General features: G+C 67.2%; 43 protein-coding genes, 1 tRNA gene and 4 pseudogenes (1 of these 48 cut by a window edge). 29 read left to right on the top strand and 19 right to left on the bottom strand.

Annotation, left to right across the window (positions count from 1 at the left end; translation table 11 throughout):
- Positions 1–392, bottom strand: a 392-nt coding sequence (locus ABT137_RS32435; protein ID WP_351714667.1) for an FAD-dependent oxidoreductase, incomplete at its 3' end; no start/stop codon positions are given.
- Positions 389–598 (bottom strand): annotated as a pseudogene (locus ABT137_RS32430) (ferredoxin); the annotation flags it as partial. The pseudogene ABT137_RS32430 and the gene ABT137_RS32435, both read right to left, overlap by 4 nt.
- Positions 599–928: 330 nt before the next feature.
- On the opposite strand from ABT137_RS32430, the gene ABT137_RS32425 reads away from it, so the two are divergent.
- The gene (locus tag ABT137_RS32425; RefSeq protein WP_351714666.1) at positions 929–1,486 is read left to right on the top strand and encodes a GNAT family N-acetyltransferase; all 558 of its coding nucleotides are present in this window, start codon (positions 929–931) and stop codon (positions 1,484–1,486) included.
- Positions 1,487–1,590: 104 nt separating this feature from the next.
- On the opposite strand, the gene ABT137_RS32420 is transcribed toward ABT137_RS32425, so the two are convergent.
- Positions 1,591–2,616, bottom strand: a complete 1,026-nt coding sequence (locus tag ABT137_RS32420; protein ID WP_351714665.1) for a cytochrome P450 — start codon at positions 2,614–2,616, stop codon at positions 1,591–1,593.
- Positions 2,617–3,305: 689 nt separating this feature from the next.
- On the opposite strand from ABT137_RS32420, the gene ABT137_RS32415 reads away from it, so the two are divergent.
- From ABT137_RS32415 to ABT137_RS32395, 5 genes and pseudogenes are all read left to right on the top strand, one after another.
- Positions 3,306–3,836: a carbonic anhydrase gene (locus ABT137_RS32415; protein WP_351714664.1), complete on the top strand. Its 531-nt coding sequence runs from the start codon at positions 3,306–3,308 to the stop codon at positions 3,834–3,836.
- A 120-nt stretch (positions 3,837–3,956) separates the two neighbouring features.
- On the top strand, positions 3,957–5,027 hold the full coding sequence (locus ABT137_RS32410) for an MBL fold metallo-hydrolase (protein WP_351714663.1): 1,071 nt from the start codon (positions 3,957–3,959) through the stop codon (positions 5,025–5,027).
- A gap of 495 nt (positions 5,028–5,522) precedes the next feature.
- Positions 5,523–6,767 (top strand): replication initiator, encoded by a 1,245-nt coding sequence (locus ABT137_RS32405; protein WP_351714673.1) that lies wholly within the window; start codon positions 5,523–5,525, stop codon positions 6,765–6,767.
- Complete coding sequence (locus tag ABT137_RS32400) at positions 6,767–6,940, top strand: helix-turn-helix transcriptional regulator (RefSeq protein ID WP_351714672.1); 174 nt, start codon at positions 6,767–6,769, stop codon at positions 6,938–6,940. The genes ABT137_RS32405 and ABT137_RS32400 overlap by 1 nt, the downstream gene beginning before the upstream one ends.
- Positions 6,937–8,310, top strand: a pseudogene (locus tag ABT137_RS32395) (tyrosine-type recombinase/integrase). The gene ABT137_RS32400 and the pseudogene ABT137_RS32395 overlap by 4 nt, the downstream one beginning before the upstream one ends.
- Before the next feature lie 119 nt (positions 8,311–8,429).
- On the opposite strand, the gene ABT137_RS32390 reads toward ABT137_RS32395, so the two are convergent.
- The 3 genes from ABT137_RS32390 to ABT137_RS32380 form a co-directional block, all read right to left on the bottom strand.
- Positions 8,430–8,696, bottom strand: coding sequence for a hypothetical protein (locus ABT137_RS32390; RefSeq protein ID WP_351714662.1), 267 nt, complete (start codon positions 8,694–8,696; stop codon positions 8,430–8,432).
- Between the two features lie 604 nt (positions 8,697–9,300).
- Positions 9,301–9,837 carry a hypothetical protein gene (locus ABT137_RS32385; RefSeq protein ID WP_351714661.1) on the bottom strand — a complete coding sequence of 179 codons (537 nt, stop codon included), beginning with the start codon at positions 9,835–9,837 and terminating at the stop codon, positions 9,301–9,303.
- 3 nt (positions 9,838–9,840) lie between these two features.
- Entirely contained in the window at positions 9,841–10,029 is a 189-nt protein-coding gene (locus ABT137_RS32380; RefSeq protein WP_351714660.1) for a hypothetical protein, read from the bottom strand.
- A 447-nt stretch (positions 10,030–10,476) separates the two neighbouring features.
- On the opposite strand from ABT137_RS32380, the gene ABT137_RS32375 reads away from it, so the two are divergent.
- From ABT137_RS32375 to ABT137_RS32365, 3 genes are all read left to right on the top strand, one after another.
- A complete protein-coding gene (locus tag ABT137_RS32375; RefSeq protein WP_351714659.1) occupies positions 10,477–11,490 on the top strand; it encodes a hypothetical protein in 1,014 nt (337 codons plus the stop codon).
- Between the two features lie 314 nt (positions 11,491–11,804).
- Positions 11,805–12,566 (top strand): tyrosine-type recombinase/integrase, encoded by a 762-nt coding sequence (locus tag ABT137_RS32370; RefSeq protein ID WP_351714658.1) that lies wholly within the window; start codon positions 11,805–11,807, stop codon positions 12,564–12,566.
- Positions 12,567–13,426: 860 nt separating this feature from the next.
- Positions 13,427–13,663, top strand: a complete 237-nt coding sequence (locus tag ABT137_RS32365) for a hypothetical protein (protein WP_351714657.1) — start codon at positions 13,427–13,429, stop codon at positions 13,661–13,663.
- Between the two features lie 457 nt (positions 13,664–14,120).
- Here ABT137_RS32365 and ABT137_RS32360 read toward each other — a convergent pair whose 3' ends face one another.
- Together ABT137_RS32360 and ABT137_RS32355 are read right to left on the bottom strand one after the other, a co-directional pair.
- Complete coding sequence (locus tag ABT137_RS32360) at positions 14,121–14,405, bottom strand: hypothetical protein (RefSeq protein ID WP_351714656.1); 285 nt, start codon at positions 14,403–14,405, stop codon at positions 14,121–14,123.
- A 109-nt stretch (positions 14,406–14,514) separates the two neighbouring features.
- Positions 14,515–15,051, bottom strand: a complete 537-nt coding sequence (locus ABT137_RS32355; RefSeq protein WP_350776790.1) for a MarR family winged helix-turn-helix transcriptional regulator — start codon at positions 15,049–15,051, stop codon at positions 14,515–14,517.
- A gap of 248 nt (positions 15,052–15,299) precedes the next feature.
- Here ABT137_RS32355 and ABT137_RS32350 point away from each other — a divergent pair.
- From ABT137_RS32350 to ABT137_RS32340, 3 genes and pseudogenes are all read left to right on the top strand, one after another.
- Positions 15,300–15,452, top strand: a pseudogene (locus tag ABT137_RS32350) (oxidoreductase); the annotation flags it as partial.
- 44 nt (positions 15,453–15,496) lie between these two features.
- Complete coding sequence (locus ABT137_RS32345; protein ID WP_351714655.1) at positions 15,497–16,924, top strand: MFS transporter; 1,428 nt, start codon at positions 15,497–15,499, stop codon at positions 16,922–16,924.
- 1,153 nt (positions 16,925–18,077) lie between these two features.
- The gene (locus tag ABT137_RS32340) at positions 18,078–18,281 is read left to right on the top strand and encodes a cold-shock protein (protein ID WP_143599455.1); all 204 of its coding nucleotides are present in this window, start codon (positions 18,078–18,080) and stop codon (positions 18,279–18,281) included.
- Between the two features lie 546 nt (positions 18,282–18,827).
- On the opposite strand, the gene ABT137_RS32335 is transcribed toward ABT137_RS32340, so the two are convergent.
- Positions 18,828–19,568 (bottom strand): GntR family transcriptional regulator, encoded by a 741-nt coding sequence (locus tag ABT137_RS32335; RefSeq protein ID WP_351714654.1) that lies wholly within the window; start codon positions 19,566–19,568, stop codon positions 18,828–18,830.
- A 203-nt stretch (positions 19,569–19,771) separates the two neighbouring features.
- On the opposite strand from ABT137_RS32335, the gene ABT137_RS32330 reads away from it, so the two are divergent.
- The 10 genes from ABT137_RS32330 (at position 19,772) to ABT137_RS32285 (ending at position 24,410) form a co-directional block, all read left to right on the top strand.
- Positions 19,772–20,119, top strand: a complete 348-nt coding sequence (locus tag ABT137_RS32330; RefSeq protein ID WP_351714653.1) for an SCO3933 family regulatory protein — start codon at positions 19,772–19,774, stop codon at positions 20,117–20,119.
- Positions 20,119–20,322 carry a hypothetical protein gene (locus ABT137_RS32325; protein ID WP_351714652.1) on the top strand — a complete coding sequence of 68 codons (204 nt, stop codon included), beginning with the start codon at positions 20,119–20,121 and terminating at the stop codon, positions 20,320–20,322. Before ABT137_RS32330 ends, ABT137_RS32325 begins: the two co-directional genes overlap by 1 nt.
- Before the next feature lie 9 nt (positions 20,323–20,331).
- Positions 20,332–21,441, top strand: coding sequence for an FtsK/SpoIIIE domain-containing protein (locus ABT137_RS32320; RefSeq protein ID WP_351714651.1), 1,110 nt, complete (start codon positions 20,332–20,334; stop codon positions 21,439–21,441).
- A gap of 12 nt (positions 21,442–21,453) precedes the next feature.
- A complete protein-coding gene (locus ABT137_RS32315) occupies positions 21,454–21,648 on the top strand; it encodes a hypothetical protein (protein ID WP_108014878.1) in 195 nt (64 codons plus the stop codon).
- Between the two features lie 32 nt (positions 21,649–21,680).
- Positions 21,681–21,971 carry a hypothetical protein gene (locus ABT137_RS32310; protein ID WP_351714650.1) on the top strand — a complete coding sequence of 97 codons (291 nt, stop codon included), beginning with the start codon at positions 21,681–21,683 and terminating at the stop codon, positions 21,969–21,971.
- A 104-nt stretch (positions 21,972–22,075) separates the two neighbouring features.
- Positions 22,076–22,336, top strand: coding sequence for a hypothetical protein (locus tag ABT137_RS32305; protein WP_351714649.1), 261 nt, complete (start codon positions 22,076–22,078; stop codon positions 22,334–22,336).
- Positions 22,333–23,706 carry a replication initiator gene (locus ABT137_RS32300; RefSeq protein WP_351714648.1) on the top strand — a complete coding sequence of 458 codons (1,374 nt, stop codon included), beginning with the start codon at positions 22,333–22,335 and terminating at the stop codon, positions 23,704–23,706. The genes ABT137_RS32305 and ABT137_RS32300 overlap by 4 nt, the downstream gene beginning before the upstream one ends.
- Positions 23,687–23,908, top strand: a complete 222-nt coding sequence (locus tag ABT137_RS32295; protein ID WP_502984605.1) for a helix-turn-helix transcriptional regulator — start codon at positions 23,687–23,689, stop codon at positions 23,906–23,908. Before ABT137_RS32300 ends, ABT137_RS32295 begins: the two co-directional genes overlap by 20 nt.
- The gene (locus ABT137_RS32290) at positions 23,905–24,132 is read left to right on the top strand and encodes a hypothetical protein (protein WP_351714646.1); all 228 of its coding nucleotides are present in this window, start codon (positions 23,905–23,907) and stop codon (positions 24,130–24,132) included. The genes ABT137_RS32295 and ABT137_RS32290 overlap by 4 nt, the downstream gene beginning before the upstream one ends.
- Before the next feature lie 29 nt (positions 24,133–24,161).
- Positions 24,162–24,410, top strand: a complete 249-nt coding sequence (locus ABT137_RS32285) for a DUF2199 domain-containing protein (RefSeq protein ID WP_351714645.1) — start codon at positions 24,162–24,164, stop codon at positions 24,408–24,410.
- A gap of 574 nt (positions 24,411–24,984) precedes the next feature.
- On the opposite strand, the gene ABT137_RS32280 is transcribed toward ABT137_RS32285, so the two are convergent.
- The gene (locus ABT137_RS32280; protein WP_351714644.1) at positions 24,985–25,881 is read right to left on the bottom strand and encodes a L,D-transpeptidase family protein; all 897 of its coding nucleotides are present in this window, start codon (positions 25,879–25,881) and stop codon (positions 24,985–24,987) included.
- Between the two features lie 23 nt (positions 25,882–25,904).
- The gene (locus ABT137_RS32275; protein ID WP_351714643.1) at positions 25,905–26,381 is read right to left on the bottom strand and encodes a LamG domain-containing protein; all 477 of its coding nucleotides are present in this window, start codon (positions 26,379–26,381) and stop codon (positions 25,905–25,907) included.
- Here ABT137_RS32275 and ABT137_RS32270 point away from each other — a divergent pair, their 5' ends adjacent.
- The 4 genes from ABT137_RS32270 (at position 26,382) to ABT137_RS32255 (ending at position 31,281) form a co-directional block, all read left to right on the top strand.
- A complete protein-coding gene (locus tag ABT137_RS32270; RefSeq protein WP_351714642.1) occupies positions 26,382–29,702 on the top strand; it encodes an RHS repeat domain-containing protein in 3,321 nt (1,106 codons plus the stop codon). It begins immediately after the preceding gene.
- A gap of 150 nt (positions 29,703–29,852) precedes the next feature.
- On the top strand, positions 29,853–29,984 hold the full coding sequence (locus tag ABT137_RS32265) for a hypothetical protein (protein ID WP_351714641.1): 132 nt from the start codon (positions 29,853–29,855) through the stop codon (positions 29,982–29,984).
- Between the two features lie 224 nt (positions 29,985–30,208).
- Positions 30,209–30,559 carry a hypothetical protein gene (locus tag ABT137_RS32260; RefSeq protein WP_351714640.1) on the top strand — a complete coding sequence of 117 codons (351 nt, stop codon included), beginning with the start codon at positions 30,209–30,211 and terminating at the stop codon, positions 30,557–30,559.
- A 56-nt stretch (positions 30,560–30,615) separates the two neighbouring features.
- Entirely contained in the window at positions 30,616–31,281 is a 666-nt protein-coding gene (locus ABT137_RS32255) for a hypothetical protein (protein WP_351714639.1), read from the top strand.
- A gap of 439 nt (positions 31,282–31,720) precedes the next feature.
- Here the strand turns inward: ABT137_RS32255 and ABT137_RS32250 are convergent.
- The 3 genes and pseudogenes from ABT137_RS32250 to ABT137_RS32240 form a co-directional block, all read right to left on the bottom strand.
- Positions 31,721–32,663 (bottom strand): annotated as a pseudogene (locus tag ABT137_RS32250) (IS110 family RNA-guided transposase); the annotation flags it as partial.
- 527 nt (positions 32,664–33,190) lie between these two features.
- A tRNA-OTHER gene (locus ABT137_RS32245) sits at positions 33,191–33,266 on the bottom strand.
- Between the two features lie 473 nt (positions 33,267–33,739).
- The gene (locus ABT137_RS32240) at positions 33,740–35,224 is read right to left on the bottom strand and encodes a pentapeptide repeat-containing protein (RefSeq protein WP_351714638.1); all 1,485 of its coding nucleotides are present in this window, start codon (positions 35,222–35,224) and stop codon (positions 33,740–33,742) included.
- A 415-nt stretch (positions 35,225–35,639) separates the two neighbouring features.
- Here ABT137_RS32240 and ABT137_RS32235 point away from each other — a divergent pair, with 415 nt between their 5' ends.
- On the top strand, positions 35,640–35,798 hold the full coding sequence (locus ABT137_RS32235) for a hypothetical protein (RefSeq protein WP_351144702.1): 159 nt from the start codon (positions 35,640–35,642) through the stop codon (positions 35,796–35,798).
- Positions 35,799–36,018: 220 nt separating this feature from the next.
- Here the strand turns inward: ABT137_RS32235 and ABT137_RS32230 are convergent, their stop codons facing one another.
- Both ABT137_RS32230 and ABT137_RS32225 read right to left on the bottom strand, forming a co-directional pair.
- A complete protein-coding gene (locus tag ABT137_RS32230; RefSeq protein WP_351144703.1) occupies positions 36,019–36,432 on the bottom strand; it encodes a PIN domain-containing protein in 414 nt (137 codons plus the stop codon).
- Positions 36,429–36,692, bottom strand: coding sequence for a CopG family transcriptional regulator (locus tag ABT137_RS32225; protein ID WP_351714637.1), 264 nt, complete (start codon positions 36,690–36,692; stop codon positions 36,429–36,431). Before ABT137_RS32225 ends, ABT137_RS32230 begins: the two co-directional genes overlap by 4 nt.
- Positions 36,693–36,937: 245 nt before the next feature.
- Between ABT137_RS32225 and ABT137_RS32220 the strand changes: the two genes are divergently transcribed.
- Positions 36,938–38,236: a tyrosine-type recombinase/integrase gene (locus ABT137_RS32220; RefSeq protein WP_351714636.1), complete on the top strand. Its 1,299-nt coding sequence runs from the start codon at positions 36,938–36,940 to the stop codon at positions 38,234–38,236.
- A 745-nt stretch (positions 38,237–38,981) separates the two neighbouring features.
- Here the strand turns inward: ABT137_RS32220 and ABT137_RS32215 are convergent.
- Positions 38,982–39,257, bottom strand: coding sequence for a helix-turn-helix domain-containing protein (locus ABT137_RS32215; protein ID WP_351714635.1), 276 nt, complete (start codon positions 39,255–39,257; stop codon positions 38,982–38,984).
- Positions 39,254–39,985 (bottom strand): hypothetical protein, encoded by a 732-nt coding sequence (locus ABT137_RS32210; RefSeq protein WP_351714634.1) that lies wholly within the window; start codon positions 39,983–39,985, stop codon positions 39,254–39,256. The genes ABT137_RS32215 and ABT137_RS32210 overlap by 4 nt, the downstream gene beginning before the upstream one ends.
- Before the next feature lie 858 nt (positions 39,986–40,843).
- Between ABT137_RS32210 and ABT137_RS32205 the strand changes: the two genes are divergently transcribed.
- Entirely contained in the window at positions 40,844–43,423 is a 2,580-nt protein-coding gene (locus ABT137_RS32205; RefSeq protein ID WP_351714633.1) for a tetratricopeptide repeat protein, read from the top strand.
- 30 nt (positions 43,424–43,453) lie between these two features.
- Here the strand turns inward: ABT137_RS32205 and ABT137_RS32200 are convergent, their stop codons facing one another.
- A protein-coding gene (locus ABT137_RS32200) for a serine/threonine protein kinase (protein ID WP_351714632.1) crosses the window boundary here: on the bottom strand, positions 43,454–43,680 show its end. 676 nt of this gene lie beyond the right edge of the window; only the last 227 of its 903 coding nucleotides appear in the window; the start codon falls outside the window, past its right edge — the gene reads right to left on this strand; its stop codon occupies positions 43,454–43,456.

The following is a 43,680-nucleotide window of genomic DNA, read 5'->3' as shown; positions in this document are numbered from 1 at the left end:
AGCGCCGCCTCGGACTCGACGAACCAGGGCCGGGCCCGTACCCCGGTGGCGATCAGCACCCGGTCGAAGGGGACCTCACGTCCGTCGGCGAGACGTACGTGGTCGGTCGCCAGGTCAAGACCGCTCGCGGGCACGCCCAGCAGCCACTCCGCGTCGATGCCGCGCCGGCGCGGCAGGGTCGTGCCGTCGGCGGGCACCCATCCGGTCAGGACCTGCTTGGACAAGGGAGGCCGGTCGTAGGGCTCGCCCAACTCGTCACCGATCATCGTCAGCGATCCGGTGAAACCCTCGTCGCGCAGGGACTCCGCGGCCCGCAGCCCCGCCAGTGACGCCCCGACGACCACGATGCGGCCGTCGCGCTTGAACGCACGCAGGTTGTCGACACCGGTCATGACGGCGACGCACCCGCCGGTGCGTGCCGCGCATCCAGCCGCCCTTCCAGCCGGCCGACCAGAATCGCCTGGACCGGGCAGGCCGCCGCGGCACGCAGCACCCGGTCGCGCCGGGCATCGTCGAGATCGGGGCCGGGGTCGTACATCAGCGCTTCCTCACCGTGCATCCGGAACGCGTCCGGAGCCAGGAACGCGCACTGCGCATACCTCGCACTGCCCGCCCCTGCGAAGTGAGAGGGGGCGCACTGCGCTCGTCGGGCCGCCGTGGAAAGAATTGATCATCGCGGCCAAGGCGATTGGCGCCTGACCGGGGACGCACTCTTGATTGCGGCTGCATTTTGGATACGTAAGCCGCGCTCTTTTGGATTGCCGTTTCGAAGGAAACCGTGTGGCACGGTGCGCCGGAACACCGTCAGAGAATCAGCGTAACAGCGGCACCGATACCGGCGAGTCCAGTGTTGATCAGAGCATGGCGGCAACACCTGCCTCGGTGTGCCTCTCAGCCTCGCGCGCACAGCAGCGTGATCAAATAGGGCATGGCATCGTCCTGGACCGGTCATCGGGTCCGCCTACGCGCTGTGGAGCCCGAAGACTGGACAGCGTTCATGCGCTTCGCCGACGCTGACGGGCGGCGAGAGAGCCGGCTGGATCTGCCACGCAGTGCCGAGAGCTACCGTGCCTGGGCGAAGGAGCAGGCCGTGGCCGAGTGCGACGACGACCGCTTCCGGTTGGCGGTCGAAGCGACGGCCACGGGGGAGCTGGTCGGCACGGTCGGCTCGCATCGCACCGGCCCTCGTTCAGGCTGGTTCGAGTGTGATGTCACGATCGGTGCCGAGCACCGGCGCGAGGGTTACGCGGCAGAAGCCCTAGTACTGCTGATGCGCTTCATGTTCGCCGAGCGGCGCTACCACAAATGCCTGGCAGCGATCTTCGCCCACAACGAGGCGTCGCTGGCACTTTTCCGCCGGCTCGGTTTCACCGAGGAGGGGCGCTTGCGGAAACATGTTTTCTTCGCCGGCCGGCACCACGACCTCGTCATGATGGGCATGCTCGCCAACGAGTTCGACCAGCGACACACGATGAGTGAGGCATGAGCTGGTCGTCCAGGCGGGTACGGAACGGAACTTCGTAGCTGTTAGCTGTTAGCTGTTCGTTTTTCGCTGGTGGAGGTGGCCTGCCGCCGAAAGCCGGACTGCCCTCAGTCGCGCAAGGTGGCGCGCAGGCGCAGGCCGACAGTTGCGAGACCTTCGAGGGTAGTGACCTGGTAGCCGGGTTCCGGTCCGGGCGGCTCGCTCAGCTGGTAGCAGCGGGCGGTCTGCGCAGTCAGGAGCGTCAGCATCGCCATGGCCAGGGCGGCTCCCTCGCAGCCATGCGGCCCGGTACCGAAAGCGAGGAAGGTGCCGGGTTTCGTCGGCGAGCCCGAATCATCGAGCCAGCGCTCGGGCCGGAACTGGTCCGGTTCGTAATATTCCCGCGCGTCGCGATGGGCGGTGTAGGGGCAGACGAGAACGGTGGACCCGGCGTCGATGGTGTAGTCGGCGAGCTGAGTCTGCCGCGGGGCGTGCCGGGTCAGAAGCCAGCTCGGGGGGTACAGCCGGAGCACCTCACTCACCAGCGCCTGGGTGTATCGCAGGCTGCCGAGGTGGGTGCTGGTCGTCGCGGCCGGGTCCGTGGGCAGCGAGGCGGCTTCGGCCGCGACGCGGGCCGCTGCCCGGGGGTGCCGGGCCAGGTGGAGCAGGATCCACGCGGCTGCCCGGGAAGGGGTCTCGAAGGTGGCGACGGTGATTCCGGGGAGAGTGTCGAGGATGGCCTCCTCCGGCAGCAGGCCGTAGTGGGGGGAGGGCCGGAGCATCTGTCCCAGCATGTCCTCACCGAGCTGGCCCGATGAACGACGCCGGCGGACGATGGGCCGCAAAGCGTCCGTGAAGGCGACTTGCTGCCGTGTGCGGAACCGCCGTGCCGGTGTGGGGATCCAGCGCGGCCATACCCAACGCGAGGGGCGTACGAGCACCTCCCGGGCCAGGAAGAGCTGTGCGGCACAGGGCAGCAGGGTGGGCGCGTCTTCGGAGAAGAGGTAGCTCACGCCGATCTCTGCCAGTGCGTGCCGGACCGGGGGCAGAATCTCGACGTCCTGGCCCGTGGGCCACTGGTCGGCGAATCGAGCGGTCCGGGGCGCGATCTCACCGATCCGGGCTGCAACCGCCTGCGCACGTAGTCCGCGCATGCGCGCGGCGTGCGCGTACGCACGCTCCTCGGGCGTCGGTGCTCCGCTCGACCGCTTCAACGGCGGGAACAGAGGCGCGGGTGCCTTGGGGAAGTCCTGGGCGCGGCGCAGTACCGCCTCACACGGCCCGGCCGCAGCGGCTACGTAGACACCAGGTTCCAGCTGCCAGACGTCCCCACACTCTTCAGCGCCACGGCGCGCCAACGCCAGCCGGTCGCGGCTCCACGCAGCGAAGCCGCCATCGGGCAACGGCGGTGGCTCATTCCTTCGGCCCATGAGATCGCCCCTGGCTCTCGTACCTGTCCAGGCCGATGTCGTCGGCAGGGTGACTGGGAACTGGCGGGCGCCCATGGGCGCCCGCCAGCAGTGCGGTCAGTCCTAGTCGTCGCCGGCGTACGCGTTCCATTCGTGGGCCCCGTACGCACCGTAGTGGCGGGTGAAGGACAGCTTGCCGAGCAACTTGGCGATCATAATGCGCTCCTCTCGCCTGTCTTCAGCGACCGAACCACACATAACATATTGCCACAGAAGGTACATTTGGTCATCTTTCGTGCGTCTTCCCTGGTGCTCACCGTTCGACCTGATCGAGTGGCACGCGAGGCAGCGGCGGGTCAGGATTGGCGGCAACTGGAGGTCGCCGTCGGCGTCACCGGGGTCAAGGCTCAGAGCAAAAAGGGGTTACCGTCACAGTGATCGACACGGACGAGCTGGCCAAGCGGAACGCCGAGTTCGCCGACGGCGGATCATTCGGCAACCTCAAGCTCCTGCCCAGTGGCGGTCTGACGGTCATCGGATGCGTCGACCCTCGTGTCGACCCGTCCGACGTGCTCGGGCTCGAGCTCGGTGAGGCAGCGGTGATCCGCAACGTCGGAGGGCGGGTCACGCCCGCGACACTCCGGACGCTGGAGATGCTCTCGAAGGTCGTCCAGGCCCGCACCGGCGGGCCTCGTCCGGGCGCCGTCCACTATGTGGTCCTGCACCACAGCGACTGCGGGATCACGGATCTGGCCGCGTTCCCCGAGCTGTTGGCCGATTACTTCGACGTTCCGGCCGGCGACCTGGACGCCAAGGCGGTCACCGAACCGGCCGCCGCCGTCCGCGTCGACGTCGGAATCCTCAAGCAGAAGCTTCCGGCCGGAGCCTTCGTCTCAGGGCTCGTGTACGACGTGGCCACCGGGCTCATCGACATCGTCGTCGCGCCCGCGCGAGTGGAAACATGACACCGTTCGCTGCCTGCGGCCGGGGCGGCCGGGCCGGCCGACGCGACCGCCGTGGCCCTGCGGTCCGTACCGGGATCCGCTTCCCGTGTCGGCCTTACCGGCGGGGAGGAGCTTTCTGGCATGTGCGACGATCACGGGCACTCGGCGGCCGAAGCGGCGTGGTCAGCGCCTCGCGTCGCGGAGGGACCGGCTGTCGACCCGGTGATGCTGCCCGACGTCGACGAGGTCAGGGTCACGACGATGGTCGACAACACCTTCGACGCCCTGCTGGCCTCCGCCGAAGGAGTCACCCGGGCGCCGATGGGCGCCGGGCGGACGGCCGCGCGGCAGTTCGACGGCGGCGAGGCCCTCGCGGGACTGCGTGCCGAGCACGGCTTCTCCGCCCTGGTCACCGTCCGGAGCGGGAGCGCGAGCAGCACGCTGCTGTTCGATACCGGCGCGTCGCCGGACGCGCTGGCAGTGAACGCCGAGCGTCTTGGCATCGATGTCGGCGGCTTGCAGGGCGTCGTACTCAGCCACGGACACTTCGACCACGCGGGCGGCTTCGACGGCCTGGCCCGGCTGCGTGGGCGCTCCGGCCTGCCGCTGACCGTCCACCCCGCGGTCTGGACCCGCCGCCGCCTGGCACTGCCCGCCGGCCAGAGCCTGGAGATGCCCACGCTGTCACGGGGCGCCCTGGAACGCGAAGGGTTCGAGGTGATCGAGCGGCGGCAGCCCTCGCTGCTGGCCGGCGGCATCCTGATCACCGGCGAGGTGGACCGCGTCACCGAGTTCGAGCGCGGCATGCCGCAGGCACACCAAGCCTGGGACGGAAACGGCTGGCGACACGACCCCGCCGTCATCGACGACCAGGCACTCGTCATCAACGTGCGCGGCCGGGGACTGGTCGTCATCACCGGGTGCGGCCACGCCGGAGTGGTCAACATCATCCGCCACGCCATGAGACTGACCGGCGTCACCAAACTGCTGGCCCTCATCGGCGGCTTCCACCTGAGCGGCCCCGCCTTCGAGCCGGTCATCGGCCCGACCGTGGCCGCGCTCACCGAACTGGCACCCGACCTCCTCGTCCCCGGCCACTGCACCGGCTGGCGAGCCCAACACGCCCTCGCCGCGGCCCTCCCGGACGCATGGGTGCAGACCAGCGTCGGAACCACCTACACACTCAGCGCCACCGACGCGGGTGATGCCTGACCCCGGCCCAGCAGTCCCGGCTCGACCGGTGCAGCAGGAAGTACAGCGTCGGCGGGACACGAACGCGCTTCACGGGGCAGCGGAATCCGGCCGACTGAGCTGCCGCGGGTGTCCAACCCCCGGTCGGCCCGCGCTACCGGCTCACGCCTCGCCCAGCGCCACCCGGCACGCCTCGTATCGAACCCAAGCGTCTTCGAACATCTCGATGGCGGCTGGGATGGCGGCGCCGCACTCTCCGAGACGGGCCCGACGACCCGCCCGCCCCTTCTGCGAGAGCCAGTCGGGATCACCGGCGACATCACGGGCGAGGTCGCCAATGCCACTCAAGCTCTCCGACTTGCACATGTTCACATCCTTCCGCCCATCCCCCGCCGTCGTCAGGGGTGTTCTACGCGTGCGGAGCGCATGAGTGTGTCGAAGGCGTGTCGCATGTATCGCAGACGGTGCGTGGACAGCGAGATGCAATGAGAAAGAGCGGGAGTCAGTCAGACCGACCTGGACGGCCAGCGCACCGAGTACGACATCGACACCGCGACCGGCGAGATCGGCCGCATCCTCCAGCACCTCGACTCGACCGACCTGCCCGCCGGCCAACTCCTCGTCCGCTGCAACAACCGCCGCACGACCCGCTGCGCGGCCTGCGCCGAGGTCTACCGCCGCGACACCTTCCAACTGATCACGACTGGGCTCCGGGGCGGCAAGGGCACTCCGGACCAGGTCGCCGCTCACCCCCGCGTCTTCGCCACCTTCACCGCTCCCGGCTTCGGGCCGGTCCACAACCGCCGTTCCGACAGCCGTGCGTGCCGCTGCGGCACTCACCACGACCCAGACGATGACGCTCTTGGCACTCCGCTGGCCCTGGACACCTACGACTACGAAGCGGCCGTGCTCTGGAACGCCCACGCGGGCGCCCTCTGGCGGCGCTTCTCGATCTACCTCCGCCGGGAGGTCGCCAGGCGCGCAGGCCTCTCACAGCGCCGCCTACGCGACCACGCCCGCGTCTCCTTCGCCAAGGTCGCCGAATACCAGAAGCGCGGTGCAGTTCACTTCCACGCCGTCATCCGCCTCGACGGCCCTGAGGGTGGTCACACCCCACCCCCGCCCTGGGCCACCGCCGAACTCCTCACCGACGCCATCCACATGGCCACCGCCAAGGTTCAGGTCGACGGCCCGACCCTCGACGGACACACCCACACCTTCGCCTTCGGCCGCCAACTCGACGTCCGCACCATCCGCTCCGCCGACTTCGACACCGGCACGGAACTGACCGAACGGGCCGGCGCCGCCTACATCGCCAAGTACGCCAACAAGGGCGCCGAGACCGCCACGGGAGCTCTCGACCGCCCGCTCAAGTTCGCCGCCGAACTCGCCCAGCTCGACATCAGCGACCACGCCCGCCAACTCATCCGAACCGCCTGGACCCTCGGCGCCCGCAAGGACCTCGAACACCTCCGCCTCCGTGCCTGGGCCCACATGCTCGGCTTCCGCGGCCACTTCTCCACCAAATCCCGCCGCTACTCCACCACCCTCGGCGCACTCCGTGACGCCCGCGCCGAGTGGCGCCGGGCCCAAGCCGCGGCCGCACAGCCCAAGGGCGGACCCGAGACGACGTACGTCCTCGCCCACTGGGTCTTCGCCGGCACCGGCCTCTCGGCTGTCGAAGCCTGGCTGTCCGCGTCCCTCGAACCCGCACCCGGCACGGAAGGAGAACCGACGTGGACTCCCGTTGCGACGAGCTGATGAGCGTTCGCCAAGTCCTGGATGAGCTGGGTGGGGTCTCTCGACGGACGTTCTACCGCTGGCGTGAGTTGGGGTATGGGCCAGCCGCATTCAAGCTGCCCAACGGGGAGCTCCGTGTGTGGTGGCGGAGTGACTTCCACACGTGGCTGAGGCAGCTGGAGGCCGCCGCGTGAAGTCTCTCGACGTCAAGGTCTGGGCCGTACGAAAGCGTGATACGAAAACGCCCTCATACGGCGTCCGGTGGTCTGTTGCTGGCAACGTCTTCTCCGACTCCTTCCGTACGAAGGCACTCGCCGATCACTATCGCGCGAAGCTCATGCGGGCGATGCGCGACGGCGAAGAATTCGATGAGGCGTCCGGGCTGCCGGGGCCATGGAACAGAAGAAGTCGGCCGTTTCCTGGTACGACTTCGCTCTCAGGTACCTCGTCATGAAGTGGCCACATGCCGCCCCCAATACGCGCTACGGCATCAATGAATCGCTCACCAGCGTGACCGTGGAGCTCCTCGACGAGAGGGCTGGACGGCCGTCCGACCAGGTCATCCGCAAAGCACTCCGGAACTGGGCCTTCGTCCTGCCGGGGCCCGACGACCGAGGCGTCCCGGACGATGTGCGGAACGTCCTTCACTGGGTATCGAAGGCATCGCGACCGCTCGCCGATCTCGCTGAACCGGCCACGGCCCGTGCGGTGCTGGACTCACTGAAACTCAAGCTCGACGGCCCGGCCGCGGCAGCTGAAACCGTCCGGCGTAAGCGGCGGACTCTCGTCAACGCTGCCAACTATGCGGTCGACCTGGGGGAGCTGCGTGAGAACCCGATCACAGCTGTCCCGCTGGCAGAAGCCGAAGGTTTCCAACCAGGTTGACCCACGCGTTGTCGTGAACCCCGAGCAGGCTCGGAATCTCCTGGCGGCCGTCTCCTACGTGGGCGGTTACCGGCGGGCCCGTGGCCGGCGCCTGGTGGGTCTCTTCGCCGCCATGTACTTCGGCGGTCTCCGGCCGGCTGAAGCGGTTGGCCTCGTCGAGACGGACCTGAGCCTCCCCGAACAGGGCTGGGGATCGGCGCTGCTCCACCGAACTCGTCCGTCAGTCGGCAAGCAGTGGACCGACTCGGGGGAGACCCACGACGACCGCGGACTGAAGAACCGACCGACGGAGGACGTCAGACGGGTGCCCATTCCCCCTCACCTCGTCGCCGTCATCCGTGAGCATCTCGCCACCTTCGGCACTGCCGACGACGGGCGGTTGTTCTTCAGCGAGAAGGGCGCGGTCGTCCCCTCCTCGACGTACTACCGCGTTTGGCAGGAAGCCCGGCTCCTGGCGCTGCCGCCGGCGGTTGCGGCTTCACCCCTCGCAAATCGGCCGTACGACCTCCGCCACTCGGCGCTGTCGACGTGGCTCAATGCCGGTGTCGACGCGACCGAGGTGGCCGAGCGCGCTGGCAACAGCGTTGAGGTCCTGCTGACCCGCTACGCGAAGTGCCTCGATGGACGGCAGGACGTAGCCAACCGGCGCATCGAGGACCTGCTTCGCGAGTACGAGTGAGATCCATTGCTCGTGCCTGAGGCCCCTGGGATCCTCCGGGGGCCTTTTCGTCGGTCAGGCGGTGACTGTTTCCACTCGTCCTCAGAGCCTGGCGCGAGATGGCATAGTCAGGCTGGCTACTAGGCGTGCTCTGACGGTTGGGCAGTTGACTCACTTGCCTCGCCTGCACGCTTGAAGGTCATCACCCAGCGCTCCTTGGGGCGCGACGGATCCTCGTGGATCTCGGCCAGTTTCCATCCCTCGGACTCGATCACCGCGGTGTACCGGTCCTGGATCTGCTGACTGGAACTGGCCAGTCTGTGAACGTAGGTGGTTTCGCCCTGCTCCCGAGCCGCGATAGCGCCCTGAGTCATGCGCTTACGCCCCCACTTTTGCAAGATCCCCATGACTGCCCCCTCCCTGCTTGGTCAGGCCCCACGGCCTAATCACGGGCACGATAGCGGGACGTCGCCTCCGCTCCTGACCGGGGTGCGGGCGTTGAATTGCGCCGACACCGAGGCGCCCACACCTAACGAGAACAGCGCCCATGCCGGACAATGCCGCCTGAGCGGCCAATCGTATGAGTTCGGGCGTAAGGCTCCCAGAGTCGATGTGGTGGACTGACCGACTGGGAGCCGGCGTTCCCCGGGGCTTACCTGCGACGATGCTCCAAGATCCCGTCCAGGCCTCGTCCACGGACCCCGACATACGGCCGCTTCGGACCGCATACGCCTGCACATGCAAGAAGACCCCGGCCTCAGCGTTTCCGCTGGTGACGGGGTCTTTGGGCACCTCATAAGGGGTGCCCCCGGCAGGATTCGAACCTGCGCACACGGCTCCGGAGGGCAGGCGTTAGGAGTACGCAGATGGGCCTGTGAACTGCGAGAACGTCTATAGTGCTCCTCCCGCACACGTACCTCACTCGCTGCTCACTCGGAGATTCCGCGGTCGGTCAGCGTCACTGCGGCTCAACAGTTGCGTTGGGCGCCCTGGCTAGGGTGCTGGGTTGTGTCACCGGCGACCGTGGGGCATCTCGTCGATGGCGCTTCGGATAGCCAACGTCGCACGTTCGATTTGCCCGACAACCCCACCCAGGGCCGTGGCGCCGTCTCCAAGGTTCCCGAGATTGTCAGCTGCTGCTGCAGGGACGTTGACGTTTTCTTCGAAGCTTCCCAGCCGACGAGCGGCGCTGCTGAAGAGCTCGATGGAGTCCTGGCTGAGGCCAAAGCCGTGCACGCGAGGATCAGCGAGTTCGTCGAGCAAGGTGTTCAGGAGCTGGGCTAGTTCAGGAGCGGTTTTCGAGAATTTGGTCAGTGCTGGACGAACCTCGTCGAGAAACTGGCCCTGGGCCTCTGCGAGCATCTGACCGAGGCGTGCCTCAGTCAGTCCGCTCAGACCTTGCAAGGCCTCCAGGCTTTGGCCCTCCCGAGCTGCTTTCCAGGACGCTAGAACGGCCACGGGGTACTCATCGCTGGCGGAGCCGTCGATGGTCGTGTGGTGAGGGACGCACAGTAGAATCAGATTCTCGAAGCTGTTACGCCGTTCCACGGGTCATGATTCGTCGAAGCGCTTCCCGCCACGGTTGATGGCGCGAATATGCGCGATCTCTGCATTTAGGCGCGGTACACAGTTGACCATGATGATCACCGGATTCGTACAACCAGGCCAGTAGCAATAGCCTCGGCACAGCGCCATGAGGCCGGCGATCGCTGCGTTGTCGTACGTCCTGCGGTTCGCCATGCGCTCCCCCAAGCTCTGTCTCATCCCGCTGTGCCGGCAGTGTAAATCGCCGCTGCTCCGCATGAGCGGGCGTTGGTCCAACTGCTCAGGTCCGTCCGCGGAGTGCACAGCAGAATCTGGATCCGCTTACACGGCTCCGGAGCGATTGTGCCGATCGCACAGTCCAGCCCCCATGACCTGCGGCGGAGTGGATCCGGTGGCGGCAGCGAGGCCAACTGTGTCGGAGGCGTGTCGGACGTGCCCTGGCCTCTCGGATTTCCCGGTGCTTGCACTTCGCCTCTTCAGGGCACCGGACATGGCGCGGAAGATACTTCCGTGGGTCCTGGTGCCGCACTTGTACGTCGCCGAACGCTCTCTTGGCTGCCTATAGCTAGCCTGCTCAGACCGGGTGCTGCACGCTGAACTTGAGGCAACTACAGGGCTGGAGTCATGCGACGCGGGAGGGACATGCTTCGTTTTGACCGACGGTTCCGGCGCACAGGTCCACCCCCGTCGAGCGCCGAACGAGTGTCGGTTAGGGCTGCGGTCGCCAGCGCCGTCATCGCGGCCATCTCTGCCATATCGGCGGTCGTCCGTGTCAACGTATCGAAGGGTCTCACCAATGCACAGCGGGACATGCTTCGTCATTCCGAGGCGTCCCCGCGGGCAGGTGCCTCCCCGTCGAGCACTGAACATGTGTCGGCCAGGGCTGCGGTAGCCAGCGCCGTCATCGCAGCCATTTCTGCCATCGCTGCCACAATATCGGCGTTCTACGGCGTCAGCGCATCGAAGAATCTCGCCGCTACCCAGCAGGAAGATGCCGCCCGAACCGCAATATCCCAATACGTAGTACAGATGAGCCAACTCGACCGCACCGGTGGATCCGCTAGCCGCAATGAGATCGTCACGCTAGCGAGCCAAATAGACAGCCTTGTCAATGAGTACGGTCAGAAAAAGCTCAACGTGAGTGCTTCCGCGTATCGACTGATAGGTCTTTTCCTAACACTATCCACCACAGACCTTGAACTTGCAGAAAGGATGGCTCAGAGAGCATTAAGACTGGCCACCCGACTAGTCCCCGACGGAGTCGGCGGGCTACGCATGGAGGACCCGCTGGAGGCGCTGCAAGCGTATCGGGTACTCGCCGATGTCGCCGCGCAGAACCTGGACTTCCCAAAGATGGGAGAGGAGTATCAGGCAGCACTCGATATTTCAAATAAGGAGGGAAAGAGAAATCGATACATCAGGATAGAAGCCCATCACTTTACACGCGTTTATTGGGCTTTGGGCGCGATGATGCTCGTTGACGATCTAGGGAAACCGACTGCGAAGCAATGCGACGAGGTGCGGCATCTGACGGATGAGGCGCGCGAGGACTTCTTGGCGTTGGGCAAGCAGCCGGAGATTGCGCGACGGGCAAACCGAATTAAGAGTGATAAGTGCTCGACATGGCTTGATCTCAAGACCCTGAAGCAGTATTGAACCCTCACCGCAGGAATCGAGCGGAACTCAACACGTGAGAACCCGGTTGCTCGCGGGAAGGTCGCGGCGCCCTTCAGCGTTCGGTTTGCGAATGGCCTCTGACCAGCAGATTCCTTGATCGCGGAAGGTGTGCGGTGGTCTCCTGTATCGCAGATAGTGCGCATCAGGCAGGAAGTGGGTCCTTGGCGGGGCTACGGCGCGCACCTTCCCGAAGACGTCACAGGTGTCGCTCCCTGGACGCAAGCAGATCGGAAGTCGCCTCCGGCTCCTACGCCCATTGAGAGGTCGGCTTCGCCGACGGCTGCAACACCGCCATGGAGTATGCGATCGAGTGCGGGTACCTGGACATGAATCCGCTCGCGGGGGTCAAGCGCACGGGTTCCACCCGCGGTGACGTCGTAGACCCCCGTGTTCTGGTGAACCCCGTGCAGGGAGCCCAGCTGCTCACGGCGGTCTCGTACGTCGGGTCGGTGCACCGCAACCGCGGGCGTCGGCTGGTCGCCTTCTTCGCCTGTCAGCTCTATGCGGCGATGCGCCCGGCCGAAGCGGTCGGCCTCCGGGAAAGGGACTGCTACCTGCCCGAAACGGGATGGGGCACGCTCACCCTCAAAGAGACCCGGCCCGTTTCCGGTATGAAGTGGACGGATTCAGGGAAGCGGCATGATAGACGCGGACTCAAGTCCCGTGAGTCCAAGTCCGACCGTCCGGTTCCCATCCCACCGCCGTTGGTTGTAATGCTGCGCGAGCACATCAGGGAGTTCGGGACTGCGAAGGACGGCCGGGTCTTTCACAACGAGCGCGGCGAGGTGCTTGGGACTTCGAGCTACTGGCGGGTGTGGCAGGAGGCTCGCCCCATCGCTTTCCCTCCGGACAAGGTGGATTCGCCGCTTGCGCACCGGCCCTACGACCTGCGACACACGTGTATCACGAATTGGTTGAACGCAGGCGTCCCCGTTGCCGAAGTAGCCCGCCGCGCTGGCAACTCGCCGGAAGTCATCCACCGCCGATATGAGGGTTGCATTGATGGTCGTGAGGAGGTGAACAACAAGAAGATCGAGGCCGCGATGGGCTGGTAGTAAAGCCGGTCAGCGCCATGCCGACGTGCGGCCAGCCCAATAGAATCTCCGGCTGGTCGCGGTCCGAGCGTGCTCCTGCGACCGGTCGGCTCGCCCCGTACGTCGCTGTTTCCCTCGGCGGATGACGTGCGAGGCCACTTGCTATGCCTTCTGCCTCCTCGCCGTCGGTCTGCCGCTCGGCCGGGACCGGCGCCCCAGCGCCGCAGCCCGGACGAAGCGGCAGACCGAAACGCTTGGCGGCTGTCTGGGGCGCTCGTAGCTGATCTGTATGAGAGGACATCAGCTTGGGGGCCTCGGTACTGGATTGCCTTGCTGACCTGTGACGGAGCGGCCATGGGGCCTGGTTGACCGGCGCCGTGTTGTCCGTAATTCCCCGGGGTGTCACGCATGACCTGGCACGTCCCCAGGCCATCTTGGCTTACGCGTCGGGAGGGCGGAAGGTGACCTGGCGGCGGGCAGCCGCGTCGAGCTCGCCGAGAGACGAATCCGCGATGCGAAGTACCGGCGCGGCGTAGCTGGAGGTGCCCGACGTCGTTGAGTGGGTGACAAGCGTGCTTCTTCACCTGTTGACTCTGTATCGCTACCCTCATCTGATGAATTGGTTTTCGCTGGCGAGCGCTCTGGTAGGTGCTGGAATCGGAATGGCATCAACTTTAATAGTGGACGCCATGAGATGGAGGCGGGAGAAGGATGCTAGGAAGGAGTCCACAAGGAGAGACGTATATGCGGCCTATTTGGTAGCGCTCGCAAAATGGCGTAATGGCCTCCGGGAAGTCGCTTACAATTCATCCCTCGCATCTGAACGGCGATGGGAAATGGCGCGTCGGGCATTACCCGAAAGTCAGGCCTACGAAAGGAGGATGGAGATGTTCATCACCGCTCCTCCTGATGTCGTGCGCCATTCGGAGGCGGCATATAAATCACTGCGGAACATGAAAGATCCCATCGCGAACGGTCTTCTTCAGACTACGTCGGAATATCGTGACCTTGTTAGTGCATTTGAAATGAAACTCCAGGGTCTCAGGTCAGCCATGCGCGCTGACCTTGGAGTGACAGGCCCAGAAGCGGGCGTTGGATTTCCCGGCATCATTCCCTGACGCAACTCTATCGCCCGGCAGAAGAAACACTTTGACGGCCCAGGGACGACCCAGAATCGATCGGTATGAGGGCTCGTGTCGGTCGGTCGTTGCCAGGCACCCTCGACGCAGTCCATCTGGGCGTAAGCCGACGACAGTCAGCCATGACGGCGACCTGCTGACCGACCAGGCGAGCATATGCCTCGCTCCACCCCATTGGCCTCAGCCATACTGCCAATCCCGTCGACTAGAGCAAGCCTCGCCGGCCGGGCCGTAAGGACAAGTGGGTCTTGACCTCCTCAAGGCCATCAGCTTGGGAAGCTGCGGTCACTTGCGGTTGCTTTGGTTACTGACCTGGGCGAACGTTCAGAACACGGCTTCCTTCGGCCGGTCCCGCTTTACCGTTGGTCCCCGCGGTTCCCCGCCCGATCTGGTGCGCAAGTGGTGCGCCGGCGGGCGGAGGATTCGGTCCGCCGCCTCAGCCGCTCTCGCCGGGCGACGTCGGCTCGCCGTCCCCGCTGTACAGGTCGACGCGGAGACGATCCTTGGCCGCTTCGAGTCGTGCGTCATAGTCGGGCATGAAGAGCTCGCTCAGCGTCTTGTCCAGCGTGCCCGAGATCGCATAGACCGGTGACCAGACGGCTCGGTCGCGGATGATCCCCGCAAGGTCGTCGGACTTGAACATCACCTGGTAGAGCCAGTCAGACAGTATGAACGCTTGATCGCGCGTGAGTCTGATGGTGATCGCGTCCTCTTCTTCCACACCCTCAACCTGGCTGCCTCAGTCGACGGTGTCCCCGGTGCAACGGCAGTCGGAGACCAACACGCTTTCCGAGCGTGCTTGTGCCGGTCGGGCGGCCGTGCGGAGTCGTTCACCTGCGTGCATGGTCTGCGCCTGCGAGATCGGCGGTGGCTTGCGCGAGGTTGTGCTCCAGGCGTTCCAGGGTGAGCAGGGCCGCGGTCCGCTCGTCGGGGGAGAGTTCTGCCGTCACGAGGTCTTCGAGCTGACTCCAGACCCGCTCGACTTCTCGGCGCAGGGCATGGCTGGCCGCCGTGGGTTCGATGAGTGACGCGCGCTTGTCAGTGGGTGAGGGGCGGCGGTGGACGAAGCCGGCCTGCTCCAGGCGCCGGACGGTGCGGGTCATGGTGGCGGCGTCGGAGTCCATCAGGCGCACCAGGTCGGCTTGCCGCTGGGGGCCGAGTTCCCACAGGTACATCATGACCAGCTCCTGGCCAGGGTACAGGCCGACGCGGCGCAGCAGGTGTCCCACGTGCATGCGGTGCAGGCGGGCCAGTCGGAAGATCGTGTGGCTGATGGGCCCGCCGCCGGCTGCGGCCGGCACAGGGACCGTGGCCTCCTGAGCCGCCTCTGTGAGCCCCTTCTCGTTCTCCGGTGTGGACTGCGCCATCACTTGCCTCACTTTCCTGTCCGGCCAGTCAACCCTACCCCCTTGGGCCGACGGCTGTGCCGGTCGGCCGGGGGTGGCCCTAAGTAAAGAGCTCGACACGGCGGGTGCGGTGCGCGTCACATCGGTCGCCGGAACGAATCCTCGAGATTTACCTGTTCGGACAGGTGATTTACTGTTCGGACAGGAATTCGCTGGTGCGGGCCACGTCGGGCCCGGGCCGCGGAGCAGCACTCGTCGTGAGGAAGACCATGACCACTGCTTTTGATCCGATCGTCCTGGGCGGCACGCGTCTGGCGAACCGCGTCGTGACGGCGCCGATGACCCGCAGTCGTGCCTTCGGGCCCGGCGCGGAGCCGACGGAGCTGCTGACGACCTACTACGCGCAGCGCGCCAGCGCCGGGTCAGCGTGGTGATTTGCGTGAAGCGCTCCGGTTCTCCTTCGGCCATGGTTGCCGTCCTCTCCCTCACCGGCCTGCTGGCGTCGCTGCTGCAGACGCTGGCCATCCCGCTCATCCCGAGCTTTCCCACACTTCTGAACGCCTCGCCCACCGATGCGTCGTGGGTCGTCACCATCTCGCTTCTGACCGGCGCGATCGTCACGCCGGTCAGCGGACGCCTCGGTGACCTCTTCGGCAAACGGCGCGCTTTGCTGCTGACGCTCTCCGTGGTGATCACCGGCGCGGCGATGTCCGCCCTGACCAGTTCGCTGTGGCTGATGGTGATCGGCCGTGGCCTGCAGGGCTGCGCGCTCGGGGTGATCCCGCTCGCCCTGGGCATCTTCCGGGACGAACTTCCGCCCCACCGGATTGGCGGGGCGATCGCACTTCTGACCGGGACGCTCGGCCTCGGTGGCGCGGTGGGGATTCCACTGGCCGGTCTGGTCGCCGAGCACTTTGACTGGCACGTGCTGTTCTGGGGATCGGCCGGGCTGGGCCTGCTCTGCGCCCTCCTGACCGCGCTGGTGGTGCCGGAGTCGCCGCAGCGAACCGAGGGACGTTTCGACGTCGTCGGTACCCTTGGGCTGGCCGTGGGACTGATCGGCCTGCTCCTGCCGATCGTCAAGGGCGGGCAGTGGGGCTGGGGCAGTACCCGAACGCTCTGCTTTGGCGCGGCGGCCGTCGTCATCCTGCTCACCTGGGGCCGGCACCAGTTGCACGCCCGCTCCCCCCTTGTCGACCTGCGGCTCTCCGCGCGGCGACCGCTGCTGATGACCAACCTCGCCACCATCGTGGTCGGCTTCGCGATATTCACCATGCTCTTCGCGTTTCCGCAGATTCTGCAGGCGCCTCCCGCCACCGGCTATGGGCTCGGTCAGAGCCTGGTGCGGACCGGGCTCGCCGTTGCCCCGAACGGAGTGGTGGCGCTGTTGCTGACTCCGGTCGCGACCCGCCTGATCACCCGGTACGGGGCCCGGCTGGCCATGATGCTGGGAGCATTCGTCATCGCCGCCGGCTACGTCTTCGTCACGCTCCTGATGAACAGCGTCATCGAGTTCGTCATCGCCTCGGGCATCATCGGGGCCGGCGCCGGCATCTCAGTCGCTGCCACGTCAAAGCTGATCACCGATGCGGTCCCGGTGACCGAGACGGCCTCGGGCAACGGGGTGAACAACCTGATGCGCTCGGTCGGAACCACCGCCGCCAGCGCGGCCCTGACCGTGATCCTGGCACACGGCGCAATCACGGTCGGTTCGGCGACGCTGCCCTCGGCGGAGGGGTTCCGGACCACGTTCATCGTCGGGGCTGCGGCGGCAATTGTGGGTCTGCTCTTTTCAGCGCTGATCCCGAATCGTAAGCCGATGTCCGGCGGCCCGGCAGAGCGATACTCAAAGCCTGTCGACGCCCCTGACGGGGACGTGATTTACAAGCGATAGCACAGGCTTTGAGATCCAGCCTCATCCTTATCAGGTCGATCATGGGACGTCGGCGGTGTTGGTCAACCGGCCGTGCTTCTGCCCATGCCATACGCAGAGGTCCGGCGCCAACCGTTGCTGTGCGGGGTTGTTGGTGTCAGGCGCTGGTGTCAGCCGTCCTAGGCCGACTTGACAGATTCGCCGCTCGCCCTGAGTCCCAGCAGTCGTGAGGCGCACAGCCTTGTTCGCTCGGGCCCCGGCGTGCGCTTACGAATACCTGTGGTGTGCAGCCTGAGCTGAGACTCCCAAAGCTTCACCGATCTCCCTCCAGGTCAGGGAATGCACCTCTCGGGCCGCGATGACCTCTTCGCGGAGGACGGACTCGGCAGCATCGCGAAGGATGGTCGCGATGAGGAGCCGGAAGCTGGCACTGGTGTCTCCCGACTGTTTGGATGCTCGCCGGATCTGATCTCGCATGATCTCGTCGGCCACTGGGGTCCGACCGTGCTCGATGCGCATTGGGCGTGTAGCCATCAACATAGTTTGACAAAACTGACTGACCGTCACCGACCAAATGAACATAAATGCAGTTCAGGGCAGGGTTGTTCGCGATGCCCCAGTGTCAGTGCGCTGCCTCAGAATAGAGAATGCGGCCACGGCCCCGGTAACGGCGGCTCCCTGGTCCTAACGCAGGCCCAAGCTTCCTCCGGTAACGGCGGCGGCCCCCTGGTCCTACGCAGGAGGCCGCCAACACCGTCAGAAATGCCAACCGAAGGAGGTCGACATTCCCAGCACTCGAAAGTGTAGGCGCTGCCACCGTCAGCAACCTATGCGCAAACTCGCACGCACGGCCCGGGGAACCCGCCGGATCAGCACCCACCTGGTCGAACGGGGTGCACGCCGCCACTTCCGTAAGCTCCTGAACTACGCCTCGGATGAGCTCATGCGTACGGCTGTGAAAGCCAGCTTGAGCGGGGCCGCGACCGTCGCGCTCTACTGGTGGCACCACCACCGCTGAGGCCTGGGAAGTGTCCGATAGCTCAGGCGGCTGCCTCGTCGGTGAAGGCCCGCATGGCGTGCACGCACAGTGAGCATACGTATGCATACTGCTTCGGCCTGTGCCATGATTCGGTCGTGGTCGATGACGGCCACGCACACAGGACGCGGAGCGAGCGTGGCAACCGGAATTGTGAAGTGGTTCAACGACGCGCAGGGGTTCGGCTTCATCACCCCGGACGAAGGAGGCGAGGACCTCTATGCCCATTTCAGCGCCATCACCATGAATGGCTTCAAGACCCTCAAAGAGGGCCAACAGGTGTCGTTCGATGTTGTGCAGGGTCCGAAGGGCAAGCAGGCATCGAACATCCAAGCTGCGTGACCGTCCATGCGCCCGTGCGACGGGCCGCTCACTCCGTGACCCGTCGGACAGGCTCTAGTGGTGGGCTGCTACTGAACACGGGGCGACTATGTGTCCTTTCAGTAACCCACCACTTTCCCCAGCTCCCATCCCGTCCGCCGTCGACCCACACACCGTGGAGCGGGCGTGGTTCATGGCGTCCAGGTGGAGCGCGCCACTGTACGAACGACCTGGACGCCATGGGCTGCGTCTGCTCGGCTCTGCCTGGGTCGACGGTGGTCGGGATGGGAGCTCCCCGCGCACGCCACTACGAACCGGTAGCCGGGAACGGCGCTCCCTCCATCCCGGTGTCGGCCGATCCCCCGCCGGAGGCATCGCCCTGACTGCGACATGTGTACGGTGATCACCCATCGCTCCGGGCCCCCGCGTGGGCGCGCGTTGGCGCAGCCCGCCGGAGCGAGCCGAAGGCAGGAGCGGCGGCGGAGCGGAGCCAGGAGCGCGCCCGGCGGAGCGGAGCGCAGCCGGGGCTTGATCACGTGAAGAAAGTCTGAGCCACCAGAGGTCTGGCTACAGCCTGAACGACAGCTCCAACTCGTCGCCCGGTAGGTGGAACTCCTCCAGAGCCAAGGGCTTGTCCGCCGCCGTGAGCGTCACGCGCAGGACATGGAGAAGTGGCACCCCGTCCGCGAGTCTGAGGGCCTGAGCCTGGTCCGGTAGAGGCATGCGCGTCCGGACGTACTCCGTGAAGTGGAGTTCGTGGCCCAGGTCGGTGAGAGCGACGTAGAGCTCCGGCGCCGGCGGTGGGGCTTCCTCCTCGTACTTGGTGTCTATTAGCACCGAGAACGGCACGTACGTCCGGTGGAGTTGGCGGAGGTGGCCGTTGTCTGCCGTCTGTAGGGCGTCGTACGTGAACATCGGCTCGCCCGGCGGGATACGGAGTAGGTCCGCCAGGGCCAACGGGGCGTCGGTCCGGGTGGCTACCGGCGGCTCGGCGTCGGTCCAGCGGATGCCGTCGGCTTCGATGTAGCGGCCGTCCGAGGCTCGGCGTACGCCGCGTGGGCGGGTGAGGCCGGGGCGGCTGTGGGGGGAGCGGGCGAAGGTGCCGCGGCCCATGATGGCCTCGACGAGACCGGATGCCCTCAGCTCGGCCAGGCCCTGACGGACTGTGGGGCGCGTCACGCCGAACTGTTTGGCCAACGCCTCCTCGGACGGGAGCGGTTGGCCGGCCGGGAAGGTGCCGTGCAGGATGCCATCGCGCAGGTAGTCGGCGATTTGCCGGTACTTCGGCTGCGTGTTCTTCGGCGGCATGCGGGCCCTCCGTGGCCGTGGCTTCTGCGGCTGTTCTTTGCTGTGGACGGCTTGCCCACGATCGTGGACAGCTTCTCGTATCGCTAGGTCGGTTGACAACCCGTACTACGGGTCGGCAATCTGGTCTGCGTTACCCGTACTACGGGTGGTCTAGCAACCCGCAGGATCGGCCTGCGGGTGCCAGAGATGAGGAGAGACGAACAGTGGCAAGCCTTCCGATCGACACCGCGAAGTTCACGGGGATCATCTGCGCCGTGCCCCCGGCTCCGCGGGTCGCCAACCGAGAGACCGGTCAGTTGTGGGTCGACCGCGAGACCGGCAAGACCATGTACCAGGTCGGCCTCTGCCTGATGGCAGGGGCGTCGGCCGACGTCGTGAACGTGAGCGTGGCCGGTGAGCCGACCGGTGTGCAGCTCGGCATGCCGGTGGCCGTGCGGGACCTGGTCGCCACGCCGTGGGAGAACGAGGGGCGGCACGGGATCGCGTTCCGTGCCGCGGAGATCCGGCCCCTGAGCGCTCCCGCCCCGGCGGGCAAGGGGGCCGGGCAGTGATGAAACTGGCCTCCGCCACCACATCGGCCGGTGCGACCGGGCCGAGTTGGGTGCTGTTGGTGGCCGCAGTGCTGGTGTCGGGTCTGCTTCTGGCGGGCCCGGCCCTGCACCGCCGTCATCCCGTCGCCTGGTGGCTGTTACTCGGCTTTCCGGTCGCCGCCTTCCGGGTCGTGCGGACCTGGCGGCTGCTGATGGCCGGGTGAGGGCTGGCCGTGAGCCGACGACCGGCGCTTACGGTCGTCTCCGGGCTCGTCGGCAACGGCGCGCCTCCGCCACAGCCGCGCGTGCCACGTCGCGGTCTCATACGCCCGACCTCCGGCGGCTTCGTCTTGCTGGTCCGGCTGTTACCGGGGCAGGTGCCCGAGGACTTCGTCAAGGCGGCGCCGGCCATGGCGGAGGACTGGCAGGGTCACGCGGTGCGCGTGACCTCCTGGAAGCCGGGGGTCGTACGGATCGTCGCGTCGGCGTCCGATCCGCTGGCCGCTCCGCGGGTGCCGAAGCAGCGGGGCGCTGGCCATCTGCTCAGGGTGGCCGTGGGCGTGCTGGAGACCGGGGCCGCGTGGGTGGTCGACCTGCGGCGAGTGCCGCACTGGCTGATCGTGGGGGCCACCCGTTCCGGCAAGTCGACGTTGATCAACGCGCTCGTGGCGGGCCTCGCCCCGCAGCACGTCGCCTTGGTCGGGATCGACTGCAAGGGCGGCATGGAGCTCTCCCTCTACGGACCGCGGTTGTCCGCCCTCGCGACCAACCGTGAGCAAGCGGTCCGGCTGTTGGCCGCGCTGGTTGATCTGACCCTCGACCGCATGAGCGTGTGCCGGGCGGCACGGGTCCGAAACGTCTGGGGCCTGCCGGACAAGGAACGCCCCGTCCCCATCGTCGTGATCGTCGACGAGATCGCGGAACTGTTCCTCGTCGCGAGCCGCAGCGAGAAGGACGAAGCGCAGGCGGTCGGTACGGCGCTCATCCGACTTGCCCAGCTCGGCGCGGCACTCGGGGTGTTCCTCGTCGTCGCCGGCCAACGCGTCGGCTCCGACCTGGGCCCCGGAGTCACCGCCCTGCGGGCACAGCTCGGCGGCCGGGTCTGTCACCGCGTGGCCGACCCCGGAACAGCCGAAATGGCGCTCGGTGACCTCAACCCCGATGCCCTGAAGGCAGCGCAGGCCATCACGCCTGAACAGGCCGGTACTGCCGTCCGCGCTTCCGGCGACGGCTGGGAACGCGCCCGTTCGCACCTGATCACCGAGGCGGAGGCGGAAGCCGTCGCCGCCGAGTACGCGCACCTGACTCCCGTCCTGTCCGGGCTGCACGTCGAAGCGCCGTGAAAGGGGCCTGCCGTGCTGGTGTCCATGTCCGCCGTTCTCCTGCTGGGCCTGCTGATCTGGTTCCTGCTGCGCATCCGGTACCTGCGGTGGGCCGACGCGCTGCTCTGCGGAGCCTTCGGCTTCCTGCTCTCCAAGACCGTGGCCGCCCCGTTCGCCCAAGCGTTCCTCGACGGCGTGAACGGCTTCCTCGGTCAACTCCGCTTCTGACAGCACCCGTTGGGAAGAGAAGGGGACTTCCTGTGTCCAAGTACGTCATCCGCTCCGGTGACCGGGCCGCGTTCATCGCCGGCCTTCGGGAGCCGGCGGACTTCCTGACCGCCAACCCCACCGTCCTCGTCCCGCGCAACGCGTCCTTCGGCGTCTTCGTCGACGCGTCCGACGCGGCAGCGCGCAGGGAGGGCGCGGAGCACGTCGCCGCGCCTCTCGGCGTGCCCGTCGAGGACATCGGTGAGGGCTATTACGACGCACGCCGTGACTTCGGCTCGATCGCATACAGCGTCATCGCGATACCGCCCGAGGAGCGGCAGTGATCGCCCGTGCAACGGGCTCCCGACGGGGCGCGAAGTCGCCAAACCCGACCCCGTCAGGAACCCACTCCATCCGCCACGTGAGCAGTGAAAGGAGCACTCACACTTTGTCCACTGCGCATCATTCGCGCAAATCTCCGCTGCCCGACTGCGACCTGAAGGGAGACGATCCCGAGGTCTCGACCTGCGAGGGATCCGAACGTGTCGTCCTCGTCGGGCTCGACGACACCGAGCAGCACCTGTGCCCGGCGCACGCTGCTGCGGTCTGGCTCACGGATCCGACGTTCCGGTTCAGCGCCAAGACTCGGCCGGAGGCAATCTCGGCCGTGATGCGGCACGCGTTTGGTGGGGGCGGTGGTCGACGATGACCACGACGCTCGTGCCGGGCAGCGCTGCCGCTCTGGTCGCCAGGGCCTCGGAACCCGAGTTCGCCGCCTGGCGCCGGAACATCGTTCGCCTCGGCGGTTGTACCAACCCGATTCACCTCGTCGGCACGGCGACCGTCTTCGACACGGCCACGGGTGCGGCTCTGCACTCGTACGGGTCGGACGTCTACGGCGGTCGCCTGCTCACCGCGTGCGGCAATCGGCGGGCGACGGTCTGTCCGGCCTGCTCGGCGCTGTACCGGGCGGACACGTACCAACTCGTTCGGGCCGGACTCGTCGGCGGCAAGAACGTCAACGAGGCGGTGAGCGGGCACCCGCGCGTGTTCGCCACGCTCACCGCTCCCGGCTTCGGTCCGGTTCACACTCGGCGGGAGCGCGATGGGCTCGTACGGGCCTGTCGTCCCCGCCGGCCGGGGGAGTGCTGTCCACACGGGCGGCCGGTCGGATGCCGTACGCGCCACGCGGCCGACGATCCTCGCCTCGGTGAACCGCTCTGCCCGCGCTGCTACGACTACGCGGGCGCCGTTCTCTGGCACGCGTTCGCCGGTCGGCTCTGGCATTGGTTCGGGCTGGAGCTGCGGCGGGAGGTTGCTCGGCGGGCCGGTCTGTCGCGTACGGAGTTCGGGGAAGTTGCCCGACTCTCGTACGCGAAGGTCGCTGAGTACCAGCGGCGGGGCCTGGTCCACTTCCATGGCGTGATCCGCCTCGACGGACCGGACGGGCCTGACTCACCTCCGCCGGGCTGGGCGACTACGGCACTGCTGGCGGAGGCCGTTCCGGTGGTGGCTGGTCGGGTGCGGCTTGTGGCCCCGGGCGCGGACATCGTCGGTCCGCGGGAGCTGCGCTTCGGCAGGCAGGTCGACGTACGGCCCGTTACCTCGTACCGCCGGGACGCGGGGGAGCGGCCAGCCTCCGCGGGAGCCGTCGCGGGCTACATCGCCAAGTACGCGACGAAGGGAGCGGAGTCCGCCGGCGCGGTGGACGGCCGAATCTACGACGCGCGGGGCATGGTCATGCTGCCCGTCCGGGCGCACGTGCTGCGCATGATCGGCACGTGTTGGTGGCTGGGCGGTCTGGCGGAGTTCGAGCCGCTTGGGCTTCGTCGCTGGGCGCACATGCTCGGGTACGGCGGCCACTTCTCCAGCAAGTCACGCCGATACTCGACCACGCTGACCGCTCTCAGGCAGGCACGTGCCGACCATCGCGCGGAGCAACAGCGGGACTCCCTCGGACTGGCCGGCGTCCCGACCGTCACGGTTGGCCAGTGGCGTTATGCGGGGCGCGGCTACTCGCCAGCGGGGGAGCTCCTGGCCGCTTCGGTGCGGGAGGGCGGTGGTCGTCGTGGGGCGTGAGAGCCGTGCGAAGACGGCCGAACTGCTCACCGTTCGGCAGGTGCTCGACGAACTGGGCGGCATCTCCCGACGCACCTTCTACCGCTGGCGGGAACTGCGCCTCGCCCCTGCCTGCATCCGGCTGCCGAACGGGGAGCTACGGGTCCGGCGGGACGCGCTCAACGACTGGTTGGAGGAGCGGGCGGAGGGGGCTGCGTCGTGAAGTCGTACAAGGTCTCTGTCTGGAAGATCTCCGTCAACAAGACCACCAAGAAGCTGACCTACCTCGTGCGGTGGGTCGTCGACGGCCAGCCGTTCAGCGAGTCGTACAAGACCAAGACGTTGGCCGACCGCTTCCGCGCGAAGCTGGTGGGCGCGCTCGACAAGGGCGAGCCGTTCGGCACGGTCACCGGTCTGCCCGATTCGCCGGCCGCCCCCGTCCCTTGAGCCGAGACAACTTCGCCCGAGCTCTGGACATGTGGAACACCCCCGGCCGCGAAGCTGAGAAGCCGTACTTCGGCTGGCTGACCACCGAGCTCAGTCTGTACACACCCAGCACGCTCAACCTGAAGACGCACGCCCACACCCGTCCGGTCGGTCAACGCCCCCTTATCGAGCTGGAACCCACCGATCATCCTCTCGCCGTCGAGCAGCGCACAGGGATCAAGCAGGACCGCGTGCGCGAGATCGCGGAGGCTGTCCTTCACCCTGGCGACAACGCTTGATCTGAGTTGCGTGACCGGTGCGCCCTGGGCCCACAGGACTACTCTCTGAGGGGTCCGCGGAACGCCCGCTGACCTGCCGCGAAGCCTTCCAAGATCAACACGCTATTACAACGTGATCACTGGCAAACGGCTGCTTCCGACCGCATCCGCCTGCACAAACAACAAGACCCCGCGCTCAGCTAACCAGCTGGTCACGGGGTCTTTAGGCACCTAATCCAAGGTGCCCCCGGCAGGGGACACGGAACATGGGAACAGGGAAAGCCCCTGGTTGGGGGCGAGCAGTTGGTGATCTGGAGCGTCGTCCGGCTGAACCGGTAGGGCGTCGACAATGGTCGCAGGTTTGAGTCCGTGGGGAAGTACGGCACGTCTGGCCAGGGACCGTACAGGACGGACGCGCCGTAGCGGGGCATGGGGATTGTTGGTGGACACCGTGGTGCGTATGCCCTTGGCGAGCCATGTGTCCCTTTTACCGGTTCGAGCGCCTGTGGCATGGGGTCGGCTCCGAGTCCCGTCAGGGGCCGCGGATCGGTTCTCGACCTGCGGCCCCTGACCGTCGTGCATCGCCGCGCGGGCGCTAGTGAATGGCGATTACCGGGTGCTGGGCCGGGTCGATCCAGCGGATGATCTCGGTCATCACCGAGGCCGGCAGGGCGACGCATCCTGCCGTGGGGCCGGCCTGTGGGCCGAGGTCGTGGAGGAAGATGCCGGCGCCGCGGCCGGCGACTGCGGGGTTGGTGTTGAAGTTGATGACGAGGGCGTTGTTGTACTGGGTGGGGTAGTTGATGAGGTGTTCGCTGCCGTGGACGCCGGCTTCGGTGAGCGGGAAGCCGCCCTGCTCCGAGGTGCGCATCTGGTTGTAGTAGGGCGAGGAGGGGTCCTCGACCCACCAGTCGTCCGTGGCCACGTGGTGATAGGGCATCTTCGTCCCGGGGTTGGTACCGACGCCGAAGCCCTGCGTGATGGTGTACGTGCCGGTCGGCGTCGTATCGGTGCCCTGCTTGCGGGTGGCGCCGTCGGTCACCCCGTTCGCCCCGACCCTGGCCTTGGTCGTGGCGTAGACCTTGTGCCAGGTAGTTCCGCTCTTCTGCCACGCGATGACGGTGGCGTAGGAGCCGTGGGCCTGGACGGTGACGACCTGGGTCGCCTTGCCCACCGCGACCGGCACGGGGAAGGGCGACGCCGTCGAGACGGCGGGGAGGGCCAGTCGCTCGCCCGGGTGGATGGTGTACGGACTGGCCAGGTGGTTGGTCCGGGCGAGCGCCTGCCAGCCGCCGGCCACATGCTCGGCCTGCGCGATGCCGGAAAGGGTGTCGCCGGCCTTCACTGTGTACGTCGTCGTGGCGGCCTGCGCCGGGGCGGCGGCGAGGACGCCGCCCGCGGCGGTGGCGGCGAGGGCCGAGGAGGCCATCGCGGTGCGCAGCCGTGCGGGCCGCGGTTTGGCGTGCCGGCCTGAGCCGGTGATGAAGGACATCGGTTTCCTGGTTTCCCTGGTCGTTACGGGATCTGCTGGTAGACGGCGGTGACCTGGTTGGCGGTCAGCGCGTAGTTCCACGCCTGGACGTTGCTGATGGAGCCAGGGAAGAAGTCACTGTTGGCCCCGTTGTACTTCGAGCGCCCGACGGAGAACGCGCCCGTGGCGCCCCACGACGTCACGTTGGCCGCGGTCCCGGCGAGGGCGCCGTTGACGTAGAGCTGGGCCGTCTTGGTGGCGGCGTTGTAGACGCCGACCAGGTGGGTCCAGGTGTTCGCGGTGGCCCCGGAGGCGTAGGCGAGGGTGAAGGAGGGGCTGGTCGTGTCGGCGTTGGTGAAGGTGAGGGCCCAGCCTGGGCTGCTCTTGTGGGCGTAGTTGTACTGGAGGTAGAAGGGGCTGTTCTGGGTGCCGTCCTGTCCGGCGACGGTCGCGTTGCTGCTGGGCAGCGAGGAGGGCTTGACCCAGGCGGAGACCGAGTAGCTGGCTGTGGTGTCGAGCACTTGGCCGCCGCTCGCGGCGTAGCCGCTGCTGCCGTCGAGCGACAGGACGGTTCCCCGGGTCGCGTCGGTGGCCCAGGTCGTGCCGCCGGTCAGGGTGAGCGGGTTGTTGCCGAGGTTCGGGTTGGCACCCGCTGCGTTGAGGGTGTTGAGGGTGTCGGTCGCGGCGGTGTCGGTGGCCACCGGCATGCCGTCGCCGTCGTCCAGGTCCTGCGCCTGCGCGAGACCCAGACCGGCACCGTCGACGGCGGACGGACCATCACCGACACCGTCTACAACACCGACGGATGGGTCGCCAAGACCACCAACCCCTACTACACCACCGGAGCGCCCAACTCCACACTCGTCCAGGCCCAGGACGGCCAGATACCGTCCGAGACCGGCTTCGCCTACGACGGAGCCGGCCGCAAGACCACGGCCACCGCGTACGCCCTGGGCACCGAGACCTGGCACACCACCACGGTCTTCGGCGGCAACTTCACCACGACCGTCCCGCCGGCCGGCGGTGTGGCCGAGTCCCAGCTCACCGACGCCCGGGGCAACGTCACCGACCTGTACCAGTACCACGCGGGAGTCCCGGCCGACCCGGTCAACGACCCCAGCAGCGACTACTCCGACACCCATTACACCTACAACCCCGACGGTTCGAAGTCCGGCGAGACCGACCCGGCCGGCAACACGTGGTCCTGGCACTACAACCTGCTCGGAGACCAGACCTCCGCGAGCGACCCGGACGCCGGTACGTCGACTGCCACCTACGACAACGCGGGACAGGTCCTCACCACCACCGACTCCCGCTCCAAGACCACCAGCTACGCCTACGATGCGGGCGGGCGGAAGACGGCAGCGTACGACACCACCGGCGGGGCCACCGCCTCCACGAGCAATCAGATCGCGTCGTGGACGTACGACACCCTCAAGAAGGGCCTGCTCACCTCCTCGACCTCCTACCAGCTCGGCACGTCGAGCCCCTCGGCGACCAGCGCAGTGCTTGGCTACACCTCCCTGGGCGAGGTGGCCGCCTCTCGCATCACGCTCGCGAACCTGCCGGCCAACGAGGCCGCCTTGGCGCCCTCCGGCGGGTACACCACCTCGTACACGTACAAGACCACCGGCACGCCGGCCACGCAGCAGGACGCGGCGGCCGGCGGACTTCCCTCCGAGACCATCGCGACCGGGTACGACCAGTACGGTGCCCCGACCAGTCTCGCCAGCACCGGCACCACGGCCTGGACCTACGTCAACGCCCTCGGCTACGACGAGTACGGGCACCCGCTGCAGTACTCCATGGGCCCGTCCACCAGCTGGGTCGACCTCACCCTGCAGTACGACCCGCAGACCGGCCAGCCCACCGACGCCAAGACCACCGACTCCAGCAGCTCCACCGTCGTCGACGACACGTCCTACAAGTGGTCCGACGGCGCCGTCTCCAAGGGGTCGGGTCTGCTCGCCTCGGTGACCGACGCGCAGAACGGCGGCGCGACCACCGACACCCAGTGCTACGCCTACGACTGGGACGTGCGGCTGTCCGCCGCATGGACCGCGACCGACCACTGCGCCACCGCCCCGGCGGCCGGCAGCAGCTCCATGGTCGGCGGGCCCAACCCGTACTGGGAGAGCTGGACCTACCGCGCCGACGGCGAGCGGCTGACCGAGACCGACCACGACACCGGCGGCAACACCGCCAACGACACCACCACCAACTACCTTTACCCGGCTGTAGGTTCGGCCACCGACCAGCCGCACACCCTCACCTCCACCACCGCCACCGGACCCGGCGCCACGGCGAACACCGCCTCCTACACCTACGACAACGCGGGCGACACCACCGCCGTCAACGGCGGCGCCCTCGGCAACCAGACCCTGACCTGGAACGACCAGGACAAGTTGGTCACCGACACCACCTCCGCCGGAACGACGGGCTATGTCTACGACGCCGATGGCAACCTGGTGCTGCGCACCGGTCCCAGCCAGGCCACCCTCTACCTCGACGACGAAGAGATCGTCGAGAACACCAGCAGCCACGCCCTCAGCGGCACCCGCTACTACGCCCTCGGCAACGCCATCGTCGCCGAACGCAGCAGCAGCGGTGACATCCAGTACCTGATCCCCGACCGCCAGGGCACTGACACCCTCGCCGTCGACTACCAGAGCCAGGCCGTCACCCGTCGGCAATACCTCCCCTTCGGCAAGGTCCGCGGCACCGCGCCAAGCACCTGGCCCGGCGACAAGGGCTATGTCGGCGGCATCGCCGACTCCGGTACTGGACTGGAGGACCTCGGAGCTCGGGAGTACGACGCACAGACCGGCCGTTTCGTCTCCCTCGACCCCCTGCTGGAGTCCTCCGACCCCTCGCAGATCTCCGGCTACGACTACAGCGGCAACGACCCGGTCACCGGAAGCGACCCCACCGGGGCCAGCTGGTTCAGCTCCCTCAGCAACGCCGTCTCCGGCTTCGCTCAGACCGCCAACGACGTCATGCAGCGCACCAACTGGGCCCAGGCGGCCCTCGGAGTCGGTGAGCTGCTCCTGGGCGCGGCGGCGGACGCGGGCGGCACGGCCCTCATGGCCACGGTCGTCGGCGCTCCCCTCGGCGCGGCCCTCGACTTCGCAGGCACTGGACTGGCCGTCGTCGGCGCCGCGACCGTCGCCGGGGCGGTGGCAGCGCCGAACATCGCGTACGCGGTGCAGAACGGCGACAGCGGGGGTGGGGGTACGCCGCACGAGGGGACGTCGGACGGCAAGGACGCGGGTGCCGCCAGCCTCCGCAACGAGCACAAGGGTCCGGACAACAAGCCGCTGCTGACCGAGGAGAATGCCTACAAGGCGCTCGAGGGAGGTCCGGACGACACCACAGCGGAGGTCAACCCGGAGGCGAAGGGGAAGAACGAGCAGGGCCAGAAGAACCCGGACATCAAGCTGCTGGACCGCCAGGGGAACCGCGTCGGCTACCGCGAGGCCAAGACGATCGCGAACCCCAAGCAGGCACGATTCATGGAGCAGTTGTCGAGTGCTACCAAGCAGCTCAGGGCTAAGGGAATGAAAATCAACGAGATCTTCTTCCAGGTGCCCAAGACCAATGACGCCTACTCCTGGCTGCGGGCCTGGCAGAAGCAACCGGGCCGGGACATCTCCAAGTGGCGCGGATACACGGTCCGCATCGTGGACGACACCGGCGGCGAGCTCGGCACCTACGACCTGGGGGATCCCGACCTCCACAACGTGGGCAAGGGCGGCGGAGGCGGAGACGACTCCGGGTACGACGACGCGATGAGGCAAGGGATGTTGAACAAGGAGAGGGCGATGGAGAGAGAAGGTTTCTGATCGTCCTCGCCCGGCAGGAGGCGCCGCACCGAGCCTCCTGCCGGGCCGTTTCACGAGGTAGGGGTATGAAAAAGCATGTCGGACTGCGCGAGCCTCATCTGCTGGAACTGTTCCCTGGTATTGGACCCGGGTTGGTTCCGCCAGTCTGCCGTGCAGCGAAGGATCTTCACGGACTCCGGTCCGGCCGAGTCCGATCCGGTCGCGACCGCGGCAGTCTGGAAGTTCCTGGCCGGGCACACGTACCACCGCGTGGAACTGGCCGGAGAGATGTCCTCGCCGTGAGAACATGTCGACGAGGACTTCACCACCATCGACAACGACCTGCAGGACTCGCCCTCGGTTGCCGACTACGTCGCCGACAACTGAGACGGTCGGCACCTGTTGGTGCGCCCCCGGCCGCTGTGCACGGCGGTGCGTGCCGTGCTGGCCCCCTTGGAACAGGCCAGGGAGTCCGGGCAGTGGACCGCTCACCCGGCTGAGGAGGCGACGGTCGACGAGCTGCTGCCGTGACCCGGTGGCCCCTGCTCGCGGCGGGACGACGGGTGAACGACGCGGAGGTACTGGCACGTGCGGCGGTGGTAGAGCGGGCCCGTGCCGCCTTCGACCGTGCCGCCGCGTCCTTCCCGGACGACCAGGCCAGCCTCCCGGCGGCGTTGCGGTCATTCTCCGGCGCACTCGCATCCACGGTGGACACCGCGCCGGAGGCCCTCCTCACGGACCGGGGAGACTTCACGCCCGCGGCACTCTTCGACGCGGAACGTGCGCTGGGCCTGATCGGCAAGTTCCTCGACGACATCACATACCGCTACTCCCGCCTCAGTCGGCGTGGCGACGATGCGGCTTCACGCGGACGTTAGTGCAAGTGATCGATCCTGGTGGGGTGGAGACCACGCCGGGAAGGGTGGAGGAAGAGATGTGGGAACCTGTTGACGTGGTGTGTCACCAGTGCAGGATCAAGCTTCAGCTGCTCGATGCCCCGGTTCCCCGAGAGGCGTGGTGGAAGTTCCTGTACGAACACGCCTACCACCCGGTGGAGCTGCTGTGGGAGCACTCCGAGGCCCACGAGAGGATCGACATCGACTACATCGATGTGGACAGCGACATCGAGGGCGACCCCTCGTTCGCCGAGTACGCGGGCGAGTGGACCGGCCGCTCGCTCGCGCTGCAGCCCCGGCCGGTCGCTCGCGCGGTGGCCGAGATCGTGCAGCGCGCCCAGGACGCACTCGACGCCCACGAGTGGCGGGCCGCACCGGCCGACGCAGCCATGGCCGAACGGATCGTGCAGTACATGGACTTCGCACCCCCTCCTGGGGAACTGGTTGACGCCGCCGCTGTTCTTGCCCGGCTGGCCGCGGTGGAAGCGGCGTTGGAGCAACTGCGCCGGGCTGCTGCCGAACCGGTCGGCGACCACTTCGGCACATTCCTGAGCGAGGTCCTGCGAGTGCTGCCCACCACGGCGGATCTCCCACGGGACGAACTGTGCGCCGAGAGCGGGCCCCTGGCCTCCCCTCGACTCTGGGACACCGAGCGGGCACTACGACTGATCCAGCACCTCGTAGCCTCCAGGATCGCCCTCTGATAGGCCATTCCCCGCGGCCTCTCGCGTCGTCACGACACGGGGAAGCGCCGGACTTTGGTGTCGGTGTGCCCGTCCGAGGTGCGGAGGTCGAGGAACGCCGTGTCGGGCGGTCCGGCGAGCCGGAGGCGGTATGTGAGGGCGACCCGGAGATCACGATGGTGACGAGGTTGAGGGCTTGGCCGGGTCACGAGATGTGGGCTATGACGGCACGGCGGTGGAGTGAATGTGGGCGGCGAACGCGGAAGGTGGGCGGTCATGCTCCTGATGACCGACGCAGTCGGCTGGGGCCTGCCGCTGGGCCGCAAGCGCCGATCAGACCGGGACCTTCGACGGCGGTCACGCCTGTTCTGAGGCGGGCCAGGCCAGGCTGAGGCGGCCGGGACCGTGATGTACGCGGGCACGGCCGGCCTGAGGCGGGGGGGTGCCTCTATGTCTTTCGTCAAGCGAGGCGTGGGGTTCCGGGTTCGTAGAAGGTGCCGTCGCGGAGCATCGCGAACAGCACGTTGATCCGCTGGCGTGCCAGGCGGAGAAGTGCCTGGGTGTGGGTCTTCCCTCGGGCCCGGCAGCGGTCGTAGTAGGTGCGGGAGGCGGGATCGTTGCAGGGCAGCGAACGCGGACAGGAACATCGCCCGCTTGAGCTGCCGGTTGCCGCCTCTGGGCGCATGTTCGCCATGGATCGAGGTCCCCGACGACTTCGTCGTCGGTGCCAGGCCGGCGTAGGAGGCGAGGTGGGCGGCGGTGGGGAAGCTGGTGCCATCGCCGACGGTGACCAGCAAAGTGGCGGCGGTCCTGACCGCGACCCCCGGAATCGAGGTCAGGACCGCGGAAAGAGGGTGAGCCTCCAGCAGCTGCCCGATCTGTGTTTCCAGAGCTCGTCGCTGTTCGTGGACGGCCGCGAGCGAGCGGGCCAGCGACGGGATCACGACGTCGAGCGTGCCGGTCCCGGGGACGACGACGGTCTGCTCGTCAAGCGCGTCGAAGATCTCGTCGATCAGTCGCTGAGCCATGCGCGGGGCCTTGGGCCGGATGACTTCAACCAGCCTGCGACGACCGGCCTTTCGCAGGGCGGCCGGCGATCCGTAGCGTTCCAGCAGCCAGGTCACGGCCGGGTGGTCCAGACGCGGCCCGAGCACCCGTTCCAGGCTGGGGTGGAACTGGGTGAGCAGGCCGCGTATCCGGTTGGAGGTGCGGGTGGCCTCGGCCGCCAGGTCCTGGTCGAAGCCGACCAGCACGGTCAGCTCGGCGGTGATTTCGGCGGTCAGTTCCAGCGAGCGCAGGGTGTGCGGCATCGTCCTCGCGGCGTCAGCGATCACGGCCGCGTCGCGGGCGTCGGTCTTCGCCTCGCCCGGGTAGAGATCGGCGATCCGCCGCATCGAGACGCCCGAGGGCGAAGCCTGGCGTCGGCACTCGGGACTCGCGCTGGGCGAACCCCAGCAGGGGTGACCCGGACGCTCCGAGGCCCTTGCGCCCCGGTGGAGGCGAGAGATGCGCGCCACTCGCCCGGGGTGACGCCGTGGGCGGGGCGGAATACGCGGGCGAAGCAATGGGGGTCGGGTCGGCCGACCCGGCGATCGACTCAGCGACCGGCAGATCGGTGCCGGTCAGCAGTCGGCCCGCCTCGGTGAGCTCAGGGGTTCCATCTGCGGGTATACGGCGAAAGCGGCACCAAGCTGGATGACTTCGACCTCGGCAACAAGACTGACGAAGGCCATGTTGAGGGACATACCTTCGGCGTTCCCATGTCCTGGGTGCCTCCAGGGGCACCCACCTGCACAGAAACCCAGACCTGCCCCGGCCTGCGCAAATACGGGAAAGCTGAGGGACCAGCCAGGAGAACCTAACTGTCCCTCAGCTACCGAGTTGCCCCAAGAAGTACACTGACCTGCAGTTATACCGAGCAGGTGAGTGCCCCGGCAGGATTCGAACCTGCGCACACGGCTCCGGAGGCCGGATAATTCCCGGTTGTTTCCGCAGGTCACGGGCTTACCTGACGGGATGTTAGGTCTGTCGTCCCGCGCATGTCCCGCGAGATCGAAATGCCCCGTTTGGCCACTCTGGCCTACTTGTCGGTGAATGCTCGTCGGTCGCCCTCTGTGGCGGAGGTCACGATTCCCTCGGGCAAGCGTAGGGAGTAAAGCGTGCCGCCTACACTCGAACAGGGAGATGTTCCGGAGTGCGTGGGTAAGTGAAATGCGCCGGGTTGCCTCTGGCTCCCGCGGCGGCGCATCCGACGCGATGGCTCGGGCTGATGCTCCAGCTGTAGAACGCGATCTTCGTAGTGTGCGGTCTGCCAGGCGATGGCAGCGGCCGGCTTGGGCTTGGTTGCAGGACGGGCCGAGAGCCCTGGCTTCCACAGGATCGACGTCATTGGCACTTCTCGTGCTGGAGCAGGAGCTGGCCAACAGGCTGGCGGCACACGGCTGGCCGGACCAGACTTGGACCTCGATAGATGGCTCCTTTACCGTTTCACTCGCCCCCGGATGGCGAGCGCCGCGAGACCGAGCAGGACCGGCTCGGAGAATCGGGATGCCATCTCGATGTAGCCGCCGGCTGTCGTCAGGTCCTGGCCGCTGGAGCGAAACACTACGGAGTTGAGCGTGACGCTGAGCGCCTTGTCGAAGCGCTTGGTCGTGAACCGGTCGTGGGTCGGGTTCTTCGGATCGTTCTTGTCGATCTCGAAGATGACCTTCCCGCCACCGGGCGGCACCGTACCGCTGGCTTCCTGCCTGGGTGAGTCCTGCGGGAGGCCGAAGCCCATCATCAGCAGGATGGTCGTCAGTATCGCCAGGGCCAGCCAGCCGAGTGCCCGGGAGGCACGCAGGCCGTAGCCGGACAGCAGCCAGTAGAGCTGGAGCAACCATCGTTCCGCCGTGCCCCATCCCTTGCTGTGGCGGCGCATTTCCATCTCGCCGTAGTAGAAGTCGGCGGCGCCGGGCTCGTCTTTTGCGTCCTCGCGGGATTTGCGGAGTTGCCGGTAGATGATGGCAAGGGCGGCAAGGCTGGGGACTTCGTGCAATTGCTCCGGTGGCGCGCCCCACCCTCGCCGGAGAGCAGGACTTCTTTCGGGTAGCGCACGCCACTGGCGTTCTTCTTCGATAACTTGGCGTTGTGTCCACTTGTAGGAAAGTCGCCAGAATTCCATACGGACTTGGGGTGGGATGTTGAAGCCGTAGTGAGCTTCGAGGCGAATTTGGTCCAGGTGAATAGCGCCAGAGAAATGGCACCGTGCCAGTTCGACGTCGGCTAGAGTGAGCATACTGCAATCGGTGCCGGATAAATCGGTTATGATGCATGTTCCGAAGAGATTCGAGAACCCTTCTTCTTCAAGGATGGTTCCATCCCACTCGAATTGAGCGAGGGCGGATCTGACAGATACTGGCGCTTCGAGAGCGCAGTCTGCGAGGCTGACAGCGGCGTGACGTAGTTCAATTTGCCCAAATGACGACCAGCGGCTTCCGCGGAGGCTTACTTCTCGTGCTGTCGTTAGCAGGGTCATAGGTGAGTTGAAGATTACCTCCTCCATCTCTAGCGACTTTTCGACAATGAACGGTCCGAGTTGGACATTATCTTGGAACCGTGCCTTATGGAAGTCGACCTTCTCTTTGAAAGTCGCCCTGTCGAGCATGACGTCTTCCTGGAAAGTGGTCCAGGTGAAGTAAACGTCGTCATAAAATGTTGCTCTACTGAACCAAGGTGTCTCGGTGAAAGTGACCTCAAAAAAGGAAATTTTACTTAATGCCACGACATCCTTGAATGATGACTGGTTGGCGAATGTGGCGTTATCGAAGTGGGCTGCTTCAGTGAATTTGGCGCGATCGAATGAAGTGTGGTCGGAGAATGCAACCCTAGAGAAGTCGGCTTCGTCGGTGAAGTGGGCGTCATTGAAAGAGCAACGCCCTATCAGGGGTGCTTCTCCCTCGGATTGTTTCAGTCGGGATAGCACCTCTTGTAGTCTTGGACTGGGAATATTGGTGTGGCGAAAATCGATCCTTGCACCCGGCCCGATGGATGATAGGAATGAATGCAATTCGCTATCACTTGCGTGCTCAAGGCAAAATCTTTGACCTGGCAGCTTTGCGCCGTGACAGTCAGGAAAAGTGCGCCCGGAGTCAGTTCCGGAGTTGCAGCTGGCCAGGCGAGGGAAAGGCATAGTCGGCAACGAATCGCTCATGCATCTACCAATACCGCATTCACCTTCGAAGATCAGGTGGTTGGAGGATTCGGTTGAACCTCATGGTCTACGCGATCACCGCACCCCAGCAGGGCATCACTGTCTTCCCCTGCAACCTGGCCGGAACGCGGTGCCCGCAGTCCGGGGCGGTCGTCGACAAGCAGCCGTACCTACTGACTTTGAAAACGTGATGTCGTCGTGGTGGGGCGGGGATGAGTCCGGTTCCGGTGAGGCAGCCGTCGACTTCGACGACCCACTTGAGGCGGCGGAGATCATCCAGTTTGCCGACTTGCTGCTGCGCCAGGTCGAGCGGGCCAAGCGCCGTCAGGCGACGCCTGCGCCGTAGGGCGAGTCCAGCGTCCGAACGCCTGAGCGCAATACCGACGACGGCCGTGGGCCATGCGGGTGCGGGCTGGCGCACCGCCTACCGCGTCACAACCGTCCCGCGCTACTGCCTGTCCGCCCAGAGTGTAGCCACCCGCTACGCCTACTACACGTGCAGGCACCGACGAGCGACTGCGGGTGCGAGCGGAAGCGTCAGCAGCGACAGACAGCCCGTGGACGTATCAGATCTTGATGACGGTGGCGCCTCCGCCGCACAGCGCAGTGAGGTCCTCCGGGTCGGAGGTGAGGATTGTGACGGGGCGGGGTGCGGCGAGGGCGGTGGCGCTGAGCATGGCGTCGATGGCGTACTTGTGGCCGTGCAGGCCGGCGTCGGCGAGGAGGGCGGCGGCGTGACGGGCGATGGGCTCGGTGACCGGTTCGATGACGAGGCGGGACAGGGTCCATTCCAGGGCTGGGCGATTGATCCGTGGATGAATCACTTCCACGAGGGTGGCCGCGGAAGTAATTACCCGCAGGTCGTCGGCGCGGGCGAGGGCGAGCCAGCCGGTGACTGTGCGGTCGCGCAGGACGGCTTTGGCCAGCCCTTCGCTGTCGAGGATCAGGGTGCCGCCGGGGGCGGCGGAGGAGGGGGTCACGCGGCGTTCGCCCCACCTTGGATCTGTTGCTCCCGGGCTTGGTGGAGTTGGTCGCGCAGGGCCTGAACCTCTGCGTCGGTGATTGGGCCGTGTTCGGCTTCCGCGACCGTGATGAGTTCGTTGAGGTTGTCCCGCTCGATCTGGCGGGCGACGGCTGCGGCGACGTAGGCGGACAGTCCGGAGGGGCCACTGCGGGCCCTGGCGGCTTCGGCGATATCGCGCGGCATGGTGATCGAGTACTTGCCGGTAGGCTCACTCATGCTACCTATCCTACTGTGCATCCTCCCTTGTCGGATGGGGCTGGTAGAGACAGTCGCCGTGGGTTCAGTCCGACGCGGGCTCGAAGCTGGGTTTGGGCGTACGACGGGACTCCAGGGGGCGTTGTTGCTGCCGGGCTTGATATGGGCATCCAAGACGTTCACGTGTCAGGGAGGTGGTGGACGTCATGAGGAACTCGAAATCTCGGGCGCGCGGCGTCCCCGGCCGTAGACGTGAAGGAAGGGCCGTGGATGGCCGGCGCACGATGGGTGCGACGGATGTCAGGGCGCTGGCCGATGACTTGGGCGCTGTGCTTCTCCGTGCCGCTCGACAAGGCGTTGCGGATGAGTCCCCTGCGGGGATCAGTCGTGGCTTGCCGCAGGGCCGCGCGGCCGGGATCAGCTGGTACGCCTTTGCTCTGGAGTACATGGAGATGAGGTGGCCGCTGATTGCGGCGAAGACCCGGGACGAGACCAACGACGCGCTGTGCGCGATCACCCGGGCGATGCTCCGGGATGTGCGGGGCCGTCCGAGCGATGAACTGCTGCGGCGGGCGATGCGGGGTTGGGCGTTCGTTGTCCCGCGCCCGGAGCCGCGTCAGATGCCAGCTGATGTCCGGCTGGCTCTGCGCTGGGTGGCGGGAGCCTCATGTCCGCTGGCCGATCTGATGGATCCGGTCGTGATGCGGTCTCTACTGACCGCACTGCGGCTCAATCGGGATGGCGCGGTGGCTGCGGCCGAGACGCAGCGGCACAAGCACAAGGTTCTGATCAACGCCGTGCGGTACGCCCTCGAGCAGCGCAAGTTGCCCGCCGATCCGCTCGCTCCCATCAAGTGGAGCGTGGCTGAGACCGTCGACCAGGTCGACCCGCGAGTGGTCGCCAACCCTAGCCAGGCGCGTTCCCTGCTGTGCGCGGTCTCCTACGTCGGCGGTTACCGGCGGGCACGTGGACGGCGGTTGGTCGGGCTGTTCGCCGGGATGTACTACGCCGGGCTGCGCCCCGCCGAAGCGGTCGGGGTGTCTTTGCCTAACTGCGTGCTCCCCGCTGAGGGCTGGGGTCAGGTGACCGTGCACCGCACACTGCCGCAGGCGGGCAAGCGATGGACCGACACCGGAAGAGCCCACGATGAACGCGGTCTCAAGGGCCGTCCAGCCGACGACGCCCGGTCCGTACCCCTGCCGCCCGAACTGGTAGCGCTCTGGCGGGCGAGCATCGATGCCTTTGGCACCGCGGACGACGGGCGGCTGTTCTTCAACGAGCGTGGCGGCATCGTCGGATCCAGTACCTACGACCGTGCCTGGCACGAGGCCCGTGAACTCGGCCTTCCTCCGGATCTGGTGTGTTCTCTGCTCGCGGCCCGCCCTTACGATCTGCGCCACTCGGCACTGTCCACCTGGCTCAACGCCGGCGTCGACCCGACCGAGGTGGCCGAGCGCGCCGGTAACAGCGTCGAGGTGCTCATGACCACCTACGCCAAGTGTCTGTATGGGCGGCAGGAGATCGCCAACCAGCGCATCGACAAACTCCTGCGCGAATACGAGTAGCGCTCGCAGGCACCTGATTCCGGCGAGGCGGTTGACGGTGCACACGACGCATACGCGTCCGGGCATGCACCCCCGACTCGTCCGTCGGAATCTGGTGTCGAAGAACTGAACGGGTGTGTGGTGCGGGTCGGTCGATGCCTTCCCGATGACGCACCACGTGGAGTGCGTGGCGGCGCTGGAACCTACCGAATAGGGCGTCTGAGCTGCAGTTTTCCTCGGCTGTCCAAGTGTGGCACGGGGGTATCGACCTGTTTCCCGGAGTGCATGACGTGGAGCCTGTCACGGGACGGACACGCGTCTCTGCTCTGCGGTTCTGTGGCGAGCATGCTGGATGGAGGGTTCGCTGGCGCGATCATCGCGGGGGCGGCGAGGAGTCATTTCGACGCCGCTTCTGACGATGCGTCGTGCCTATCGGCCTGCTGCTCATGCTCTGTGGAGTCCTCGTTCTCGACTCATTGCGCGTCCCCGGGACTGAGGATACGACCGCCTTGCCTTCGATCTTCGGTGAATAAACGGACGTCTTCCTCCGCGTAGGGGACCCGAACCCTGTGTCACAGCTGGCGCTGAGGTCTCACCTCAGGTCAACCATGCGACTTTGCCATGGCGCACGATCACCCGGGCGGGGCGACTCGGCAGGCGCCATCAAGTGACGGACCGGGCGGTGTGTGGAGAGGCAAGGCCGTGCAGCCCCTTGGCATCAGCCACAGGGCCGCACGGTGGTGGGGACGCGAGGCCCATCTCCTTGTCAGAAGTCGGTGCTCGGGCCGTTCGTGTCCAGTTTCAGGTCCACGCTGTACAGCGGACGGTCCTCGATCCCCAGGGCACGCATCAGCTCGTTGGTCGGAATCCTGTACCTGCGTCCGACGCGGCGGATGGAGCAGGGGAACTCGCCCTCGCGGATCAGCCGGTACGCGGTTGTCGAACCGATCCCGAACGCTCGGCACGCCGTCCGCAGGTCCACTGTCACGGGCAGGTCGAACATCTCGGAGAAGCTGAGTCGGCCCTCTACCGGGTCCTTCATGCTCGCCTCCCCGCAGGGCGGACCGGCCGGGTGTCCGCGCGGCGCTTGGATCGTCGGTTCTTCCGGGGGGCGTGGTGCGTCGAACGGTCCCTCGTCCCGTCGTCGGTGTCGGCGAGGGCACCCTTGCGCAGATGCTCCTGGCGCACCCGGAAGCGCAGCGGGGCGCGCAGCCCGTCCGGGCCGTCCGGACGGTCGACCCGCACGTCCAGGCACTCCTCGGCCGGAGCGTCCGCCTCCCCGTCGGACGCGCTGAGCGCGCGATCCTGGGCGATGCGCTCGACATGGGTGGAGGGGAGCTCCCGCAGGCCGTCGCGGGCGAAGCACCACGCCCTGGTGCGCGCGGCGTGGATCAGGGACGAGTCGGAGAGGCGGCTCGAGGCGTCCGGAGCCGCTAGTTCCTCCAAGAGGGCCAGGATCATCTCGGCCTCCACGTCCGACCGATCGGCGTGCAGGCGCGTGCAGACGCGGTGGACAGTCCCGGTCAACCGGGGCAGGGCCAGCCAGATCGCTAGGAGCTTCCCGGTGCCGTGTGGAGCGAGGTCACTCAGCGCGGTGCTGAGTACCTCCTTCCAGACCGCGGCGGCGAACTGGGGGTCGGAGCCCGGCCCGTACAAGGCTTCGTACGTCTCGACAGCGGTCAGCCGGACCGGCTCCGCCCCCTCGATGTCTGAGGGAACGGTCACGAGGATCGAGTCGCCGACCCGGGGGTCGTCGAAGTGCCGCCTCACCGAGGCGAACATACTGCTGGATAGTGGATACATCAGTAAATGTCCTCTCTCTAAGCTGAAGGTGCCGAAGATGCTGAAGGCGCTGGAGATGTCGATGTACTGGACGGGCTGAGAGCCGCCGGTGTCGGTCTTGTCGACCGGGATTCGCCGCCTTCGACCACGAGCGTGTGACAGTGCGGAAAGGCCGTGAGCTCGCCGGTCGGAGTAGTTCAGAGGGGTGGGGCCGCAGTGGGTGGGTGCCCGCCCGGGACGGGCACCCACCCATGAGCTGTGGAACTCAGGCGGTCTCGGAGGGAGAGTCGTCCGGCGCTTCGGCGCGCGGGGTCGCTGGCGTGGTGCCCTCGGTCCGGTCGGCCGCTCGCCGGCGCCGGGTCGGCGGCCAGTCGGGGGACTGGCGCAGACGGCTCGCCCGGCGGTTTCGCTGACGGTTGTTCATAGGGCCTGTGGTTCCTTCCTGATGGGTCGATGGATGACTACGCTGCCGTCTCGCTTTTCTGTGAGCGGCTGGTGCCATCGTGCCCGGGGACGGGAGGAGGCCGCGGAGCGGAAACTGAGGGAAAACTGAGGCATGGGGGCGTGAAGGAGTACGTGCGTGTGAAGCGGCACATCGCAACGTACAGATGAAGGGGGCGCCGTCGCGGGGCCCGGACCACTGCTTCCGGTGCGGAGAGGGGAAGGGCGATGGAGGGGTATGTGCTGGGCCCGGTGAGAGCCGAAGGGGACGGCGGCGGAAGGGTCTGCGCAGGTTCGAAGGCAGCCGGGCTGTTTGCGCTTCTGGCGACATCAACGGGCTGCCGATGCACCAGGAAGGAGATCGCCGAAGTCCTCTGGGAGGGCGAGGAGAACACCCGCGGCCTGGTGGACCGTGCTGTCTCCGACCTGCGGAGGCGACTGGGCCCGGAGGCCGTGCCCCATGGTGGCAAGTCGGGTTACTGCACGCTCCGCGCGCCGGAGGGCGGCGTCGACCTGCTCCGCTTCCGCGACCGGGTGGCGAGGGCCGAAGGGCTGAACCATCCGGAGGGGTTCGAGTTGCTCGGCGCGGCCCTGGAGGAGTGGGACGGCGGTGATCCGCTGCGCGGGCTGACCGAGAGCGGCTTCCAACTGCGCCGGGAGGCGCTGCGGGCCGAGTTGATGGCCGCGGTGCACGCCCGGATGGACGCCGCCTACAAATCGAGGGAGGAGAAGTGGCTCCGTGAGGAGACGGAGAAGTGGTTCGAGCGCGCACCGGAACTGCCCCAGGTCTTCCGATTCTACCTGCTCGCCCACGACGACCTGGCGGAGCGCCGACGTGAACGGCTCATCCAGGAGTGGACGAGGCGCAACGGAAAGCCGGACACCGACTTGCGGAGCGCCTTCGACCAGGTCCGGGGAGTCGCCCACCGGTCCGGCGGGACGCTCCTGCCGCCCGTCCCAGACCAGTTGCCCGGCAGCAGTCGCAGGCCGGTCGGGCAGGACGAACTGATCCGCGGCCTCGTGGCGGCCGTGTGCGACGAACAGGACGCCGGCAACCTGGCCTTGGTCCTCATCAGCGGCATGGCGGGTGTCGGGAAGAGCACGGTGGCCAACCACCTCGCCCGTCAGCTTCGGGAGCGGTTCCCCGACGGAGTGCTCCGCGCCGAACTGAACGGGTTCGCCGACGGGGACGCGCGGCCCGCCGAACCAGACGAGGTTTTGGACGGGTTCCTGGCCGCGCTGCCGCCGTACACCACGGTGACCGGACCGGAGAGCAAGAGCAACGCGCTGCGGTCGGCACTGGCCCACCGCTCGGTACTCATCGTCCTGGACGACGCGCTCAACGCACAGCAGGTGCTGCCGCTGCTCCCCGGAGACGGCACCTGCGCCGTGATCATCACCAGCCGCAACGACCTGTTGCGCCTGCAGTCCGAGAGAAAGGTGCTGTTCCGCAAGATGGAGCCGCTGCAAGAGGCGGACGCCCTGGAGGTGCTCCAAGAGAAGGTGTCGGTCGAGGACCGGGCGAAGCACGCACAGGCTTTCAGTGAGCTGGTCCGCCTCTGCGGACGGCTGCCGTTGGCGCTCACCGTGGTGGCTCGACTCCTGGAAGGCGGTGCGCGTCCGCTGCGTACCCTCCCGGCCCTGGTGCGGGACATGAAGGAGGAGCGGGAGCGGGCGAGACTGGACACCCTGCACCTGCCGGAGCACGAACTGTCGGTCCGTGCAGCACTGAACTGCTCCGTACGCGTGCTCGGTGCGGAGGCCCGGCTGCTGCTGTGGCAGCTCGCCGTCCACCCCGGGCCGACCGCCTCCTGGGAGGCGGTGATGGACCTGGGAAGGGCGGCGGGCGAAGGGGCGCGCACCGACCGGGCCTTGATGGAGCTCGTGGCGGCGAACCTGGTTGAGCGCCAGGGCGACCGGTACGGGCTGCACGACCTCGTGCGGGCCTTCGCCCGCCGGCACGCGCGGCCGGTGGGCGACGGAGAGACGACGGACATCGAGCGGGCGACCGTACGGCAGGTGCTGGAACACCAGCTGCACAACGTCCGCGCCTGCGACTGGGTGCTCGACCGCGAGCGCGCCCTGCCCATCGGCGAGCCCGACGGGGTCACGGTCACCGACCCCGCGGAACCGGGGCAGGCGATGGCGTACCTGGACGAGGAGTACGCCGCTGTTCAGCGAGGCGTCCGATTAGCCATCGGCCAGGGCATCGAACGGTACACATGGCTGCTTTCGATGGCCCTGGTCACCTATCAGTGGCGCCGGCACCTCCTCGGCGACGCGCGGAGGAACCTCCTGCACGCCGTCGACGCCGCCGAATCCGCCGCCGCCCCGGTCGATTGCGCCATGGTCCACCGGATGCTGGCAGGGACACAGTGGCGGTTCGGCGAGTACGACACGGCCGTGGGCCACCTGCACCGTGCCGTCCGGCTCAGCAAGGAGGACCACAGTGAGGCGGGCCGGCTCAGTCTTGCCCGTTCGCTGCACCGGCTCGGGATCACCCTGCGCAAGCAGGGCGACCGGACGGGGGCGGAGGAAGCGCTGTGCCAGGCACTGGAGTTGTGCCGGGAGGTGTCCGACCCGGTCGGGGAGGCCGCCGCTCTCAACGCCCTCGGCGCGCTTCACCACGACCGGGGCGAGCACGCGCAGGCGCTCCGTCGGTGCGCCGACGCCCTGGGCGTGGTCGAGCGCACGGTGGAGCGCAGCGGCCTGGCCGACGTGTTGTTCACCCTGGCCAAGGTGCACCTGGCCCGCGCCGAGCGGGACGAGGCCATCTCCCTGTACCGGCGGGCCTGCGACATCTACCGCGAACAGGAGAACTGGCCCAACGAGGACAAGACGCGGATGCTCTTCGCGGACGTCCTGGTGTCCGCCGGTGAAACCGACACAGCGGTACGGGAGTTGGAGAGAGTCATCGTGCTGCGCGAACTGATGGGCGGCGAAGGCGTGCGCGAGGTCCGGGAGTTGCTGGAAGGGTTGAGGTGACCCGCCCGGCCGGCGACCTCCGGATCACCGTCACAGCCGAGGCGGATGCGTGCGGTAGTACTCGGTCGGGTCGGGACGCAGCCGCCTCGACGGACGCCGCGAGCCTAGTCGGGGCAGATACGGGCGGAGTCGGTCGAACACCTCACGGACATCCGCCGGGCGCTCCTCCGCCTCCCACCGGACCATCCACAGCGCGAGGGAGGCGAACTCCGGGGGGAGCTCGGCGAGTTTGTCGGGCGGCAGCACCGGGCCGCCCG

It is taken from the genome of Streptomyces sp. NPDC001980, from assembly GCF_040296885.1.
Lineage (GTDB): Bacteria > Actinomycetota > Actinomycetes > Streptomycetales > Streptomycetaceae > Streptomyces.
The sequence above is the reverse complement of the archived record's forward strand: the minus strand, read 5'-3'. Positions and strand labels throughout refer to the sequence as shown.

What these genes read in the sequence shown, in the direction of transcription:
- ABT137_RS32425 (WP_351714666.1), top strand. Translation starts at nt 929, where the DNA reads ATGGCATCGTCCTGGACCGGTCATCGGGTCCGCCTACGCGCTGTGGAG.
- ABT137_RS32420 (WP_351714665.1), bottom strand. Translation starts at nt 2,616, where the DNA reads ATGCGCGGACTACGTGCGCAGGCGGTTGCAGCCCGGATCGGTGAGATC.
- ABT137_RS32410 (WP_351714663.1), top strand. Translation starts at nt 3,957, where the DNA reads ATGTGCGACGATCACGGGCACTCGGCGGCCGAAGCGGCGTGGTCAGCG.
- ABT137_RS32400 (WP_351714672.1), top strand. Translation starts at nt 6,767, where the DNA reads ATGAGCGTTCGCCAAGTCCTGGATGAGCTGGGTGGGGTCTCTCGACGG.
- ABT137_RS32390 (WP_351714662.1), bottom strand. Translation starts at nt 8,696, where the DNA reads ATGGGGATCTTGCAAAAGTGGGGGCGTAAGCGCATGACTCAGGGCGCT.
- ABT137_RS32380 (WP_351714660.1), bottom strand. Translation starts at nt 10,029, where the DNA reads ATGGCGAACCGCAGGACGTACGACAACGCAGCGATCGCCGGCCTCATG.
- ABT137_RS32375 (WP_351714659.1), top strand. Translation starts at nt 10,477, where the DNA reads ATGCTTCGTTTTGACCGACGGTTCCGGCGCACAGGTCCACCCCCGTCG.
- ABT137_RS32370 (WP_351714658.1), top strand. Translation starts at nt 11,805, where the DNA reads ATGGAGTATGCGATCGAGTGCGGGTACCTGGACATGAATCCGCTCGCG.
- ABT137_RS32365 (WP_351714657.1), top strand. Translation starts at nt 13,427, where the DNA reads ATGGAGATGTTCATCACCGCTCCTCCTGATGTCGTGCGCCATTCGGAG.
- ABT137_RS32355 (WP_350776790.1), bottom strand. Translation starts at nt 15,051, where the DNA reads ATGGCGCAGTCCACACCGGAGAACGAGAAGGGGCTCACAGAGGCGGCT.
- ABT137_RS32345 (WP_351714655.1), top strand. Translation starts at nt 15,497, where the DNA reads ATGGTTGCCGTCCTCTCCCTCACCGGCCTGCTGGCGTCGCTGCTGCAG.
- ABT137_RS32335 (WP_351714654.1), bottom strand. Translation starts at nt 19,568, where the DNA reads ATGCCGCCGAAGAACACGCAGCCGAAGTACCGGCAAATCGCCGACTAC.
- ABT137_RS32325 (WP_351714652.1), top strand. Translation starts at nt 20,119, where the DNA reads ATGAAACTGGCCTCCGCCACCACATCGGCCGGTGCGACCGGGCCGAGT.
- ABT137_RS32300 (WP_351714648.1), top strand. Translation starts at nt 22,333, where the DNA reads ATGACCACGACGCTCGTGCCGGGCAGCGCTGCCGCTCTGGTCGCCAGG.
- ABT137_RS32285 (WP_351714645.1), top strand. Translation starts at nt 24,162, where the DNA reads ATGTGGAACACCCCCGGCCGCGAAGCTGAGAAGCCGTACTTCGGCTGG.
- ABT137_RS32280 (WP_351714644.1), bottom strand. Translation starts at nt 25,881, where the DNA reads ATGTCCTTCATCACCGGCTCAGGCCGGCACGCCAAACCGCGGCCCGCA.
- ABT137_RS32255 (WP_351714639.1), top strand. Translation starts at nt 30,616, where the DNA reads ATGTGGGAACCTGTTGACGTGGTGTGTCACCAGTGCAGGATCAAGCTT.
- ABT137_RS32225 (WP_351714637.1), bottom strand. Translation starts at nt 36,692, where the DNA reads ATGAGTGAGCCTACCGGCAAGTACTCGATCACCATGCCGCGCGATATC.
- ABT137_RS32215 (WP_351714635.1), bottom strand. Translation starts at nt 39,257, where the DNA reads ATGAAGGACCCGGTAGAGGGCCGACTCAGCTTCTCCGAGATGTTCGAC.